Genomic DNA, 56,134 nt, shown 5'->3' with positions numbered 1-56,134 from the left:
TCAACTTGCAGTTTCCGAGCATCTGCGGTTTGCGAGAAGGAGCGGCGCGTTGAGCGTACTGATCGGATTGTTGATTGCGGTGGGTTCGCTCATCGGCGGCTTCGCCGCCATGGGTGGCCATGTCGCCGTGCTCTGGCAGCCCTGGGAACTCGTCATCATCCTCGGGACGGCGGTCGGGACCTACATCATCGCCAATCCGGTGAAGATGGTCGCCGACACCGGCACCGCCGTGATGGAGGCGCTGCGCAACGCCACGCCCAGCCAGGCCCACTACTTCGAGGTCCTTGGCGTGCTCTATGCCCTGATGCGCGAACTCCGCAACAAGGGCCGCGCCGAGATCGAGCAGCACATCGAAACGCCTTATGAATCGACGCTGTTCGGCAATTATCCCAGCGTTCTCGCCAACCGCGAGCTGACGACCTTCATCTGCGACTATTTCCGGCTGATCATCGTCGGAAAGGCGCAGTCCCACGAGGTCGAGGCCCTGCTCGACGAGGAGATCGGCGGGCACCTCCAGGACCGCCTGAAGCCCTACTACGCGCTCGGCACCGTCTCCGAGGCGCTGCCGGCGCTCGGCATCGTCGCCGCCGTGCTCGGCGTCATCAAGGCGATGGGCGCGATCGACCAGTCGCCGGCCCTGCTCGGCGGCTTCATCGGCGCGGCCCTAGTCGGCACCTTTGCCGGCATCTTCTTCTCATACGCGGTGATCGGGCCGATCTCGCTGAAGATCAAGGCGACCCGGGAGAAGCAGGCGCGCGTCTACATCGTCGTGAAGCAGACCCTCCTCGCCTTCATCAATGGCGCTGCCCCGCAGGTCGCCCTCGAATATGGCCGCAAGGTCATCTCGGCCTCCGAGCGGCCCTCCATCGACGAGGTCGAAGACAAGACGATCAGCGGCGCGGGCCAGCGCACGCCCGCCAATGACCGCGCCCAGAAGGAAGCCGCCTGATGAGCACCGCCGCACAAGCGATCCGCGAGGACAAGCTCCTCGAATCGACGGGCATCTCCATCGACCGCCTGCCAATGCTGCGCACGATCTTCGACCGGCTCGCAACCGGTTGCGCCGACGCGCTGCGCCAGATGTCGACCTCGCCGACCTACATCTCCGTCGCCAACGTCCAAAGCCAGCGCATCGGCGACGCCCTGAACGCCCATGCCCACAACACCATCGCAGGCATCTTCCACTCGCCGGAATGGGATGCGCGCATCCTGATCGGCTTCGACCGGGACTTCATCTTCACGCTGATCGAAGTGCTGTTCGGCGCCGATGGCAGCGAGCGGCCTTACAAGTACGAGCCCGACTTTCCCGACGACGAGCGGCCCTACACCCCTATCGAGATCCAGGTGGCGCAGGCGCTGTTCGAGCTCGCCGCGAAGAACCTGCAGGCGGCCTTCAGCCCGGTCTGCGACGTCAGCTTCATCTTCGAGCAGGTCGAGACGCGGATGTACTTCGCCGCCATCGGCAGCCGCAGCAACCTCGCGGTGAAGTCGCAGCTCTTGGTCCAGGGCCTCGACAATTGCGGCCAGATGTTCCTGATCATCCCGCAGACCGCCCTGAACCCGATCCGCCAGAACCTCTCCCGCGTCGTCTCGGGCCACACCACGGTCCGCGACCAGCGCTGGACGAAGCAGATCCAGACCGAGGTCCATAAGACCGAGGTCAAGCTGAAGGCAATTCTCGAGGAGCGACCGATGACGCTCGGCGAGATCAGCGAGCTCAAGGTCGGCCAGGTCATCGAGCTGCAATCCTCGCCTCGCTCCCCGATCCAGCTGCAATGCAACGACGAGACCGTCTTCTGGTGCCAGCTCGGCCAGCGCGACGGATCCTACGTCCTGCGCATCCAGGACAGCGCCAACCAGGAACAGGAGTTTTTCGATGATCTTCTATCTCGGTGAAGCCGTCCTTTTCGCCGCCTTGCTGCTCACCAGCCTGCAGGTGCTGCGGATGCGCAGCGAGCTGAAGCGTATGCGCGCCTACCACGCCGAGTTCCAGCAGGTCTTCGGCAAGACCGAGGCCGCGCTGGGCGCGATCCAGGCGACAGTCCGCGACCTCCAGGCCAGCGGTCGCGACGTCGTCGAGGAGCTGGGCGTGCGCATCGACGCCGGACGCCGCCTCGTCAGCGACATCAAGCTCGTCTGCGCGAATGCAGAAGCGCCGGGCACCCGCACCGGCCGCAAGGCCAGCGCGGCCTGAAGCAGTCCTTTCGCGCCATCATTCTCTCCAGGAGCCCGCCATGAAGAAGCCGAGCAAGCCCGTGAAGCTCTCCGACCTCGCCCTCGCCGAGGCGCCCGCCGACGCCACGCTGATCGAAACCGAAGCCACGGCGTCCGAGCTCGACGAAGGTGGCGAAACGCCGGCCGTCGCCAACGACCCGCTCAACCTCGACGCCGTGCTGCGCATTCCCGTGACGATCCAGGTCGTCCTCGGCAGCGCCACGATGCAGGTCGCCAATCTGATGAAGCTGCGCCGCGGCGCTGTCGTGCCGCTCGACCACCGCGTCGGCGAGCCGGTCGATGTCGTCGTCAACGGTCGCATCGTCGCGCGGGGTGAAGTCGTGATCGTCGAGGACGACAACAGCCGCTTCGGCGTGTCGCTGACCGAGATCGTCGGCGTCCAGGCCAAGTTCGAAGAGTGAGGCCGTGCAGTCGATGACGGTGACCGCGAAAGACAACCGAGGCAGTGCTGCCGCAACGTCCGTCGTGACGGGGCGCCCGCAGCAGCTCGGCGGCGCCGGCAAGGCGGCCGTGCTGGTGCTGGCGATGGGCAAGCCGCTCGCCGGGCGCATCCTGAAGCATCTCGACACGGCCGAGATCCGCGCGCTGATGCGCCGCGCCACCGAGCTCGGACCGGTCGGCGCGGCCGACATCACCGATCTCGTCGACGAGTTCAGCGACCAGTTCTCGCGCGGCATGAACCTGATCGGCTCGCCCGCCGAGGTCCAGAAGCTGCTCACCGGCGTCTTGCCGCCCGAGGAGATCACCGAGATCATCGGCGAGACGGCCGACGCGGCCAACCGCTCGATCTGGGACCGCATCTCGCAGATGCCGGAAAGCGCGCTCGCGAATTATCTCGCCAAGGAGCATCCGCAGACCGCCGCCTTTGTGCTCTCCAAGCTGAAGCCGTCCTGCGCCTCCCGGGTGATGACACAGTGGCCCGCCGACAAGCGCCACGAGCTCATGCGCCGCATGCTCAACCTCAAGCCCGTGGCCGAGCAGCCCGCCGCGATCGTCGAGAAGGCACTTTATGAGGGCTTCACCCTCAACCTGTCCCGCAACAAGGGCGCCGACACCCATGCCCGCATGGCCGACATCCTCAACAAGATGGACAGCCACGACATGGAGGAGGCCCTCGGCAGCCTGCAGCGCGTCCGGCCGGAATCGGCGGAGATGCTGAAGGGGCTGCTCTTCACCTTCGAGGACATCGTCAAGCTGTCGGCCCGGGCCCGGATGGCGATTTTCGACCAGGTTCCGACCGACCGGCTCGTGCTCGCCCTCAAGGGCACGGAGGCCGTGTTCCGGGACCAGATCCTCTCCTCGCTCGCCGCCCGCGCGCGGCGCATCGTGCAGCAGGATCTCGAGAACGGCGAGCCGGCGCTCCAGCGCGAGGTCGTCGATGCCCGTCGCGCCATCACCGATGTCGCACTCGAAATGGCGAGCCGCGGCGAGATCGAGCTCAATCCAGAGCGGGAAGAGGGCGCCTACTTCCAGTGAGCAGCCTCATCTCCGCGAGCAGGTGACGAGACGTGTCCGAGCAGGACCAGGAAAGCAAAACCGAAGAAGCGACCGAAAAGAAGGTTCGCGACGCGGTCGAGCGCGGCAACACGCCCTCCTCCAAGGAGGCGCCGATCTTCGCCAGCATCGCGGCGACGCTGATTGGGAGCGTCTTCCTGGTCCGCGCCGGCGCCGGCGAGATGACGCGCTTCCTGTCGGAGTTCCTGGCCGATCCCGCAGGCTTCGACATCTCGACACGGATCAATACGACGTCGCTGCTCTCGCATATCGCGATGCAGGCGGGCCTGTTCCTGTGGCCGCTGTTTGCGCTCTTCCTCGTCTTCGGCCTGAGCGCGGCTTTCCTGCAGCACCCGCCCCAGCTCTCGCTCGAGCGCATTCAGCCGCAATGGTCACGACTGTCTCCCGCGAAGGGCTTCACGCGCATCTTCGGAAAGCAGGGGCTTGTCGAGTTCGGCAAATCCCTGGCCAAGTTCGCCGCCATCACGGTCACCGTCTGGCTCATCCTCAAATCGGACAAGAACACTGTGGTGACGGCCATGCTGCGCGACCCCGGCGCAATACCCGAGCTGATCCTGACGATCGCGATCCGCCTGCTCTCCGCGACCTGCGTGGCGACGATCGTCATCGTCGCGATCGACCTGGTCTGGACGCAGAAGTTCTGGCGCCGCTCGCTGCGCATGACCAAGCAGGAGATCAAGGAAGAGCACAAGCAGGCCGAAGGCGACCCGATCCAGAAGGCGCGTCGCTTGTCGCTGGCCCGCGACCGGGCCCGCAACCGGATGATGGCCGCCGTGCCGCGCGCGACCGTGGTCATCGCCAACCCGACACACTACGCCGTCGCACTGCGCTATGTGCAGGAGGAGGGCGGCGCGCCGCTCGTGCTCGCCAAGGGCACCGATCTGATCGCGCTCAAGATCCGCGAGATCGCCGAGGCCAACGACATCCCCGTGGTCGAGGACCGGATGCTCGCCCGCTCGCTCCACGCCGCGGTCCAGCTCGATCAGATGATCCCGCCCGAATTCTACAAGGTCGTCGCCGAGCTGCTGTGCATGGTCTACGCCAAGAAGGTGGCGTGAGCCGCCAAGTCGTCGAGGCTGATCAACGGCAGCCCCCCATTCTGAGAAGCGGCGACGCCCTTCTCGAACGATGCGCCGGATCGCTCCGGCACCCGCTGGATCATCCGAGAATGCGGACGAGTTGACGCGACAAGGCTCCAGGCCGGGACCACCGGCCGCTCGACCTCGATGTCATTCTCGTGAGCCCGCACAGGGGCGAGAACGAGAATATGTGGGACCCGCATCCGCGCATGATGTCGGCTCGCCCGCCAAAACCCCTCGCAAAGCGAATGGCCATCCCCGGCCAGCAAGCCCGTCCCGCCGATCACCGCCCGCTCGCCGCCTTGCATGCAACGCCCGCTTCCTCGGCCGCCTTGGTTGCGCTCCATTCGGATGGTCCAGCGGGCTCGCCCCCAGGTCACTTTCTGGCCTGAACAGCGACGCACGGGCGCAGACTGGTCGCCATCGGCCACACCTCTTCCGTCCACGACACGGATTCAGCATTCGCAAGGCCGGTCAGCTTCGCGCAAGCTTCGTCCGCTACACCTCATCACATGGAAGGTTGACCGCTCCGATGGGTGCGCCCCACACGGTCAAAGGCATGAAGCCGCCCTGCCATCCCGGTTAAAATCCGGAATGTTCCCAACAATCCCTTCTGATTGAGGAACATCATCATGACCAGCCTGCTCACCAACACCTCCGCAATGACTGCGCTGCAGACGCTGACGCAGACCAACAAGAACCTTGCCCAGTCGCAGAACCGCATCGCCACCGGCCAGCGTGTCTCGACCGCCTCCGACAACGCGGCGTATTGGTCGATCGCCACCACGATGCGTTCGGACAACAAGGCTCTCGGCGCGGTTCAGGACGCTCTCGGCCTCGGCGCCGCGACCATCGACACGATGTATACCGGCCTGAACGGCACGGTCGAAGTCGTCTCGGAGATCAAGGCCAAGCTGACCGCCGCCCGTACGCCCGGCGTCGATCGCGACAAGATCCAGAGCGAAATCAAGGAGCTCCAGAGCCAGCTCAAGAACACCGGCGACTCGGCCGTGTTCAACGGTGAAAACTGGATCTCGGTCGACTCCAACTCGGCGAGCTACAACTCCACGAAGTCGGTCGTCTCGTCCTTCTCGCGCGCCGGCGGCGTCGTCCAGATCGACACGGTCACGGTCGACCTCGAGGCGATCAAGCTCTACGACAAGAAGGCCGACGCGACGCCTGCGACCAACGTGGTCACCGGCGCCAGCACCGGCACCTTTGTGGCGGCCGCCGGCAACATCACGGTCCAGGTCGGCACCGGCGCCACGCTGAACGTCGCGACGACGGTCGACTCGACGGTCGACAGCATCGCCAAGGACATCATGAAGCTCGGCATCGAGGGTCTGACCGTGGTCTCTTCGGGCGGCCAGCTCCAGTTCGCCAACCGCGCCACCGAGAACGGCGCGCCGGCCGGTGTCACGATCACGCTGAACAGCGGTCTGACCGCTCCGGCGGCGCTCGCCACGGCTCCGGCGACCGAGACCGGCAAGGGCATCCTGGACAAGTCCTACGACGCCTTCAACGGAACCTCCTGGGAGACCTTCAGCGTCGCCGATCTCGACATCAGCGCCCTGACGGACAACGCCGCGGACCTCTCCAAGCTCGAGACCTACATCTCGGCCGTGGACGATGCCCTGGGCACGATCACCGATGCCGCCACCAACCTCGGCGCCATCAAGAACCGCATCGGCCTGCAGCAGGACTTCGTGAAGGCCCTGAAGGACTCGCTCGATCGCGGTGTCGGTCAGCTCGTCGACGCCGACATGAACGCCGAATCGACCCGCCTCCAGGCTCTGCAGACGCAGCAGCAGCTCGGCATCCAGGCGCTGTCGATCGCCAACTCGGGCAGCCAGAGCATCCTGTCGCTCTTCCGCGGCTGACGCGAACGGCACACGGTTACGCCAGACAGGGCCACGCTCCTCACGGAGCGTGGCCTTTTCGCATTCGCTCCCTTGATGCGCCAAGGCTCGGCCGGCACTGGCCCAACCCGCAATGCTCGCGCAAGGCTGGGCAAGCACACTCCCCGTCATAACGTCCCATGCTCAAAGGAACGCAGATGCCGGGCCGCCAATATGCTGAAGAGATCTGGCTCAATCTCCAGCAACTCGGTCACAAGCGCCTGGCTGCGCTGGTCGCGATCGGGCTCTTCGTCTTCGCCGCGATCGGCGTCAGCGCCTATTATCTCAGCCGCCCCGAGATGTCGGTGCTCTATACCGGCCTCCAGCGCGAGGACGTGAACCGCATCGGAGCCGCCCTGCAGGAAGCCGGCGTCGTCTTCGACGTCAACGCCGACGGCTCGCAGATCCTGGTCAAGCCGTCCCAGGCCGCGCAGGCGCGCATGCTGCTAGCGGAGAAGGGCCTGCCACGCAGCGCCAGCGGCGGCTACGAGCTCTTCGACAAGCTCGGCTCGCTCGGCCTGACCTCGTTCATGCAGGAGATCACCCGCGTCCGCGCCATGGAAGGCGAGCTTGCCCGCACAATCCAGCTCATGCGCGGCGTCAAGGCGGCGAGCGTCCATCTCGTGCTGGCCGACAAGGGCTCCTTCCGGCGCGACCAGCAGCCCGCCTCGGCCAGCGTCGTGGTCCGCACCGAGACCTCGGGCGCCGGGAATGTCGCGCAGGCGATCCGCCACCTCGTCGCTTCCGCCGTGCCTGGCCTCTCGGCCGAGAAGGTCACTGTCCTCAACACCGACGGCACCCTGCTCGCCACCGGTGGCGAACCCGGCCAGATGGCGTCCTCGAAGCTGGCGGGCCTGCAGCAGACCGTCAACCGCGAGATCCAGGACAATGTTCGCAAGGCGCTGACGCCCTATCTCGGCCTCGAGAATTTTGAGATCAGCGTTGCCACCGACCTGAACACCGACCGCAAGGAAACCAGCGAGACCGTCTTCAACCCGGATTCGAAAGTCGAGCGTTCGGTGCGCGTGGTGCGCGAGAACGACAGCTCGCAGAACGCCGCGACCCAGGAGCCGACCACGGTCGAGCAGAACGTGCCCGAGCGCGCCGTGCGTGCCGATGGCGGCCAGCGCTCGAGCGAGGAGAAGCAGCGCCGCGAAGAGCTGACCAATTACGAAATCTCGTCGAAGAAGACGCAGACGATCAGCGACGGCTATTCGGTCGCCAAGATGTCGATCGCCGTTCTGATCAACCGGCCGCGCCTGGTCGAATCGCTCGGCCCCTCTCCGACGCAGGAGGCCATCGACGCCCGCCTGGAGGACGTCCGACAGGTCGTCGCCTCGGCCGCCGGCGTCAACGGCCAGCGCGGCGACAACGTCAAGGTTCTCGCCGTCGACTTCCTGCAGGGCAGCCGCACGCTCGAGCCGGCCGCACCGATCGGCATCGGCGAGACGCTGCTGCGCCAGTCGGGCACGTTGATCAATGCGGTGACGATCCTCGCCCTCGCCGCTCTGATCATCTGGTTCGGCCTGCGACCCTCTATCAACGCGATCCTCAAGCGTCCTGCCCCGGCCGCCGTGACCGCCACCGTCGACGAGGCCAGCGTCGCCGCCGTCGACCCGCAGCTCCAGATCGCCGGCACCGAGATCGGCCTCAACCTGATCGGCGACCTGACCAGTGCCTCGCAGCGCTCGCCGCTGCGCAAGCTGGAACAGCTCATCGACTTCGACGAGGTCCAGGCCGCCGCGATCCTGAAGCAGTGGATCCATGAGGGAGAGCACGCGTGAAGCATCGTCCGGCCGGAGACTTCATCCCGAGCTTCGACTTCGATGAGGTCGAGCTCGGCAACCTCGCCGAGGCGGTGACGGGCGAGGCAGGCGCCGAGGAGATCGAGCTGCCGTCGTTCCTGCCGAAGACGCCGCGCGAGCCGCCCCCGGATCTCGACGCGATCTTCGAGCGCGGCCGCCAGGCGGGTCTCGCCGAGGCGCGCGCCGAGGCCGAGGCGGAGCTGGCCCGCCGGAACCAGGAGGCTGCCGACGCCCTCGAGCTGGCCCGCCAGTCCTGGGCCGACGACGTCGCGACACGGCTTTCCGGCCAGATCCCGGAGGCGCTCGAGGCGCTCGGCGAAAGGCTCTCCGAGGTGACCGGGCGGTTGCTGCGTCCCTTCCTGGACGGCGAGCTCCACGACGCCGCCTGCCGCGCGCTGATCGACCAGATCCGGCCGCTGCTGGCCGGCGAGGATGGGGTGCTGATCCGCGTCAGCGGCCCGGCCCGGCTGCTCGACACGCTGCGCCACGTCTTCCCGGCCGGCTGCGCGGTCGAGTTCACCGAGAACGACGCCACCGATGTCAGCATCGTGGCCGGCGAAACCACCATCCAAACCCGCATCGAGGCCTGGGTCGCCAGGCTCGAAGGCAGGGGCCCCGACCGGCGCCGCCGGCGCGCCGCCTGATCCGGCAGCCTCCCGCAACCTGGATACGAGCGATCATGGACAACGACCGTCAGGATTTCATCATCGTCCGGCGCAGCGCGGGCCGACAGGCCGACCAGATCAAGACCGGCGTCTGGAAGATCGCGCATGCCGACTTCATGACGGCGATGATGGCGCTGTTCCTCGTGCTCTGGCTGGTCAACTCGACCAACCGCGAAACACGCACCACGGTCGCCCAGTATTTCAACCCGATCAAGCTCTCGGACACGACCTCCGATCGCAAGGGCGTCCGCAATCCTCAGGACGCCGAGCCCGGCGAGGTCGACAGCACGAGCCGCCATGACGGCAACGAGGTCGGCGCGGCCAAGACCGGATCCGACCGGCAGCCGAGTGCCTCGCTGAAGGACGCCCACCAGGGCAAGGCGGCCTTCGAGGATCCCTATGCGGTCCTGGCCGAGGTCGCCGCCGCCAAGCCCGAACCGGGCTCCGACCGGGCCTCGACCCTGACCCTGGGCGCCACCGGCAAGCCCGGCATGAATGGCGGCGAGGCGCTGCGCGATCCCTTCGATCCGAACTTCTGGCGCCAGACACCGCAGACCGACAAGCCGAGCAAGCAGGAGGCCTTTGCGGGCGATGCCGCGCCAGCCGCGACGAAGGCGACGGCCCCGGTGGCGCAGCCGGCTGCCCCGGCTGCGAGTGCCCCGCCCGTCGCCGCGAAGGCCGAGCCCGTCGCTGCAGAGCCCGCCGAACAGGCGCAGCAGGCCAAGGATGGCGCGTCGGCCCAGCCCGCCACGGTACCCGCACCGCCATCTGCCGCCACCGTGCCGATGTCGCCACGGTCCGCCGTCGCAGAGACTCCGACACCCAAGGCCCGGGCCGAAGACGCCGTCGCCTCGGCCATCGCCGCCGCCATCGCCAGCGGCAACGGCCCCGGCCAGCGCACCGACCAGCCGAAGGTCGATGTCCGCCAGACCGATGAGGGCGTTCTGATCAGCCTCACCGACAACGCCAATTTCGGCATGTTCGGCATCGGCTCGGCCGAGCCGCATCCGCAGACCGTCGAAGCGATGAAGCGCGTCGCAACCGTGCTGAACCAGCGCGAGGGAGCGATCGTCATCCGCGGTCACACCGATGCGCGGCCCTTCCGCGACGGACGCAGCGACAACTGGCGGCTTTCGACGGCCCGCGCCCATACCGCCCAGGACCTGCTCATCCAGGGCGGCATCACCGAAGCCCGCATCGAGCATGTCGAGGGCCATTCCAGCCGCAGGCCGCGCGCCACCGATCCGAACGCCGCCGAGAACCGCCGCATCGAAATCCTGATTCGGGAGAAGCGGGCATGACGGCAGGACCAGGGATGACACGCCGCATGCTCCGATTTTACGTGGCAGCAGCCCTCGGGCTTGCCTCGCCTCTCGCCCATGCGCAGGCCGAACCTGCCCCTGCAGCATCCGCGCACGCGCAGCCCTATCAGCTCGTGCGAACCTTGCAGTCCTTGCAGAATGAGGCTGCCTCGGGCAATCGCACTGCCCATGCGGCCCAGAGCAAGCTGCTGCGCGACGTCGAACAGGCCATGCTGGCGCAGCCGCCCGAGGTCTGGGACGATCCGCGCAACACGCGCGCCGCCGTCCAGTACGTCCTGAGCGGCGGACAGCCCGGCGTGCTGGCCGAACTCCTCAAGCGCGGCGAGCCGGCCGGGCTGCCCAAGGGGCTGGGCGAAGGCGCCCTGGCCTATGTCATGGGCGACAACGGCCAGGCGCGGACGTTGCTGATGCAGCTCGACCCGGCCAGCCTGCATGAATCGCTGGCCGGGCATCTCGCCCTCGTCCAGGCCACGCTCATCCTGCGCAATGACCAGAAGCGCGCCTTGCAGCTGCTCGATCAGGCACGGCTGGCGTCGCCGGGCTCGCTGGTCGAGGAAGGCGCGCTCCGGCGCGCCGTCTTCATCGCCGCCGAGATCAACGATCTCGACCGGCTGGAGAAGGCGACCGCCCAGTACATGCGCCGCTTCGACCGCTCGGTCTATGCCGAGAATTTCCGACAGGCCTTCGCGACCGGGCTGGTCCGCTTCGACATCGGCCGCGACCCGGAGAAGTTCCCCCGCCTCGTCACCACGCTGCGCGCCTTCGATCGAGAGCAGCAGCGCGCCGTGCTCCTGATCATCGCCCGTGACGCGCTGGTCCGCGGCCGCTTCGAGCAGGCGCGTCGCGCCGCCGATGAGGTGGCGCGGATTCCCGGCGCCGACCAGGCCACGATCACGCGCGCCTCTCTCTACAGGGCGGCCTCGCGCATCGGCACCGACAAGGCCGACGGGGCGCTGGAGACCCTCAAGAAGATCGACGGTCAGCGGCTGCCACCGGAGGAGAAGGAGATTCTGCAGACGGCGCTGCGCGTCGCCTCGCACATCATCGATGTCCCCGCCGGCACCACCCAAACGCCGATCGCCACGCCCGAGCCCGCCGATCTCGACCCCCGCGTGAAGCGCATCGTCACGGCGGCCGAGCGCAGCCTGGCAGAGGCGCAGACGTTGCTGGACGGATCGAACCAGGGGGCCGGCAGGCGGGCAGACGGCAAGCAGGGGAACGCCAAGCCATGAGCCAACTCGAAACACCCTTCCTGCCACCGGGCCGGGCGCCCGGAGCAGCCGGTGCGACCACGGCTAAGGATCCCAAGGCTCGTTTGACGCCAGGAGGTCGCGACGAACGCGGCCAGGCCTTCCGCAGCCTGCTTCAGAACCTCGACAAGGCCGCCGGCAAGGAAGCCGGAAGGCCAGCGGCCGCAGCGCAGGACAAGGCCGCCGATGCCGCTCCGGCCGAAGACCTCGAGACCGCCGAGGCCAGCGCGGCTGGGCTGATGTTGGATGCAATGGCTCCAGCCACTCCGCCCGAATCCGCCACCGGCACGACCGACGCGGCCCGTCTTCTGCTCGGTGCCCTGCAAGCGCCGGCACGCGACGCCCAGGCCGATGGCCGCAGGGAACCCGCCGCCCGGCGCGACGCATTCGCCACGCTGAACAATGCGCTCGCGAAGGCCGGAGCCGGCGCCGACACGGCAACGGCAGCCCTGAAATCCGCAACGGGCGAAGCGGGTATCGCCATGCCCGGCGACACCACCGCGCCCGGCGACCTGCCGGGCCTGGCCGACCTCGCAGCCCTCACGGACACGACGGAGAACGTCCCGGGCAAACCCGAAACCGGCTCCAAGGGGTCCCTACCCGAGACGCCAATGTCCATCACGGTCGTGCGGCAGGAGACCCATCTCCCGCCCGTCATGCGCCTGTCGCCGCTCCAGCAGGTCGCCGAGCCGATCCGCCAGGCGGCAGCCGAACTCGTTAGCGCCCGCTCCGATGTCGTTCCGGATCTCGCCTCCGACAAGCCGGCCGGCATCGCCGAACCGACGAAGATCCTGCATCTCCAGCTCGCCCCGGTCGAACTGGGCAGCATCGTCGTCAAGATGCGGATCTCTCAGGGCGGCATGGAGATCCGGCTCGAGGCCAGCCGCACCGAAACCGCCCAGATGCTCGCCAATGACCGCGAGGCGCTGCGCGAGATCGTCAAGGCCAGCGGCTATGCGCTCGATCAGGTCTCGGTCGAGACTATCCATGTCGATGCGGCCGGACCCGATCCGCGCCCCGGTGGGCAGGATGGTGGCAGGGACGGCGCAGCCGATCAACGGTCCGGCGCCCGCGAGGGCCGCAGCTTCGATCAATCCCGCGAACGCCAGGAGCGCGAGTCCCAGCGGCGCGACTGGCGGCAGGATGCGACAACCAGCAAGGAGGACTCCCATGAGCCGCGCGAGAGCAGCCGCCCTGGCCGCGATCCTTATCGCTACCTTTAGTGTCGCGGCCCCAGCCCTCGCACAGACCGTGTGCGAGGAGCACATGATCCGCGTCTCGAAGGCCTATGACATCCCCGTCGGCGTGCTCTACTCGGTCGGGCTCACGGAAAGCGGGCGTCGCAACTCACTGCAGCCCTATGCGCTCAACATCCATGGCCGCGCCTTCTTCGGCGCGACCAAGGCCGAAGCCATGGCGGAATTCGAGACCTCCCGCGCCAAGGGCAAGAAGCTGATCGACATCGGCTGCATGCAGATCAACCACCACTACCACCGCGACCAGTTCCCCAGCCTCGACGCCATGTTCGAGCCGGCGCTGAACGTCGAATACTCCGCCAAGTTCCTGAAGCGCCTGAAGGCGCGCCACGACACCTGGACGATGGCGGTGGCACGCTATCATGCCGGGCCGCACAACAACCCGGCCCAGCATCGCTATGTCTGCACCGTCATCCGCAACATGGTCGCGACCGGCTTCGGCCAGTGGACCGACAATGCCCGCAATTTCTGCGGCGCCAAATACGCTGCGTCGCAGGGTACGCGAAACATCAACGAATGAGCCCGCCCGGTCGGCTCAGGCGAGCCGCCCGAGCGCGCCCCGCAGCAGCGAGACGATCTCGTCGATCTGCGACGCCTCGCAGATCAGCGGCGGCGACAGCGCGATGATGTCGCCGGTGACGCGGATCAGAAGGCCCTTCTCGAAACAGTCGACGAAAGCGTCGTAGGCGCGCGCGCCAACGGCGCCGGGACGGGAGGCGAGCTCGATGCCGGCGACGAGGCCGATCGTGCGGATGTCGATGACATGTGGCGCGCCCTTGAGCGAATGCAGCGCCTCCTCCCAGAGAGGGGCGAGCGAAGCGGCACGCGTCAGGAGACCCTCGCCGGCATAGATGTCGAGCGTCGCGATGCCAGCGGCGCAGGCAGCGGGATGGCCCGAATAGGTATAGCCGTGGAACAGCTCGATGGCGGCCTCTGGCCCCGCCATCAGCCCGTCATGCACCTTGCGGCTGGCGAAGACGGCGCCCATCGGGATCGCCCCGTTGGTGATGCCCTTCGCCGTCGTCATCAGGTCAGGCATGACGCCGAAGAACTCGCTGGCGAAGGCCGTGCCAAGCCGGCCGAAGCCGGTGATGACCTCGTCGAAGATCAGGAGGATGCCATGGCGCGTGGCGATCTCGCGCAGGCGCTGGAGGTAGCCCTTGGGCGGCACGAGCACGCCGGTCGAACCGGCCATCGGCTCGACGATCACCGCCGCGATCGTTTCCGCGCCGTGCAGCGCGACGATGCGTTCGAGATCGTCTGCGAGCTCGGCGCCGTGTTCGGGCTGCCCCTTGCTGTAGGCGTTGCGCTCGAGATCATGGGTGTGGCGCAGATGGTCGGCGCCCGGCAATAGCGGGAAGACACGGCGGTTGTTGACGAGGCCGCCGACGGTGATTCCGCCGAAGCCGACGCCGTGATAGCCGCGCTCGCGGCCGATCAGCCGCGTCCGCGTGCCCTGCCCGATCGCACGCTGATAGGCGATGGCGATCTTGAGGGCCGTATCGACCGATTCCGAACCCGAGCCGGTGAAGAAGATCCGGTCGAGCTTCGCTTCGCCTTCGCCCGGCGCGATGGCCGCAAGCCGCTCGGCGAAATCGAAGGCGATCGGATGGCCCATCTGGAAGGACGGCGCGTAGTCCAATGTCGAGAGCTGGCGCTCCACTGCCTGGGTGATCTGCTGCCGGCCATGGCCGGCATTGACGCACCAGAGCCCCGCCGTGCCGTCGATCACCTTGCGACCGTCCTCGGTGGCGTAGTGCATGCCTTGCGCCGAGGCGAGCAGCCGCGGCGCCGACTTGAACTGCCGGTTGGCCGTGAACGGCATCCAGTAGCTGTCGAGCGAACGGGCGTTCTGCACGGATTTCAGCGGCGGGGCGACGGTCATGATGATCTCCTCTGCCCGGCACGGAGCACTGTTTTGCCAAGGCCAACAAGTCTGTTTCAATATGCTCGCAAGGCATTGTTTTTCTGGAGCCTCGACGACTCGACGTTGCAGATTCCGAACAAGGAGAACGACTCGCTATGAGCGACACCGATGTCGGCGCGCGGCTGCGCTATCTGCGCATGCGCCATGGGCTCTCGCAGCGGGCGCTGGCCAAGCGCGCCGGCGTCACCAATTCGACGGTCTCGCTGATCGAATCGAATGGCGTGAACCCATCGGTCGGCGCCCTCAAGCGCATCCTCGACGGCATCCCGATCGGGCTCTCCGAATTCTTCGCCCTGGAGCCGGATCGGCCGCGCCAGGCCTTCTACCAAGCGGAGGAACTGGTCGAGATCGGCAAGGGCGGCATCTCCTATCGCCAGGTCGGGGAGAACCTGTTCGGCCGTGCGCTGCAAATCCTGAAGGAGCGCTACGAGCCCGGCACCGACACCGGCCGCGTTCCCCTGACGCATGAGGGCGAAGAGGGCGGCATCGTGCTCAGCGGCAGGCTCGAGGTCACCGTCGATGACGAGCGGCGGATTCTGGGACCGGGCGACGCCTATTACTTCGAAAGCCGCCGCCCGCACCGCTTCCGCTGCGTCGGGCCGGCCGCCTGCGAGGTCGTCAGCGCCTGCACGCCACCGTCGTTCTGAGGCATCCCGGCATGGCTTGACGCCACCATCGGCGACACCATCTAGGATCTATAGCGACTAGAGCTTCGGGATGGGGTCATCATGCGGCCGACGGCGGACATCGAACGCGTGGTATCGATCGGCGCGCTGGCCGAGCGCACCGGCGTAAAGGTCGAGACCATCCGCTATTACGAGCAGGTCGGGCTGCTGCCGCCGCCCGAACGCTCGGAGGGCAACCAGCGCCGCTACGGCCGCCGCCATGTCGAGCGCCTCGCCTTCATCAAGCATGCGCGCGATCTCGGCTTCGCCGTGGACGCGATCCGAGCGCTGCTCAAGCTCTCGGACAATCCGACCATGGCCTGTGACGACGCTCACGCCATCGCCGTCGCCCATCTCGACGAGGTCCGCCATAAGATCGCCCGGCTGCGCTCGCTCGAAAAGGAGCTCGAGCGCATCGCTGCAACCTGCTCCGGCGGCGTCGCCGCCTGCGACTGCGCCATCATCGAGGCGCTCGCCGACCACGCACAGTGCAGCCATGCAAAGCACTGAAAGTGCGGCGCCAGGCGGCCGGCGCCTGTGGAGAAGCATGGCTGCATCGCCCTCATGCGCCCAGCGCCGATTGCGGCGTCGCTGGCGCAGGCGCTAGCGTTGCGCAAAAGAATCCCCGGGAGACATCATGTCCAGCGACTTCGCCACTCCGCGCGGTCTGCGCCATCGCCAGATCGCGGTGCGTGACACGACGCTGCATGTCGCCGAGGTTGGCTCCGGAACACCTGTGCTGCTGTTGCATGGCTGGCCCGAATTCTGGGCAACCTGGCTGCCGTTGATGAACCGCCTGCATGGCGAGTTCCGCCTAATCGCGCCGGATCTGCGCGGCTTCGGCGACAGCGCCAAATCCGCCACGCCGCGCAGCGATGTCGGCGCCAACAGCCATGCCGACGACATGGCCTCGCTGATCGTAGCGCTCGGCCTGGAAACAGTCGGCATCGTCGGCCACGATGTTGGCGCCTATGCCGCCCAGGCTCTGGCAAGACGCCACCCCCAGCTCGTCGACCGGCTGCTCTTCTTCAATTGCCCGACCCAGAGCATCGCCGAGCGCTGGGTCCATGATGGCCATGTCAACGAGGTCTGGTACCAGTCCTTCCAGCAGCTGCCGCTGGCCGAGGCGCTCGTCGGGCTCAGCCGGCAGAACTGCGCATTGTATTTCTCGCATTTCCTGTCGCATTGGTGCCATCGCAAGGAAGCCTTCGACCCGGCGCTCGATCTCTGGGTCGACAACTTCATGAAGCCGGGCAATCTGCGCGGCGGATTCGACTGGTATCGCAGCCAGAACGCCGCGCGGCTCGCGGCGATCGACGGGCATCCCACTCCTTCCGTGCGCATCCATCAACCGACCCGGGTCCATTGGGGCCGGCACGACCCGATCCTGAAGTCCGAATGGGCGGCCTTCGTGCCCGAACATTTCGACGAAGCCGAAGTCAGCTTCTGCGAAAGCGCCGGACATTTCGTCCATGTCGAGGCACCGGACGAGGCGGCCGAGGTTTTCGCGGCGTTTTTCGGCTAATCGGCAGGGCAGCCCCCGGCTTCGCGAGAGAAGGCCCTCGTTTCACGGCGAAGAGCGCTTAGATAGTCTCGCGCGCGGGACGCGGCCGATGGCGGCCGATCCCGGCGGAGAAAAAGGGCAGGCCATGCCGATGCTTCGATTACTGACGCTGCGACGCCTAAGCGCACCGCCAGCAGCCTGCGCCGGGCCGACCGCGCTCGGGCAAGTCTTCATAGGGAACGAAACCCGATTCTGTCGGAGTCAGCGATTCGGGCCCGCTTCGTTCCGGACTCGTTCTGTTCTCCGGAAGGCAGTGCGAAAATGGCAAGGCCGATTCTTCGCTGAGGCCGTGCTCCCGCTCTAAACTCACAGTCACTCCGCGCGCCGTCGCAGGACGCCCTGATCGGCGTCGCGACCCGGCGAGCGGCGCAACGTTACGATCGGCAGAGACTTGATCCCTCACCGCTCCCTCCCTCCCTCGGTCCGCGCCAATGGCGTCACCGCGGTGCTGGGCCCGACCAACACCGGCAAGACCCATCTCGCGATCGAGCGGATGGTCGCCCATCCGACCGGCATGATCGGCCTGCCGCTGCGGCTGCTGGCGCGCGAGGTCTACGCCCGCGTCGTCGAGAAGGCCGGCGTCGATGCGGTCGCCCTCGTCACCGGCGAGGAGAAGATCAAGCCGGCCCGGCCGCGCTTCTGGGTCTGCACCGTCGAGGCGATGCCGCGCGATCTCGCGGTCGATTTCGTCGCGATCGACGAGATCCAGCTCGCCTCCGATCTCGACCGCGGCCATGTCTTCACCGACCGGCTGCTCAACCGGCGCGGCCGGGCAGAGACCATGCTGATCGGCGCCGGCACGATGAAGCCGCTGATCGAGCAGCTCATCCCCGGCATCAATGTCGTGACCAGGCCGCGCCTGTCCCAGCTTCTCTTCGCCGGGGACCGCAAGATCACGCGGCTGCCGGCCCGCTCAGCCATCGTCGCCTTCTCGGTCGAGGAGGTCTATGCCATCGCCGAACTGATCCGGCGGCAGAAGGGCGGCGCGGCGGTCGTGCTCGGCGCCTTGTCGCCACGGACGCGCAATGCGCAGGTCGAGATCTACCAGTCCGGCGATGTCGACTACCTCGTCGCGACCGATGCGATCGGCATGGGGCTCAATCTCGACGTCGGGCACATCGCCTTCGCCGCCGAGCGGAAATATGACGGCCATCATTTTCGCAAGCTCAACCCGGCCGAGTTCGGCCAGATCGCCGGGCGCGCCGGCCGCCATCTGCGCGACGGCACCTTCGGCACTTCGGGCCGCTGCCCGCCTTTCGAGGCCGAGCTCGTCGAAGCGATCGAAAACCACCGCTTCGAGCCGATCCGGCAATTGCAGTGGCGCAACAGCGATCTCGATTTTCGCTCGGTCGGACAGCTGCTCGACAGCCTGAACGTCCAGCCCAGCGAATCCGGCCTGACCCGCGCGCTGATCGCCGAGGACCAGACAACGCTCGAAATCCTGGCCCGGGACCCGGACGTCAAGGCCCTCGCCCAGGGCCGCCCGGCGGTCGAGCGGCTCTGGGAGGTCTGCGGCCTGCCGGATTATCGCAAGATCGCCCCGCAACAGCATGCCGACCTCGCAACGACGCTCTATCTGCGGCTGATGCGCCATGGCAGGCTCGATATCGACTGGTATCGCACCCAGCTTGCGGCGCTCGACCGCACCGATGGCGAGATCGATACCCTGTCCGCGCGCATCGCGCAGGTCCGCACCTGGACCTTCGTGGCGAACCGTCCTGACTGGTTGCCCGATCCTGAGCATTGGCAGGGGGTGGCGCGTCTTGTAGAGGACAAGCTCTCGGACGCTCTGCACGAGCGTCTTGCGAGCCGATTTGTCGACCGGCGCACCAGTGTCCTGCTGCGCCGTTTGCGGGAGAATGCGATGTTGGAGGCTGAGGTCACCGCGACGGGCGACGTGCTCGTCGAGGGCCAGCACGTCGGAATGCTGCAGGGATTCCGTTTCACGGCGGACCCGAAGGCCGGCGGGCCGGAGGCGAAAGCCTTGAACATGGCTGCGATGAAGGCGCTCGGCGCCGAGATCGAGGCGCGCGCAGCGCGGGTCGTCCTCGCCGGAGACGACGCCTTCGTGCTGTCGCATGACGGCCTGCTGCGCTGGGTCGGCGAGCCGGTGGCCCGCCTGGTCGCCGGGGAGAAGGCGATCGAGCCGCGGTTGCGCCTGCTGGTCGAGGAACATCTTGCCGGCCAGGCCCGCGAGCAGGTCGAAGCCAGGCTCGCGCTCTGGCTGAAGAATCACGTCACCCGCCTGCTTGGTGCCCTGCAGCTGCTGGAGGATGCGACCACGCTGACGGGCATCGCCCGCGGCATCGCCTATCAGGCAGCCGAGTCGCTCGGCGTGCTCGAGCGGACCAAGGTCGGCGAGGAGATGAAGGCGCTCGACCAGGAGGGCCGCGCCGCGCTGCGCCAGCTCGGCATCCGCTTCGGCGCCTTCCATCTCTACGTTCCCGCGCTGCTCAAGCCTGCGCCGCGCGCGCTGGCCGCACAGCTCTGGGCCCTGAAGCACGGCTCGCCCGAACAGGCCGGGCTCGACGACATCTCCCATCTGGCCTCGTCCGGCCGAACCTCCTTCCCGGTCGACAAGGCCGTTCCCAAGGGGCTCTATCGCGCCGCCGGCTACCGCGTCTGCGGCGAGCGAGCCGTGCGCGTCGACATCCTCGAGCGCCTCGCCGACTTGATCCGCCCGGCGATCGCCTATCGCCCCGGGCTGACCCAGGGCGTGCCGCCGACCGGCGCGGCCGATCAGGACGGCTTCGTCGTGACCGGCGCGATGACGTCGCTCGTCGGCTGCGCCGGCGAGGACTTCGCCTCGATCCTGCGCTCGCTCGGCTATGTCTCGACCAAGCGTCCCGGCCCGGCCATCACGGTGCCGCTCGCCGCGCCGCCGGCCAAGCCGGCCGCGACCGAGCCTGCCAAGGCAGAGGATGCCAAGCCCGAGGATGCCGCCAGCGAACAGTCCGCCGCCGATGCGATGCTGCCGGCCGACGCGCAGACGGATAGCGCCGATGCCGGGCCCGACACCGCCGCTGAGCTCAACGAGAGCGCCGAGCCCGCAGCCACGGAAGCAGCCCTCGCCACCGATGCCACCGTCTCGGAAACGCCTGACGCGCCGGTCCTGACGCAGGCCGACCAGGAACCGGCTCACGAGCCCGTTCCTGCCGACATGTTGTCGTCGCTCTCTCCGGCCCCGGCCGAGCCTTCGATGGAGAAGGGCGCCGAGGAAGCTCATGGCGAAGCGCTCACGACGACCGGCGAAGCCGCCGCCACAACCGCCGAGCCCGAGCTGATCGAGGTCTGGCGCCCGCATCGCCATCAGGGCGGGCGCAGGCCCGAACAGGCCCATCGCGGCCAGCGCGAGGGCGCAGGCGCAGCCGGCGAACGCCAGCCCGGCGGCCGCCGTGGTGACAGGCCCCATCGTGGCCCGCGCCCGGGCGGTCCGCGTCGCGACGGCGAGACGCAGGTTCCTGTCGCCGCAGCAGAAGGAGGTGCTGCGCCAGCCGCACGGCCCGAACGCGAGCCGCGACGCGACGAGCGGCCCCGCTCCGGCCAGCGCGGTCCGCGCCCCGAAGGCCAGGGCCGCCCCGAGCAAGGACGCGGGCCCAGGCCCGACTTCAAGCGTGACGGCCGCCCCGGCGGTGGTGGTGGCGGGCCGCGGCGCGAGCGCGACGACCGTGGTGGCGAGCGCTTCCAGCAGCCGCAGCGGCCCCGCCCGGCCGACCGCGAGCCGGATCCGGATTCGCCCTTCGCCAAGCTCGCGGCCCTCAAGGCGCAGCTCGAAGGGCGCAAGAACTGAGGCATTCCGCGCCCGGAGCGCGCCCGATCGGACCGCGGAGCAATCTGACCGGATCGCGCGTTCTCAAACGATATCTTGGAGTCGGGTCCGATCGGGTTGTTTCAACGCGGACGGGATGCGGCTCCGGACACTGAGACAGCAGGCCGGATATGCGGGACGATCGGCAGCGCCTCGACAAATGGCTCTGGTTCGCGCGCTTCGCCAAGACGCGGACCGCCGCCGTGCGTCTGGTCGAGGACGGCCATGTCCGTGTCGCGGGTCGGCGGGTCGACAATCCCGCCCAGGCGTTGAAGCTCGGTGACGTCCTGACGCTGGCGCTGGCGCATGCGACCATTGTGGTACGCCTGCTGTCGCTGGGCGAGCGGCGGGGCCCTTACGAAGAGGCCAGACTGCTCTATGAGCGGCTGGACGAGGGCGGGCGCGGCGATCAGCCGCTTGCGGAGGATGGTGGCGACGGCTAAAAATGCAGATCGTTTGTATACAAATGAATTGACTTCCCGGAACGATGGGAACGTCGTTCTCCAAAACGCCTGACGAAGAGAAGTAGCTGCTATCTGCTGGGGCCGAAACGGCCTTGAAACCTGAGCCCGCCAGGGGTTTATGGGGCCGGCGAGCAGACTGGAAGGACCTGCGACATGGCCTATGTGGTCACCGACAACTGCATCAAGTGCAAGTACATGGATTGCGTCGAGGTTTGCCCGGTCGACTGCTTCTATGAAGGCGAGAACATGCTCGTCATTCATCCCGACGAATGCATCGATTGCGGCGTCTGCGAACCGGAATGCCCCGCCGAGGCGATCAAGCCCGACACCGAGCCGGGACTGGAAAGCTGGCTGCAGCTGAACGCGAAATATGCCGCGAGCTGGCCGAACATCAGCCAGAAGAAGGAGCCTCCAGCGGACGCCAAGGCCTTCGACGGCATCCCCGGAAAGCTCGAGGCCCACTTCTCGCCGAACCCCGGCGAGGGCGACTGAGACGCGGACGGAATTGTCCGTCGCGGCGCCGGAGGAGCGTTAACCATTCCCCGGCCGCCGGGCGCAGGCTTGTCCGGAGTTTGCGTTTACCTTTGATTCGGCGTGTTTTTTATGCTACAGAATAGGCTCGGTCGCATTCGTTCCGCATGCCCCTGCGAGGTTTTCCACAAACGGGGCGCCCCCTAGAAAAGGATAGCGAAGGTCGCCGGCCCCCGTGCCGGAGCAATCGATGTCTTTGCCTGGCGGCACACAAAAGACGAGCGGCTGAGGGAGCGTGAGGCGGCGGGTCGAAGCCCGCCCGCGTCAGGCGGAGTGTCTCCGGTCATCCGGCCGGGGTCTGAAAATCGCGAGCCCGCGTCCAGCGGTCCGGTCAGGAGTCTAATCGGCATGTCAACGGTGAAGAAAGCTGTCGTGCGCCAGGGTTTCAAGACGGGCGAATTTGTCGTCTATCCCTCCCACGGCGTCGGCCAGATCACGGCTATCGAGGAACAAGAAGTCGCCGGATTCAAGCTTGAGCTCTTCGTCGTCAGCTTCTCCAAGGACAAGATGACGCTGCGCGTTCCGACCGCCAAGGCCGCCAGCGTCGGGCTGCGCAAGCTCGCCGATGCCGAGAGCGTCGCCAAGGCCCTCGCCACGCTGACCGGCCGCGCACGCGTCAAGCGCACGATGTGGTCGCGCCGCGCCCAGGAATACGAGGCGAAGATCAACTCGGGCGATCTCGTCGCCATCGCCGAGGTCGTTCGCGACCTCTACCGCTCCGAGGCCCAGCCGGAGCAGTCCTATTCCGAGCGCCAGCTCTATGAGGCGGCGGTCGATCGCATGACCCGCGAAATCGCGGTCGTCGACGATGTCACCGAGACCGAGGCGCTGAAGAAGATCGAGGCCCAGCTGGCCAAGTCGCCGCGTCGCCCGGCCAAGGGTGAGGTCGTGGAAGCCGCCGATGGCGACGTCGAGAGCGACAACGACGACATCCAGGAAGAGGCCGCCTGATCCCGGCGACAGCTTTCTAATCCGATCGGACCCGGCGGGCCACCGCCGGGTTCTTTCGTTAGGGCCTCGCCTCCGTCTGCCGCGAGCGACCGGTCGGCGCGCCACGGCCGTCGCCGATCGCGAGGTCGAAGCCGTTGCGTCTCGCCTCGACATGAGATGGCGGCGCACCGCGCCGCCATCCTTGGGCAATACGACGTCACACCAGGACGATGGCGTCATATCCGAGCGCGTCGTTGATATCGTCGATCGACGTGAACGTCCCGCCGCCGGACACGCCGTCGATCTGGATCGCGCCGAAGCCGAAATCGAGAACGACGCTGGGGCCGCTATCGTCGATGGTTACCACGACGGTCGTCGGATCGACGACATCGACTTCGATGACGTCCTCGTCGCCGCTGTCGAGATCGGTGACTTCGTCATCGCCAAACGGAGTGTCGGCACCGTCGCCGAAGTGGAAGGTGTCTGTTCCGGCACCGCCCGTCAGCAGGTCGTCTCCGGCCTCGCCATACAGGTCATCGGCACCGCCGCCGCCGTCGAGATCATCGTCGCCGTCACCGCCATGGATCTCGTCGCCGCCGGCGTCACCGGCGATCTCGTCATCGCCAGCGTCGCCATTGAGCGCATCCGCAGCAGCGCCGCCGGCGATGGTGTCATCGCCGTCACCGCCATTGGCCGTGTCCGCGCCGTCGCCACCATCCAGCGTGTCGTCGCCGGCATCGCCATTGAGCGTGTCAGCGCCCGCTCCGCCCTCCTCCCAGTCGTCGCCGTCGCCGCCGTCCAGCGTGTCGTCGTCGTCGCCGCCATACATGGTGTCATTGCCGTCGCCGCCGCTCAGCGCATCGAGCCCGGCGCCGCCATCCATGATGTCATCCCCCGCGTTGCCGCTCAGGGTGTCGTCGCCGTCGCCGCCGTTCAGCGTGTCATCGCCGCTATTGCCCGAGATGGTGTCGTTGCCGGCATCGCCGTTCACCGTGTCGGCGCCGGTGCCGCCATTCATCGTGTCGTCGCCGTCGCCGCCATTCAGGGTGTCATCGGCAAAGCCACCATTCATCGTGTCGTCGCCGGCGTCCCCGTTCAGCGTGTCGGCGCCGGCGCCGCCATCCATGGTGTCGTTACCGTCGCCGCCGTTCAGCGTGTCGACGCCTGCAGCGCCGGTCATGGTATCGTCGCCCTCGCCGCCATCGAGGGTGTCGTCGCCCGCGCCACCATCAACGGTGTCGTTGCCGGCATCGCCCGACAGATTGTCGGCGCCGGCATTGCCATTCACGACGTCGTCGTCGTCGCCTCCGCTCATCGTATCGTCGCCGGCATTGCCGTTCAGCTCGTCGGTCCCGACACCGCCAAGAACAAAGTCGTCGCCGGCCCCGGCATTGACGACATCGTTGCCGCCATCCGCGTCGATCGTGTCATTGCCGGCGAAGCCGTTGATGAGGTCGTCGCCGCTCGTATCTGGCGGGGGGATTACGTCGGGGCCAGCCGTACCATTGATAAGTGCCATAGCGGGTGCTCCCTGTTGAGAGGTGAACCTCGCAGAGGCGCATGTCCGCGTTTGCGCGCGGTCATGCGCATTGGGATCGATCGTCACGGACCGAAAAGCCTGCGAAGGTGGAGGACGCTACGGAGAGGCCAGGGGGGGAACAATCCCCATTTGGAGACAAAAGACCTCCGTCTTCGAGGCTATTCTGTTCCGGCCCCGCAGAATCCTCGGGTTTACCTTCAAAAATATAGCGAATTACATCGGCCTGGCAGCGCGGCGCTCCATTCAGGCAAGCTCATCTGAGCCGGCCCGCGCGCGTCGATGGCCGGAAACCATTTCTGTCACCAAATGGGGATTATGGTCGCGGGTGACCTTCCCTAGCTTCGCCTGCCTGCTTCCGGGCTGCTCCCGGCCGGCAACGACGTGCCGCACCCAGGCTGATGGTTGCGATCACTGGAGAGGTTCGCAGAAGCTCACGGGAGGCGAAGCCATGGCGATGCTGTCGCGGGATGGGCCCCAGTTGCGGACATCGAAACGATTACAAATTCTGAAGCGATGCACATCGCTCTAAAGCACCAATTTATGTTATTGATACTCTGGGGCATGAATACGTCCGAAAATTACTTATAAACTTTCGGCATCATGCCCTGGCGACGTGGAACAACATTTTATCCAGTCCCGAGGATACATGTCCGACGCGTCTGCAAGTCGTACGACTTCAGGGGGCCAGACCAGGATCACTGCCGAGACTGCCGGTTTGAGAGGTCGCACTCTCTTCATGGCGATCCCGGGACGATCCGCCTTGCTCTGGGCCGTCATCTTCAGCGTCGCAATCAATGCACTCCTGCTGATCCTGCCCTTCTATTCGATCCAGGTCTTCGACCGGGTCCTCACGAGCGGCAGTGTCGAGACGCTGGTCGGGCTGACGCTCCTCGTCGTCGTGGCGCTTGGCTTCAATGCCTGCTTCGAGGTTCTCCGCAATCGCCTGCTCGGTCGCTTCGCTGTCGGCTTCGAACAGTTCCTCGCCCCTCTCGTGCTGAAGGCGTCGATCACGGATCCGGCACGGCGGACCGAGACCGGCCCCCACGGCATGGTTCGGGTGCGAGAGCTCAGGAACATGCTGTCGAGCGGCACCCTTTCGACCCTGATCGATGCGCCGTTCCTGCCAGCCTTCATCGCCGTGCTCTACCTCGTTCATCCCTGGTACGGGACGATCGCGTTGATCGGCTCGCTGCTCCTGCTGCTGCTGGCCGTGGTGAGCGGACGCGTGGCGCGCTCCGAACTGGCGCAGGCATCCGGCACGGCGATCCGCGCCCAGCGCGCCCTCGACGGCATCACCAGGCATGCCAATCTCGTTCGTGCAATGGGATGGACGCATGGGGCCGTCCGCGAATTCGTCCGGCTCAACGACGAGGCACTGGTCCCGGTCGTCAAGGCGAATGAGCGCGTCGCCATGATCGCATCCGTCGCCCGCCTGGTCAGGGTCGTCGCTCAGGTCGCGGCCATTGGCACGGGCGCCTGGCTCGTGCTGCAGAACGAGGTCCTCAGTGGCAGCCTGATGGCAAGCTCGATCATCATCAGCCGCACGCTCGCGCCGATGGAGCATCTCGTCGCGGGCCTGCGCACACTGACCTCGGCGCGCGATGCCTGGGCACATATCTGCGGCGCGACCGCAGCCGCCCTGATGAGCCAGCGCAGAACGCTGCTGCCACCTCCCCTTGGGGCGCTCGATCTGACTGCCGTTGCCTTCCGCAACCAGAATTCGAGGCGGCCTGCTCTGGCCGGCATCAGCTTCCGCTGCGCGCCGGCGAGCGTCGTCGTCGTGATCGGGCCGACAGGAGCGGGCAAGTCGACCTTGCTGCGCCTGATCGCAGCGCTCGACCGGCCGACCCAGGGCTCGATCCGGCTGGATGGCGCCTCGCTCGACAACTGGGACCCGGATCAGCTCGGGCGTTATGTCGGCTACCTGCCCCAGGACGTCGAGCTGCTGGGCGGGACAATCGCGGAGGCGATCGCCGGCTTCGATGAATCGGCGACGGATGACGATGTGGTCGCCGCCGCCGAACAGGCGAACGCCCACCAGATGATCCTGGCGTTGCCGAACGGCTACGAGACCGAGATCGGCCGCGACGGCAGCAAGCTTTCGGGCGGGCAGCGCCAGCGCATCGGGCTCGCCCGCGCTCTCTTCGGCCAGCGCAAGCTGGTCCTGCTCGACGAACCGAATTCCAACCTGGATCCCGATGGCGAGGAGGCCCTCTGTGCGGCGATCAGGCAGGCGAAGGCGCGCGGCACCACCCTTGTCATCGTCACGCACCGACCGCGCCTCTTCACAGTCGCGGATCTGATCCTGTTCCTGCGGGACGGCACCCAGGTCGCCTTCGGCACGCCCGACGAGGTGCTGCCCAAGACCATGGCCGGCGCCACGCCGATGCGGCAGGCGCGCCCGGGTCCGGGCGAAAAGGCCAGGCCCGATATCGCCAAGCCCGATACCAGCACGCCCGACATCATCGGGCCTGACATTATCGAGGGGAGGCGCTGATGCCCGGCATCGACCTTCAGAGCCGATCGCGATGGGTCCCCAGCGTCGTGCCCGGCGGCCTGCCGGCCCCATCGGGCCGAAGAAGTGCGAGCCTCTATCCGGAGGAAGCGCTGGAGCGCCCTCGCGCCAATGCCGGGCCGCTGATCATGTGGGGAGCCTCCCTCGTGATCCTTCTGTTCGGCATCCTCGGCATCTGGGCCGCAACCGTGCCGCTCGCCGGGGCGGTCATCGCACCCGGCGTCGTGAAGGTCTTGTCCCAGCGCCGCTCGGTGCAGCACCTTGAAGGCGGGATCGTCAAGGCGATCCTTGTCCATGAAGGCGAGCAGGTCGAGCGTGGCCAGCTCCTCGCGCGGCTCGATACGACGCAGATCGACGCCAACCTCGGCGTCCTCCAAAACAAGCTCTTCGCCGATCTCGCGATGGAAGCGCGCCTCGAGGCGGAACAAGCCGGTGCAGCGAGGGTTTCGTTCCCGGACGAGCTCCACGGCAAGGCGGCAAACCGGGAGGCGCAGGCGTCGATGGCGGCCCAGCTCTCCGAATTCGCCGCCCGGGCGGCTTCGCTTCAGGGGCAGCGCAACCTGATCGATCAGCAGACGCTGCAGCTCGACGACGCGATCCGCGGTCTTCAGAACAGCTCCAGAGGCCTGGAGCGGCAGCTCGGCTATCTGCGCGAGGAGATCAAGGATTCGGATTTTCTCACGGCAAAGGGCCTCGCTCGCAAGCCCAAGACCCTCGCTCTCAAGCGGGCGGAAGCCGATGCCGAAGCGCAGATTGGGACCAATGCCGCGTCCATCGCGCAGTCGAGGGGAAAGATCGCCGAGCTCGCGGAGAAGCGCCGCCAGGTCGTCTATGATTGGCTCGAGGATGTCGCCAAGCAGCGTCACATGGCGCGCGAACGGATCGCCGACGCGCGGCATCGCATTGCTGCGGCCCGGGACATACTCCTTCGGAGTGAGGTCAAGGCCCCCGAAAGAGGTATCGTGGTGGGCCTCAACACGAGGAGTTTGAACGCTATACTCGCGCCCCGGGAGACCCTGCTCGATATCGTTCCGACGCAGGATCGTCTGATCGTGGAAGGCGAGGTCAAACCCATCGACCGGAACGAGGTTCGGCCCGGACAGCCGGCGCGCATACGCATCCTCGCCTTCAATGCGAGGCGCGCCCCGATGCTCACCGGATCGGTCACGATGGTTACGGCCGATGCGCTCGTTGAAGCCCGGTCGGGCAAGTCGTTCTACAAGACCGAGGTCGATCTCCAGCAGACGCCGGAAATCGCCTCCTACGTCGCCTCGCTTCAGCCGGGCATGCCGGTCGAGATCTTCATCGAGACCGGCCGGCGGACTTTCGCGGAATACCTGCTGCAGCCGCTGCTGGTCCGCATGCATCGTGCTTTCAAGGAGGGGTGAACCAAGCCGACTGGCAATCAATGCCTGAGAGGGAGGAACCGATGTTGCGGGACGATTCCACCACCCCGGCCCAGCCGGGAAGGGAGGGGGCGGCGATGCTTCTGGCTCTCGAAGCCTTCGGACGGGCGATGCTCGGACTACTCGAATGCAAGCGATGCTTCGTCCTCGCGCTGTCACGATCGAGCGGGTTTGCCGTGCAGGCCGCTCGCGTGGGCTTCGACAGCCAGGTGCAGCCGTCGGCGGATGTGATCACGCGCCTGGCACACCGGCCCGAATGGCATCGCGGCAGCCTGTTCGCGATCGACCCGGCCGACACGCTCGCCACGGAACTGCTGGGCCGGGAGCATGACGAGCCCGCGCATGCGCTGGCGGGGCGCCTGTCCGCCGGCGACGGCAACGACCTGGTCTTCCTCGCGGGCTGGCGATCGATCCCGCTCTCGGCCGCGGAGATCGCCTGCATCTCGCGGGCGACGAGCATCATTTGGGCCACGACGCAGGGCTTTGCGCAGCATCGGCCCGAGGATCCGAGTCTCGACAAGCTCGTCGAGGAACTGGCCTTTCCCGCCTTCACCGTCGATCACAAATTGCGCGTTCTCGAAACGAACGACGCGGGCCGGCAATTGCTTCTGGCCAAGAGCCCCGTTCGCCTCGACCACGGCGCCCTCGTCGGCCCCAACTCTCTCGTCAACAACCTGCTGCAGCAGGCCCTGCGCGATACGGCAGCCTCTCGCTCCGAACGGACCTGGGCAAACACCATCATTCCGCTGTCGACGGACCATCGCGCCTTTGCCTTCGCCTGGATCGGCGCTGCGCCCTCCGAGCGGCATATGGACCGGTTGCTCATCATCATCCCGCAGATCGATCCCGCCGCCGGCGCCAAGCGCATCGCGACCGCGTTCGGCCTGCCCTGGGCCGAGGAAAGGATCGTGCTCCGCATCTTGCGCGGCGAGCCGCCCTGGCGGATCGGACGGACGCTGGACCTGACCGAGGCAACGGTCAGGACCTATATCAAGCGCATCATGCTCAAGCTCGGCATCAATCGTCAGATCGAGTTCTTCCTGCTCTACATCCTGACATTGTCGCCTTTCGTCGATGGCTTCCGCGAGCAGCTTCTTCCGGACGAAATGGCGCTCCGCGACCGTTATGCTAGGCTGGATCGGTCACGCCACGAGGGAGCCTGATCGCATGACCAGGACGAGTTGGGCGGGCGCAGCCGGGCTCGCCTTCGTGCTCGCCTTCGCGACCTCTGCGACCGCCGACGAACCGCCGCTTTTCCAGATGCCGGTCGCATGCGAGATTGGGCGGAGTTGCTTCATTCAGAACTATGTCGACTCCGACCCCACCGCGTCGGCCAAGGACTATGAATGCGGCACCCGATCCTATGACGCCCACAACGGGACCGACTTCCGGCTCACGACGATGTCCGCGCAGATGGCGGGCGTCGACGTGCTGGCCGCTGCCGAAGGTCGCGTGCTCCGGCGCCGCGACGGGATGGCGGACGTCTCCGTCCGTGAGGCCGGCAGGTCCGCCGTGCAGGGTTCCGAATGCGGCAACGCCGTCATCATCGAACATGCCGATGGCTGGCAGACGCAATATTGCCATATGGCCCGCGGCAGCCTGCGCGTGGAGGTCGGCGATCGGGTCAAGGCCGGCCAGGCAATCGGGCGCATCGGTCTCTCCGGTCTGACGGAGTATCCGCATCTGCATTTCACCGTCCGCCATCGCGGGCAGGTCGTCGACCCCTTCGCCTACGGGGCCCCGTCCGGCTCCTGCGGAGGAGGCCGGAGCCTCTGGCAGCCCGCGCTGCAGCCCTTGCTCGCCTACAGGAAGCGAGCCGTTCTCAACGAAGGCTTTGCCGGCGCACCGGTGACGATGGCGATGCTGGAGGCGGGAGATGCCGAGCGGCAGCGGCCCGGCCTCGATACGCCCGCGCTCGTCGCCTATGTCCGCGGGATCGGTCTCAAGATCGGCGATGTGCAGACATTGACCGTGAAGGACCCCTCGGGGCGGATTCTCGCCGAGCAGAAAGCCAAGCCGCTCGAACGCGACCAGGCGCAGAGCCTCGTCTTCGCCGGGACCAGGAAACCGGCAGCCGGCTGGGCGCAAGGCACCTATCGGGCGAGTTATGCCGTCATCCAGGACGGCGGCGTCGTCCTGGAGCGGAGTTTCGACATCCAGCTTCAGTAATGCCGACAGCGACCGGGGACGGATCATGTGCTCTCCACACGCAGAGCCAGGCCTCTCCCGCTTTGCCTCCCTCCCCGCCCGGTGTTAGGTACCTAGCTGTGCAGGGAGAGCCACCCGCAGGCGTGCCCCCGGCGTTGAATTGCCCTGCGGAGGCCAGGCTGCATGACGGAAAGCTCCCAACCCTTCGTGGCGCCGGACTTCCTGACGCTGACCCTCGGCATCGTCGTCTATTTCGTCGGGGTGCTGCTGACGCGCCGGATCGCGTTCCTGCGCGACTACAATATTCCGGAACCAGTGACCGGGGGCTTCCTCGCCGCTCTCGCGATCTGGGCCCTCCATGCTGCGACCGGTTCCAGCCTCACCTTCGAGATGGTGACGCGAGACCGCTTGCTGGTCATCTTCTTTGCCACCGTCGGCATCAACGCCCGTCTTTCCAACCTGCTGGAGGGCGGCAAGACTCTGATCGTCCTTTGCGTGCTGACGGTGATCTTCGTTTTCCTGCAGAACGTTGTCGGCATGCTCGGCGCGTCGATTTTCGGCCTGCCATCAGCTGCCGGCGTGATTATGGGCTCGGTCGCGCTTGTCGGCGGGCACGGAACGACGATCGCATGGGCGCCGGCCATTGCCGCCGAGCATGGTTTCCCGGCCGCCATGGAAACCGGCACCGCCGTCGCCACGCTCGGACTGGTCGTCGCAAGCTTGCTTGGCGGCCCGATCGCGAAGCTCCTGATCGAACGGGGCAAGCTCGCCCCCGAGGCCGCGGACATGGGCCCGGGTGGCCTCGCTCCAGAGGCCGATGCGGCGCCAATCGACAAGCTGAGCATCATGCACGCGCTCCTGGTGGTCAACGTCGCGGTGATCCTCGGCTATCTGGTCCACGGACCCCTGACGGCGACCGGCATCAAGCTGCCGCTCTTCGTGCCCTGCCTGATCATGGGCATCGTGCTCTCGAACACGATTCCTCTGATCTTCCCGAAGCTGCCCTGGCCGGCGCGCTCGCCCTCGCTGGCGCTCATCTCCGACTATGCTCTGTCGATCTTTCTCGCCATCTCGCTGATGAGCATGCAGCTCTGGACCCTGGCAGAAATCGCCGGGCCGCTTCTCGTCGTCGTCGCAATGCAGACGCTCCTGGCCGTGACCTTCATCCTGCTGGCGATCTTCCCACTGCTCGGACGCGACTATCAGGCGGCGGTGCTCAGCGCAGGCTTCACCGGTCTTTCGCTCGGGGCGACACCGACCGCGATCGCGAGCATGACCGCAGTGACCAAGCATTACGGGCCGTCGCCCAATGCCTTCATCATCCTGCCGCTGGTTTCCGCCTTCTTCGTCGACCTCGTCAACGTCGTCGCGATCACGTTCTTCCTTGGGCGTTGACCTTCGTTGCCACCTGCGCATCGCGGTGGCCGCGCGCACGGGCGGCAGCCACCGTTTGAATCTGCGCCGCGGCAGGTGCATTCCTGCCAGCGGACCTTCACCGATGGGGCATGAGCGCCGATGAGGAACTTCCTCACCTATCTTCGCGAAGCGATCCCGTTCCGCATCGTCCCGGCGGCGATCACGACCGCGGTGCTCCTGATCCTGCTCGCCCTGCCCGTGCCGGAAGGGCTCACGCGGGACGGCATGACGATGCTCGCCATCTTCCTCACGACCATCGTCGCGATCATCCTGAAGGTCATGCCGATCGGGGTCATGGCGCTGATGGCCATGGTCATCCTGACATTCTCCGAGGTGACGGCCGAGAATTCGACCGGCGCCGTCTCGGATGCGCTCTCCAGCTTCTCCAGCCCGCTGATCTGGCTGATCGTGACCGCCATCCTCATCTCGATCGGCCTGCGGACGACCGGGCTGGGGCGCAGGCTCGGCATGTTGTTTATCGCCGCCCTCGGCAAGCGCACGATCGGGATCGGCTACGGGCTGGCGCTGTGTGAACTCCTGCTGGCACCGGTGACGCCCTCCAACACTGCGAGGGGCGGCGGCATCATCCATCCGATCATGAAATCGATCGCCGGCGCCTTCGATTCCGACCCCGAGAAAGGCACCGAGGGCAAGGTCGGCACCTATCTGGCGCTGGTGAACTACCACGCCAACCCGATCACCTCGGCGATGTTCATCACCGCGACCGCACCGAACCCGCTGGTGCGCAGCTTCGTGGCCGAGGCGACCGGCGGCGCGGTCGATCTGACCTGGGGAGCCTGGGCGCTCGCCATGCTGGTGCCGGGGCTCGTCGCCTTGCTGCTGATGCCGCTCATCATCTTCCTGATCTCTCCGCCGGAACTGAAGCACACGCCGGACGCGGTGCACTTCGCCCGAGGCGAGCTGCACGCGATGGGGCCGCTTCACCCGAAGGAGATCGTCATGCTCCTGACCTTCGCCCTGCTGCTTCTGCTCTGGGCGAACGTGCCGGCGATGATCCTCGGACCGGCCTTCCAGCTCGACCCGACCGCGGTGGCGCTGCTCGGCCTGTTCATCCTGCTGGTTTCGGGAACGATCAGCTGGAACGACGTCCTTGCCGAGCGCAGCGCCTGGGACACGCTGATCTGGTTCGGCGCCCTCGTCATGCTGGCCGGGCAGCTGAACAGCCTCGGCGTTGTCACGTGGTTCTCCGGCCTGATGCAGGGAACGATCGAGTCGGCAAAGCTGGAGTGGGCGCTGACGGCGGCGGTGCTGGTGCTGATCTTCACCTTCTCGCACTATGCGTTCGCTTCGACCACCGCGCATATCAGCGCGATGATGCTGGCCTTCCTCGCCGTCGGCATCGCGCTGATCCCGGGCGAGTATCAGGGCTTCTTCGTGCTGATGATGGTCGCGGCCTCCGCGATCATGATGACGCTCACCCACTACGCGACAGGCACCTCTCCGATCATCTTCGGCAGCGGCTACGTCACCATGGGCCGCTGGTGGACAGTCGGTCTCGTCATGTGCGTGATCGAGCTGGTCATCTTCGCCGTCATCGGAGGCATCTGGTGGAAGCTGCTGGGGTTCTGGTGATCCCGCCTGGACGCCTGCCCGGTGCAGACGTCGTGTAGCGTTCCAGCCGCGATCTACCGATGAGGGCCACTTGCTCGAGGGTTTCCTCTCGCTGGGCCGGCATGTCGTCTGTCCACATTCATGAAGCTTGGATATGACTTCATGTCGTTTGTAGCGGATAATTGATATCCGCCATCGCCTCTATCTTGCGCTCGACAAGGCGAACTCGCCTGCAACGCTGGAGATCGAGCGATGAAAAAGCGGATTCTCGGGACGAAGGGGCTCGAAGTCTCAGCCCTGGGCTATGGCTGCATGGGGCTGGATTTCGGCTACGCGAACAAGGTCAGCAAAGGGGAAGGAGTCACGCTGATCCGCCAGGCGGTGGACCGCGGCGTGACCTTCTTCGATACCGCGGAGGTCTATGGCCCCTTCACCAATGAGGAGATGGTCGGCGAAGCGCTGAGGCCGGTCCGGGATCAGGTGGTCATCGCCACCAAATTCGGCTTCGACATCGTCGACGGCAAGCAGTCCGGCATGAACAGCCGGCCGGAGCACATCAAGGCGGTTGCGGACGGCTCGCTGAAGCGGCTCGGCATCGACGTCATCGATCTCTTCTACCAGCATCGCGTCGATCCGAACGTGCCGATCGAGGAGGTTGCGGGCGCGGTCAAGGATCTGATCGCGCAAGGCAAGGTCAGGCATTTCGGGCTCTCGGAAGCCGGCGCGCAGACCGTTCGCCGCGCCCATGCCGTCCAGCCGATCACGGCACTGCAGAACGAATACTCGCTGTGGACGCGCAGCGTCGAGACCAATGGCATCTTGCAGGCTTGCGAGGAGCTCGGGATCGGTCTCGTGCCCTACAGCCCGCTCGGCAAGGGCTTCCTCACCGGCGCGATGAGCAAGGACACCAGGCTCGGCGAGGGCGATTTCCGCAGCATCCTGCCGCGCTTCACCGCGGAGGCGATGGAGAAGAACCAGGCGCTGGTCGATCTCCTCAAGCGCATCGCCGATCAGAAGGGCGCCACGCCGGCGCAGATCGCACTCGCCTGGCTGCTCGCCCGCAGGCCCTGGATCGTGCCGATCCCCGGCACGACCAAGCTGCATCGTCTCGAAGAGAATCTCGGCGCTGTGGATGTCGAACTGACGGCGGTCGATCTGGCCGGGATCGAGAGCGCCGCCGCAGCGATCCAGGTCGAGGGTGAGCGCTACCCCGCCCATCTGATGGCGACGACCGGGCGCTGACGCCCCGCGCGCGTGTCGGCTGGGCCGCAGCAAGGCATGCCTCGCCGCACGGCGCTCCCGCACGCGGTCGCCCGGCCCGGCGGCGTGAAACACCAGAAGCGACGCAAGATCCATGAATTCCAACTCGACCGATCGTGCCGGGACCGTTGCCGAGGCAGAGCCACGGCCCGGCCTTGAGGCTCAATTGGGCGACGCTCATGCAGACCTGCCCTCGGGCATCGCCGAGAAACGGCAGCCGCGGCGGGTGCTCGCGATCCTCAGCGCACTGATGGGGTTCGGCTCGATCTCGACCGATCTCTATCTGCCCGCGATGCCCGCCATGGGCGAAGCGCTCGGCGCCGATGCCGGGCATATGGAACTGACGGTGTCCGGCTTCCTGATCGGCTTCAGCCTGGGGCAGCTCTTCTGGGGCCCGATCAGCGATCGCTACGGACGGCGCCCGCCGGTTGCCATCGGCATCGTCCTCTTCGTGCTCGGCTCGGCCGGCTGCGCTCTCGCGCAGGGCCCGGAGGCGATGATCGGCTGGCGCATCGTGCAGGCAGTCGGCGCCTGCGCCGGCGTCGCGCTCAGCCGTGCCATGGTCCGCGATCTCTATGACGGTCCCGGTGCGGCACGGATGCTCTCGACCCTGATCACGGTGATGGCGATCGCGCCGCTGATCGGCCCGCTTCTCGGGGGGCAGATCCTCGCCTTCGCGGGCTGGCGGGCGATCTTCTGGGTTCTGGTCGTCGTCGGGCTCGGCTCCCTGGCCGTCCTGTTCACGCTACCGGAGACCTTGCCGGCGCAGCGGCGCAATCGCGAGCCCCTGAGCCGGGCATTCGGACGCTACGTCGAATTGCTGGGACGACGGCGCGTCCTCGGCTATGCGGGCGTCGGCGGCTTCTTCTACGGCGGCGCCTTTGCCTTCATCGCCGGCTCGCCCTTCGCCTACATCACCTATCATCACGTGCCGTCCTCGCTCTACGGCTTCCTGTTCGGGCTCGGCATCCTCGGCATCATGGCGGTCAACATGCTGAATGGTCGGCTGGTGGCGCGCTTCGGGCCGGACGGGCTGCTCGGCCTGGGCGCGCTCCTCGTCGCCGCGAGCGGCATCGCTGTGGGCTTTGCCGCCGGGACGGACGCGGGCGGTCTCTGGGGCCTCGTATTGCCGCTCTTCGTCTTCCTGTCGCTGAACGGCCTGATCGTCGCGAACTCGATCGCCGGCGCGATGGCGGACTTTCCCGAGCGTGCGGGAGCTGTCTCGGCACTCGTTGGCGCGATCCACTATGGCAGCGGCATCGTCGCGTCGGCCCTCGTCGGAGCGCTCGCGGATGGGACGCCGTGGCCGATGGGCCTGGTGATCGCGCTTTGCGGCGTCGGCAGCCTGTGCTGCATGGGGCTGGTCCGGAGCGCAGCCGTCAAGGCGACGTGACGGCGTAGCGCAGATGCACGAGCCCGTGCGGCAGCGCCTCGCAGCCCCTGAGCGACAGCTGCACCTTGTCGGCGAGGCCCGCCTCGCCGAACTCGACGAAGCTCTGATGCCCGGCCCGGCCGTCGAGCGCCGGCGCAACCAGCAGGCTCAGTTCGTCGACGAGGCCAGAAGCGAAGAAGGAGCCGCAGATGCCGGCTCCACCCTCGAGCAGCAATCTGCGGATGCCGAACTCCCGGCCGAGGGCATCGAGCATGGCCGCAAGATCGATCGGCAGCGCATTCGCGACGAGATAGGACACGCCGTCGGCCGCGAGCTCGGTCAGATGGGCGTCCGGGACGTCGGGGCCGAGCAGCACGACGATATGGTCGTCTCCGATGCGGGCATCGTCGAAATGCAGCTTCCCCGAAGGATCGAGGGCGACGGCGTAGCTGCTGGCCTCGCGATCGGCGATATGGCGCCACCGATCGACGGCCGCCGGATTGGCCGGCGGATGCGCGGACGCCTTGCTGAATTCGGCCATCGTCACCCGGCCGACGATCCAGGCGTCGCCCTCCAGCTCCTCGTGAACCTTCTCATAGGCCGCCGACCAGGCGGCGCGTTCCCCGCCCGGGCTCTTGCTCCAGCGGCTAAGATGCAATCCGCCGTCCAGCGACGAAATCATGTGGCAGATGACGTGGGGCTTCATGTCGTTGGTCCATAGAAAGCGATATCGGACCGGGGGCAGGAGCTGCCCTCGATCCGATGAATGATGCGAGCCGGGCGCAGCCGGCCTAGGTGCCGCGCTCAGACGCGCAGCAGCGTCTTGATGGCGCGCCTTTCATCCATGGCGCGGTAGCCCTCCGCGACATCGGCGAGCGGCAGTTCGAGGTCGAAGACCTTGCCCGGCTCGATCTTGCGTTCCAGCACGAGTTCGATCAGGTCCGGCAGGAAGCGCCGCACCGGCGCAGGGCCTCCGAGCAGCCCCCTCTGCGAGAAGAACAGCTGCTGCCCGTCGAACTCGACGCCATGCGGCACGCCGACATAGCCGATCATCGAGCCGGGCCGGGCACATTCGATGGCCTGCTGCATCGACTCCTGCGTACCCACGCATTCCAGCACGGCGTCCGCTCCGATATTGGCGGTCAGTTCCTTGATGCGCGCAATGCCGGCATCGCCACGCTCCGAGACGATGTCCGTCGCGCCGAATTCGAGGGCGAGGTCCTGGCGTGTCTTGTGGCGGCTCATCGCGATGATGCGCCCGGCGCCCATCTGCTTCGCCGCGAGCACGCCCATGAGGCCGACGGCGCCATCGCCGACGACAACCGCCGTGGAACCAGCCTGCACCCGCGCCGCGTAAGCCGCATACCAGCCGGTGCCGAGCACGTCCGAGACCGCGAGCAGGCTCGGGATCAGATCGTCCGGCGGCAGTTCCGGCGTCGCAACGAGCGTGCCGTCCGCCAGCGGAACGCGCAGCAGTGGTGCCTGCGCGGCGGTCATGAATTCGCGTTGCTCGCAGGATGACTGGAAGCCGAAGCGGCAATGCGGGCAGGTGTTGTCGGACAGGCAGAAGGAGCCGACCACGAACTGCCCCGGCTTGACGGTCGTGACCGCGCTGCCGACCTCCTCGACGATCCCGCAATATTCGTGGCCCATGGCCATCGGCGCGGTGACCTCGTTCAGGCCGCGATAGGGCCAGAGGTCCGATCCGCAGATGCAGGTCGCCGACAGCCGCAGGATCGCGTCGGTCGGACGCAGGATCGTCGGTTCCGGGACCTCCTCGCAACGGACGTCGCGTGCGCCATAGAGCATCGTTCCAAGCATGACAGTCTGTTCCCGTTCGGTGATGAAGGGCCGCCACGGCGGCGAGAATTTCGCAGATCTGCGGCGATTCTCGGGTCAGGCGGCGCGGTAATCGCGCTCATCGACGCGTTCCATCCAGACTACGTCCGAGACCGCATCGGCGGCAGCGAGGGCGATGAGGGCGATCGATGCGTCGGGGGCGGCGCCGAACCAGCGGCGTCGCCCTGGCTCGACCCAGACGACATCTCCGGCCTGCATCGGCTCGGGCCGGCCGCCATCGCGCTGCAGGAGCCCTTCGCCCTCGATCACCAGCAGGGTCTGTCCTCCCGGATGGCTATGCCAGGCCGTCCGTGCGCCCGGGTGAAAGGTCATCCTCGCGCCGTACTGGCCGGCTGCGCCTCCGAAGGATGCGGCAACGTCCACCCGGCCGGTAAAGCGATGTGGAATGGCGGCGCCGGTGACGCGTGCTTCGCGAACGAGGTCCATCTGTGATTCCTGAAACGGGCGCCCCTTCACCCTCCGGATCACACGCTATCTTGAGGCCATTGTGATGATAATCTGCTGTAAGCCGCATGTGGTTATATGCGAGGTTCATGAATGCGGCGCGAAGAGCTGGTCGATCTGAATGCATTTCTGGTCGTCGCGGAGGAGCAGAGTTTCACGCGAGCGGCGGCTCGCCTCAGCACCTCGCAATCCTCGCTCAGCCACACGATCCGGCGGCTCGAGACCCGTCTCGGCGTGCGCCTGCTCACCCGCACGACCCGCAGCGTCGCCGCCACCGAAGCCGGGGAGCGGCTGCTCGGCACCCTGCGACCGGCACTCGACAGCATCGGCTCCGAACTCGATGCGCTCAGGGAATTGCGCGTCAAGCCCGCCGGGACGATCCGCATCACCACCGCCGAGCATGCGGCCGTCACGATCCTGTGGCCGGCGCTCCAGAAGCTGCTGCCCGACTATCCGGACATCCATGTCGAGCTCAGCATCGATTCCGGCTTGCGGGACATCGTCAGCGAGCGCTTCGACGCGGGCGTACGGCTGGGCGAGGCCGTCGCCAAGGACATGGTCGCGGTCAGGATCGGACCCGAGGTCCGGATGATCGTCGTCGGCGCGCCTTCCTATTTCGCGACACGGCCGGTTCCGCAGACGCCGCATGATCTCGCCGGTCACCAATGCATCAATCTGCGGATGCGCAGTTCGGGCGGGCTCTATGCCTGGGAAATGGAGAAGGATGGGCACGAGCTGCGCGTGCGCGTCGAGGGCCAGCTCGCCTTCAACGAGGTCGAGATGATCGTCCGCGCCGCGAAGAGCGGCTTCGGGCTGGGCTTCGTGATGGAGGACCGGGTGCAGGAGGACATCGCAGCCGGGCGCCTGGTCAGCGTGCTCGACGACTGGTGCCCGCCATTCGCCGGCTATCATCTCTACTATCCGAGCCGGCGCCAGCCCTCGGCCGCCTTCGCGCTGCTCGTGGAGGCCCTGCGCTATCGGGGTTGAGCTGCGGCCCAGCGGCCAGCCCAGATTGATGAAATTCCAATATAGCCTCAATCGGAATTGACCGGCTAATCGCCCCCTGCCTTTGCCCCTAGCCTGTCCGTCGAGACTGGAAGGATACCGACCGCCCCGGCCCGCCGGGCGGCGGCGCGCGCGATGGCCCGCGTCGGCATGCCGTGTCGGAATCCGTTAGCGGAGCATATGGCTCGATGAAGATTGCCGTTCTTGCAGCGGGGTTCCTGACCGCGTCGCTTGTCATTGTCCGGCCGGCCCATGCGCAGGATGCGACGGCTGGCGAGCGCCTCTTTCGCCAGCGCTGTGCTGCCTGCCACACCGTTCAGCCCGGGCAGAACCGGATCGGGCCGCATCTCTCCGGCATCGTCGGCCGCAAACCCGGCAGCGTCGAAGGCGCACGCTATTCCAAGGGCCTGAGCGAGCTCGAAGCGAACTGGGACCCGACACGTCTCGACGCGTTCCTCGCCAATCCCCGCAGTGTCGCTCCCGGCACGACCATGGCCCTCAGCGTCCCGAGTGCAGCCGACCGCGGCGATATCGTCGCCTATCTGCAGGGCCTGACCGCGACCAACTGAACGCAGCAATCTCACAGGGGAAAGCAGGATGACGAAGCTCAACGTCAACGGGAAGGTCGTGGATGTCGATGTCGAGGATGACACGCCCTTGCTGTGGGTCATCCGCGATCATGTCGGCCTGACCGGCACCAAGTATGGCTGCGGAGTTGCCCAGTGCGGTGCCTGCACAGTCCATATCGACGGCGTCGCAACGCGCTCCTGCGCGCTTCCGCTCAGCGCTGTGACCGAGGACCAGAAGATCGTCACGATCGAGGGGCTGGGCGCCGAGAAGCCGCATCCGGTCCAGCAGGTCTGGGCCGAGCTCGATGTCGCGCAATGCGGCTACTGCCAGGTCGGCATGATCATGGCGACGGCGTCGTTGCTCGCCCAGAACCCGAAGCCGAGCGAGGACGAGATCCGGTCGGAGATCACCAATATCTGCCGCTGTGGCACCTATGGGCGCGTTCTGGCAGGCGTGAAGCTCGCCTCCGAGCGCATGGCATCGAACAAGGGCTGACGGAGGCGAGCATGAGCATCGAACAGCAGACCAGCGCCTCCTCCCGTCCCTCGCGCCGCGGCTTCCTCGCCGGCGCCACGGCCGGCGCCTTCAGCTTCGGCTTCTCCTTCCCGATGCCGCAGAAGGCGCTGGCGCAGCCGGCCGCCGCGCCGGACGTCAATGGCTGGGTGGTGATCCGGCCCGACGACAGCGTCACCATCCGCATAGCTCGCATCGAGATGGGCCAGGGTTCGCTGACCGGCCTCGCCCAGCTCGTCGCCGAGGAACTCGAATGCGACTGGGACAAGGTGCGCTTCGAGCTGGTCAAGCCCGGTGAGAACCGTCGCCGCCAGAACCTCTGGCGCGACCAGTCGACGGGCGGCTCGCGCGCGATCCGCGGGTCGCAGGAATATGTCCGGATGGGCGGAGCCGCCGCGCGCCACATGCTGGTTCAGGCCGCGGCGCAGGGCTGGGGCGTGAACCCGGCCGAGTGCAGCGTGGCGAAGGGCGTGATCACGCACAAGGCCAGCAACCGCACGACGAGCTATGGCGCCGTCGCGCAGCTGGCGGCAACGCTGACCCCGCCGAAGGAGATCACGCTCAAGGATCCCAAGGATTGGACCATCGCCGGCAAGCCGGTGAAGCGGATCGATACCCTCGACAAGCTCAACGGCTCGCTGGTCTACGGCACCGACATCCGTATGGACGGCATGCTCGTCGCCGTCCCGAAGGCCTGTCCTGTCCATGGCGGCAAGCTCAAGAGTTTCGATGCGGCCGCTGTCCAGGGCATGCGCGGCGTCAGGCATGTGCTGCGCGTCGACGACGAGACGGTCGCCGTGGTCGCCGACACATTCTGGCGCGCCAAGACGGCGCTCGAAGCCTTGCCGATCGAATGGGAGGAGGGGCCGGGAGCCTCTGTTTCGAGCGAGACGATCGCGGCGAAACTGCGCGAGGGCCTGGCGGCCGAGACCAATTTCGTCGGCAACCGCGTCGGCGATGCCAAGTCCGTGCTGGGCAAGGCCTCGCGGGTGATCGAGGCCGATTACAGCTACCCCTACCAGAACCATGCGCCGATGGAGGTGCTGTCGGCGACGGTGCGCTGGACGCCCGAGCGCTGCGAGATGTGGGGCCCGACCCAGGTCCCGGAGCAGGCACTGGACGCGGTCGCCGCGGCGGCGGGCCTGCCGCGCGAGTCCTGCGAGGTTCACACCATGCGCATCGGCGGCAGCTTCGGCCGGCGCCTCATGGTCGACTACGTCACCATGGCCACGCGGATCGCCAGGCAGGTGCCGAACACGCCGGTCAAGATGATGTGGAGCCGCGAGGAAGATATGGCCCAGGGCCGCTTCCATCCGGTGACGCAATGCCGCCTGCGCGCCTCGCTCGACGCGCAGGGCAATGTCGAGGCGATGCATATGCGCATCTCCGGCCAGTCGATCATGGCCTATATGCGGCCCTCGATCATGACCGCCAATGGCGATCCGGTGACCTTCCAGGGGCTGATGCCGGGCGGCGCGGAAATGGCGATCGGCTACTCGATCCCGAACCTGCTGATCGACCATGCCATGCATAATCCGCATGTGCGGCCGGGCGCCTGGCGTGGCGTCAACCTCAACCAGAACGCGCTCTATCTCGAGTGCTTCATCGACGAGCTCGCCCATGCGACGGGTGCCGATCCGCTCGTCTTCCGGCGCAAGCTGATGGCCAGCCATCCCAAGCATCTCGCCGTCCTGGAGGCGGCGGCGAAGGGCATCGGCTGGGAGACCACCAAGCCGGCCGAAGGCGTGCATCGCGGCCTCGCCCAGGTCATGGGTTTCGGCAGCTATGTCGCCGCGGCAGCCGAGGTTTCTGTGACCGGCGGCAAGCTCAAGATCCACCGCATCGTCGCCGCCACCGATTGCGGCCACGTCCTCAACCCGCAGCAGATCGATGCGCAGATCTCGGGCTCCTTCGTCTACGGCCTCTCCGCCATGCTCTATGGCGAGTGCACAGTGAAGGACGGCCGCATCGAGCAGCAGAACTTCGACACCTACAACGTCATGCGGCTCGACGAGATGCCGGCTGTCGAAGTGATAACAGTGCCCTCGGGCGGATTCTGGGGCGGCGTCGGCGAACCGACCATCGCGGTCGCGGCACCGGCGGTGCTGAACGCGGTTTTCGCGGCCACCGGCAAGCGGGTCCGCCATATGCCGCTGAAGAACATCGACCTCGGCAGCACCTGACGCAGCAATAGCGGCCGGCGCCGGGCGACGCCCCGGCACCGGCGCAGCATCCGCATCTGGACCAAGGCGCCAGCATTGGCTGGAACTCGAAGCGATCCGTTTCGAGGACGAGCCCTCATGCGCGCGAGCGCCGTCATCGAAGGAGATCGACCATGAAGAACGTAGCGGCCGGGATCGCAATCTCGGCACTCGCCGCGGTGGGCGTCGAGGCGCAGGAGAACCGCCGTAGTCGCGTCGCCCCGGCCCCTGTCTACGAGGTCTCGCCCGGGCTCGGTCATTTCACCGACGACGTGCTGTTCGGCGAGGTCTGGCTGCGCAAGGAGCTCGCGCCGCGCGACCGTAGCCTCGTCACCGTCGCTGCACTGGTTTCGACCGGCAAGACGGGCCAGATCCCGGGGCACGTCCGGCGGGCACTCGACAATGGCGTTCAGCCGGGCGAGATCGGCGAACTGATCACCCATCTCGCCTTCTATACGGGCTGGCCGAATGCCATTTCAGCGGTGACGGAGGTCAAGCGCGTCTTTGACGAGCGCAAGATCGGCCCCGTGGCGGAGAGCAAGGCCGAGCCGATTGCACTCGAGGCCGTTGCCGAGGCGGCACGGGCAGCGGCCGTGAACAAGTCGGTGGCACCGATCGCCCCGGCTCTCGCGGACCTGACGGATCGCGTGCTCTTCGGCGATCTCTGGCGCAGGGCGGAACTCGCGCCGCGGGATCGCAGCCTTGTGACGATGGCCGCGCTGATCGCGATCGGGCAGCCCGAGCAACTGCCCTTCCATGCCAATCGCGCCATGGACAACGGCCTCAGCTGGATCGAAGCCGCGGAAGTGGCGACCCATATCGGCTTCTACGCCGGTTGGCCGCGCGCGATGTCGGCGGTGCCTGTGCTTGAGAAGGTCTTTGCAGCCCGTGAGGCGAAGGCTGCGCCAGCGGGCGCCGCGCCGTCCAATGCCGATCTGCGGATCGTGCGGTCGGCAACGAGCGAGATGGCAATCGGCCCGGCCAGCCAGTTCACCGGCCAGGTCCGTGTTTCGGGTCGCTACCGGGGCGACGAGCCGGCCCGCATCGGCGGCGGCACGGTCTCATTCGCCGCCGGCGCACGCACCGCCTGGCATACGCATCCGCTCGGCCAGACGCTGTTCGTCGTCTCCGGGCGTGGCTGGGTGCAGAAGGAAGGCGGCCCGCGTGAGGAAGTCGGACCGGGCGATGTCGTCTGGATCCCGCCGAACCTCCGCCATTGGCACGGCGCGACTGCCGACCAGCCGATGACGCATTTCGCCATCGCGGAAGCGCTGAACGGCAGCGCGGTGAGCTGGATGGAGCTCGTTTCCGACGAGGCCTACCGCGCGGGATCGAAGTGAGGATGGCCGGGCGAAACCCGCGGACTCAAGCCGACAGGAACTCCATGAAACGTTCAGTCATGCCGGCGGGGCTCGTCGCACTGTCGATGATCGCGACTCTGGTCGTCGGCTGGCAGGTCCATGCCGAGACCAATCGGGTGACATTCCCGGAGATCGACAAGCTCGTGCACTACACCACCGTGCGTCGCGGCAACGTCACCGAGCACATCATGACGACACCGGAGGCCATGCAGGCGATCAAGGCCAACCGGCCGGTCGCCGCCGGTACGCATTTCGTGCTGGTCGATCACCGGGACGGCAAGGTCTTCCGCTACTTCGTCATGGAAAAGGGCGATAGCTGGGGAGCGGACTACGCCGCGGGCCGGCGCACCGGCGACTGGCAGTTCCAGTGGTTCTGGCCCGATCGCTCGGTCAACCTCAACGAGAACACCGCCCGCTGCCAATCCTGCCACGGCAGCCAGTCTGCTGGGGAATATCTCTTCACAGGCAACCGCATCCCGCGTTTCGACGGCAAGCCGGTCGAATAGGCTGCTGGCGCCCTCGTGAACCACACACTCCTCGCCCGTTTGCTGCTCGACGCCCTCGCGGCTGGGCTGCTCCTGCTCGGGCTGTCCTACTGGTGGCTCGGCAACACCGTGCATGAGATCGTCGGCACCGCGATGTTCCTCCTGCTCATGCTGCACAACGTCTTCAACCGGCGCTGGTATGGCCGGCTCGCCGCGGCAGGCCGGGAGCCGCGCAGCCTGTTCAACATCGGCGTCACCATGGGGCTGCTTGCGGTCATGCTGGTCCTGCTCGGGACCAGCATCCTTATCTCGGAAGCGCTTTCGCCGATTCTTCCGATCCAGGGCGGGTTCACCGCCCGTCAGATCCATACACTCGCAGCCTATTGGGCGCTGATCATCGTCTCGATCCATCTCGGCCTGCGCTGGCCGATGATCATGGGCGTGGCGCGCCATGTCTGCGGGATCAGGCAAGCCAGCGCGTCCCGGGTGCTGCTGCTCCGCTGCCTTGCCTTACTCATCGTCTTCCATGGCGCATGGAGCGGCTGGCGGCTTGGTCTCGGAACCAGGCTTTCGATGCAGATGACGCTCGACTGGTGGGATTTCGAAGCTTCCGCGCTCGGCTTCTTCGTCCATTGCGTCGCGGTCTCGGGAGCGGTCATCGCTGCCGTCCATTACGCTGGCCGGTTCGCCGGGTGGCGCCGAGGCGCCTCACCTCGGAGGGCAGCCCGCTCGGCCGGATGATGCGGCCGAAGGCAAGCGCGCTGGAATGGCCGGGATTGTCCGGCTCCGGAAGCCTCAACTTGCCGCAACCTCGCTCGCAACCTCGGCAATCAGCGATCTCAGCCAGCGATGGGCCGGATCGTTGCGATAGCGGACGTGCCAGGCCATCTCGACCGGGAAGCTTCCGAGATCGACCGGCGACGGCACGATCTTCAGCCGTGGATCCCCGGCGAGATGGCGGCAGATCAGCTTCGGCAACGTGCTGCAGTAGTCGGTGACGGCGATCAATTCCGGAATTGCCAGGAAATGCGTGACGGAGACCGCAATGTCCCGTCTCAAGCCTTGCCGATCCAGGGCCTGGAAGAGGCCGGCGCGCAATCGCCCGGGAGGAAGCATGTTGATGTGCTTCAGGCTTTCATACTGCTCCCGGGACATCGTCTCCGAAATCTCGGGATGATCCGCCCGCACCACGCATGCAAGGCCGTCATCCATCAGATGCTGCACGACGAGGCTGTCCGGCGGGTCGACGATCCGGCCGAGAACCATCGCCGTATCGCCGGAGATCACCCCGGTCTCCACGACGTCGCTGCCATAGGGGGTGAGGCGCAGCCTGATGCCCGGCGCGATCTCCCGCAGCCGCGAAACGATCGCCGGGACCAGCACGAACTCGACATAGCTGTTGGGCGCGATGGTGATCAGCCGCTCGGCCCGTGCCGGATCGAAGTCCTGCTGGCCGAGCACGATGTCATCGACCGTCGCCAGCGCCGCGGCGATCGCCGGCGCGAGCTCCAGCGCCAGCGGCGTCGGCTGGATGCCATAGCGCTCGCGGATGAAGAGCTGGTCGCGCATGACCGCGCGCAGCCGCGTCAACGCGTTCGAGAGCGCAGGCTGCGTGATTCCGAGGCGCTGCGCGGCGCGGGTGACGCTGCGCTCCTCCATGAGCACGACAAAAATGGGCAGCAGGTTGAGGTCGTACCGCATCAGTCATAATCTACCATGAATATCTAAAATCATAGAAATAAACTTCTGAAATATGTTGTCCCCGAGCATGGTGGCGGTGTCAGAGGACGCCAACGACTTTTCAGGAGGTCATCATGAGCAAGGGCAAGGTGCTTGTTGTCGGGTCGAATGCCACCCGGATCGAGATCCAGGGCGGCGGCACCGGGGCGACGGGCCAGTATCTCAACGAGACGGTCGTACCCGCCATGGCTGTGATCGCAGCCGGCTACGACGTTGTTCTCGCGACGCCTAATGGGACCAAGCCGCATATCGACGAGGCTTCGGACTCGGCACAGCATTTCGAGGGCGACGAGACCGCCTATCGGCGCGCGAAGGCGTTCTATGCCGAGGACCCCGCGATGAACCAGGTGCGTACGCTGCTCTCGGTGGTCGAGGAAGGGCTCGACGGCTATGCCGGCGTGTTCGTGCCCGGCGGTCAGGCTCCGGTGGTCGACCTGATGCAGGATCCCGCCCTGGGCGAAATCTTGCGCCACTTCCACGAGCGCGCCAAGCCGACGGCCCTGCTCTGCCACGGACCGATCGCGGTCGCGGCGGCCATGCCGCATGCGCGCGAGTTCCGTTCGGCCCTGATCGCCGGTGCTCCGGCAAAGGCGCGCGAGTGGGCCGCCGACTGGCAGTACGCCGGCTATCGCATGACCGTCTTCTCGGCGACCGAGGAGAGGGTGGTCGAGGACCACATCCTGCATGCGAAGATGTATTTCAACATGCCCGAGGCGCTCACGCTTGCAGGCGGCGAGGTGGTGACCGGCGCCGTCGATTTCGAGCCGCATGTCGTCGAGGACCGTGAACTGATCACGGGTCAGAATCCGCGTTCCGATCATCCGCTCGCGGCGCGGTTCGTCGCAGCGCTCGACCGCGCCGTCTCGGCATGAGCCTGCGCAGGACCGGCGGGCTTCTGGCGGGCCGGAGCCCGCCGATGCTCCGCCCTGCCACCAGGGAGGTATCGATGTCTGCTCCAGTGAAGATCGTAGCCAGCCTGACGGCGCGCCCCGGACGAGCCGAGGAGCTCAAGGCGCTGCTCTTCGGCATGGTCGCACCCAGCCGGGCGGAGCCGGGAAATCTGCGCTGGGACATCTGGCAGGACCAGACCGATCCGGGGCACTTCGTGCTCGACGAATTGTACACCGACGACGACGCCATCGCCGCGCACCGGACGACGCCTCACTTCAGGACCTATCTCGGTTGCATCGCCGACCTCGCCGAGCGCAAGGCGCTGGTGCTCGCGGCCATCGACGTTGCCTGACACAATCAAAAACGGCGCCGCTCGAGCCGTAAACCCCATTCCCATCCCACCGGAGATTCAGATCATGGCACTGAAAGACATCCTGCCGGGCAAGCTCGGCTTCGGCGCAGCGCCGCTCGGCAACATGTTCCGCGACATTCCCGAGAAGGAGGCCCTCGCGACCGTCGAGGCCGCCTGGACCGACGGCATCCGCTATTTCGACAATGCTCCGTTCTACGGCGCTGGCCTCGCCGAGATCCGCATGGGCGAGGCGCTCGCCGACAAGCCGCGCGATGAATACGTCATCTCGACCAAGGTCGGCCGCGTCATTCTCGACGAGGTCGAGGATGTCAGCGCCCGCGACCTCGGCGAGAAAGGCGAGGTCTTCAAACATGGACGTCCCAACCGCATCGTGAACGATTATTCGGAAGATGCGACGCTGCGTTCGATCGAGGACAGCCTGAAGCGCCTCAAGACCGATCACATCGAGATCGCCTTCGTCCACGACGTCGCCCAGGACTTCTATGGGGACGACTGGCTCGGCGTCTTCGAGATGGCGCGCAAGGGGGCCTTCAAGGCGCTCGACCGGCTGCGCGACGAAGGCGTGATCAAGGCCTGGGGGCTGGGCGTCAACCGCGTCGAGCCGATCGAGCTTCTGCTGGCGCTCGACGGCCCCCGGCCGGATGGATTCCTGCTCGCCGGGCGCTACACGCTGCTCGATCATTCCCGGGCGATTCAGCGTGTGATGCCGATGGTCGAGGAGCGCGGGCTGTCCATCGTGGTTGGCGGCCCCTACAGCTCGGGCGCGCTCGTCGGCGGGCCGAACTTCGAATATGCGCCGATCACACCGGCGATCCGTGACCGGATCGCCCGGATCAAGGCGATTGCCGACCGCCATGGCGTCAGCATGAAGGCTGCGGGGCTGCAATTCTCGCTCGCGCATCCGGCGGTCGCGGCCGTGATCCCGGGTGCCAGCCAGCCCAGCCGCATCGCCGAAGATCGCGCCGCGCTTGCTGAGGTCGTACCGAGCCAGTTCTGGCGCGAACTGCGCGAGGCCAATCTGGTTGATCCGAAGGCTCCGCTCCCCTGAGTCCATGGGCGCACGCCCGCAGATCGCATCGGCCTCGCTGCGGGCTAAGCCTTGACCGTCACGGCGGCTGCCTGCGCTCGAAGAAACGCGACGAAGTCATCCACGATCGCGGAGCGCAGGCTGTGGGACGGAAAGAGCACGCCGAAATTATAGGCGATGTCCGGGCTGAACGGACGCCAGACCAAGCCACGGCTTTCGAATGCCTGCGCCGTGAACGGGTCGGCGATGGTCGCCCCGACGCCATTGACGACGAGCTCGCAGGCGACGGCGGCGATCGAGGTGTCCACTCTGACATCCGGTACTGCCCCGGCCTCGTCCAACGCCTGCTGGAGCGCGCGATGGGCATAGCTGTCCGGCCCCTTGCCCACGAAGGCGAGGCCGTGGAGATCGCCGGGCGTCACAATGCTTTTCGCGGCCAGCGGATGCTCGGGGCGCATCACGCAAACCCCATGGGCCGGATCGAACAGTTCGATCTCCACCCCCGGCTTCTCCATCGGCAGCATGGCGAAGCCGATGTCGAATTGCCGTGTCGAGACCCAGGACGCGATCGTCTCCGAGCGTTGGACCTGCAAGCTGGCCGCGACCCCCCGCCGGGTTTCAAGAAAGCGCGCCAGCATCGTCGGCAGAAAGCGGTGCGCGAGGGCCGGCATGCTGACGATCCGCAGATTCTCGACCCGCTGCTGCCTGATCTGCGCCGCGCGCTCCGAGATGCGATCAAGCCCGATGAAGCTGCGTTCGACCTCGTCGTGAAGCGCCACCGCTTCGGCCGTGGGCAACGTCATGCCGTCGACGCGCGTGAAGAGCGCGAAGCCCAATCGCTCCTGCAGCTCCTTCAGCAGCCGCGAAACCGAGGGTTGGGAGGTGCGCAAGAGACGCGCCGCCTTCGTGAAGCTGCCGACATGCAGCACCGCGTTGAAGGCTTCCCAGTGCTTATGGCTGATTTGCGCCAAATCAAGGCACTCCCGCTTTCGATCCGCCAAGGACTTACCAGGGCACGACGCGGCCGGCAGCACCCGCCGGCTGAACGATGAGGCATGCCCATATCAAATCCGGATCGACCGATCCATACTTAGTCAATTGACAGATACCCCCTCGCACCCGAACCCTGACTGCAATCAGGACAAGAGCGAGGGGATATCGAGATGCAGAAGCGTTACCGTCGTCCGGCCACGATCGGCCTGGCCCTGCTGGTTTCCGGCCTGGCCGCGAGCCACGCCGCCGCGCAGGACACGATGTATGTCGCGGGCTATGGCGGCTCGTTCGAGCGCTTGATGCGCGAAGCCGTCATTCCGTCCTTCGAGAAGGCGAACAACGTCAAGGTCGAGTATGTCGCCGGCCAGTCGACCGCAACTCTCGCCAAGCTCCAGGCACAGCGGGCCAAACAGGAGATCGATGTCGCCATCGTCGATGACGGTCCGATGTATCAGGCGGTGCAGTTCGGCTTCTGCGCGCCGATCCAGAAGGCGCCGGTTCTCGACGACGTTTATCCGATCGCCAAGCTGGCCGACCAGGCGGTGGCTTTCGGCATCGGCGTCACCGCTCCGGTCTACAACGCCAAGATTTTCAAGGAGAAGGGCCTGCCGGTACCGACCTCCTGGGCCGATCTGGGCAATCCCGCCTATAAGGGCCAGCTCGCATTGCTCGGCGCGGCCAGCACCACCGGCCTGCACGGGCTCATCATGGTCGCGCGCGCGACCGGCGGCGGCGAAGCCAGCATCGAGCCCGGCTTCAAGGCATTCAAGGACGGCATCCGCCCGAACATCGTGACCTTTGCGCCGTCGGCGCCGAAGCTCGAGGAACTGCTCCAGAGCGGCGAGATCGCGCTGACCGTGGTCTCGCGCTCCCGCGCGGTCGCGCTGAAGAAGGAAGGCCTGCCGCTTGAAACGGTCGAGCCGAAGGAAGGCGCCGCCGCTCTGATGGTGACGATGTGCCCGGTGGTCGACAGCGACGTGCCGGCGCAGGCGCAGAAATTCGTGCAGCACATGCTCTCGCCCGAGATCCAGAAGGCCTTCGCCAAGGCAGGTTACGGCCCGGTCAACCGCAAGACCGAGCTCAGCGAGGACGAGAAGGCCGGGCTCGCCGTTGGCGACGAAGCGGTCGGCAAGCTCGCGAAGATCGATTGGCCGACGGTCAACCAGAACCGCGCCGCCTGGACGCAGCGCTGGAACCGCGAAATCGAGCGCTGAGCGCCTGTCCCTTCCGGCCGGCTCAGCCCGGCCGGAAGGCCTTTCCAACGGAATGTGCTGATCATGGCGAAAATTGCGCTCGAGGCGCTCACCAAGCGCTTCGCGAGTTTCACCGCGCTCGCCGGCATCGATCTGGCGATCGAGCCCGGCGAGTTCGTCGGCCTGCTCGGCCCTTCGGGCTGCGGCAAGACGACGACGCTCAACATCGTCGCGGGGTTCGAGGAGCCCAGCAGCGGGCGCGTTCTGCTCGATGGCCGTGACCTGGTCGGCGTGCCTGCCAGCAAGCGCGGCATGGGCATCGTCTTCCAGAGCTATGCGCTGTTTCCGCATATGACGGTGGCGGAGAACGTCGCCTTCGGGCTCGAGATGCGCGGCATCGGCCGCTCCGAGCGTGACGGCAAGGTTCGCCAGGCGCTCGATCTCGTCCATCTCTCGGCGATGGCGGATCGCTATCCGCGCCAGCTTTCCGGCGGCCAGCAGCAGCGCGTCGCGCTGGCGCGGGCGCTGGCGATCGAGCCGGCGCTGCTCCTGCTCGACGAGCCGCTTTCCAATCTCGACGCCAAGCTGCGCGAGGAGATGCAGATCGAGATCCGGGCGATCCAGCGCCGGGTCGGCACCACGACCATCATGGTCACGCATGATCAGGCCGAGGCGCTGGCGACCTGTGACAGGATCGCGGTGATGGATGCGGGTCGCATCGTCCAGTTCGCCGATCCGCTGACGCTCTACGATGCGCCGGCAAGCCGCTTCGCCGCGGCCTTCGTCGGCCGTTCCTCGCAGTTCGCCGCGACCATCGTCTCGGTGTCCGGCGATGTAGCGAGCCTGCGGATCGATGGCGTGTCCGACGCGGTCGGCGGCCGGATCCGCGGGGCGCTGCCCGGCGGCTCGTCCGTGCTGATCGCGCTGCGTCCCGAAAAGGTGCAGGTCGCAGCCGCTGGAACAGGGGCGATCGACGGACGCCTCGCCTCGCGGGTTTTCCAGGGAAATGCCTGGCTTTTCGCGATCGAGACCCCGGTCGGCGCCGTGCTGGCCTCCGAGCCGCATCGCGGCGTGCCGCGTTTCGCCGAGGGCGACGCCGTCTCCGTCAGCTGGCGCGCAGAGGATGCCGCCGTCGTACCGGAGCGCGGCCATGGCTGACGCGACGCGCCGCCGCGCGCCTTATCTCCTCAGCCTGCCGGCGCTCTTGATCTTCGCGGCCCTGCTGCTGGTGCCGCTGGCAATGATCGTCGGGCTGAGTTTCCAGGCCTACGATCTCAATACCGGCCGCATCGAGGGGCTGACGCTCGGCAACTACGCCGACACGCTGGGCGATTCCTATTATCACGGCATCTTCCTGCGGACACTCGGCATCGCGCTGGCGACGACGCTGGTCTGCATCCTGATTGGTGCGCCTGAGGCCTATTTCCTTTCGCGCATGAAGGCGCCCTGGCGCTCGATCTTCCTGATCGTGACACTGAGCCCGCTGCTGATCTCGGTCGTCGTTCGTACGCTTGGCTGGGCGCTTCTCTTCGGCCGCAACGGCGTGATCAATCAGGTACTCGCGGCGCTGGGACTCGCCTCGGGGCCGATCCCGATGCTCTATACGGTGCACGGCGTGATCATCGCGCTGGTCCACGTCGCCGTGCCCTTCATGGTGATCTCGGTCTGGGCCTCACTGCAGCGGCTGGATCCGCGGGTGATCCGGGCCGCGCAGTCGCTCGGCGCCAGCGAATTCACGATCTTCCGGCGCATCGTGCTGCCTCAGGTCGCGCCCGGCATCCTCTCCGGCTCGCTGATCGTCTTCGCCCTGGCGGCGAGCGCCTTCGCGACGCCTGCGATCATCGGCGGCCGGCAGCTCAAGGTCGTCGCCACGGCGACCTATGACGAGTTCCTCGGCACCTTGAACTGGCCGCTCGGCGCGGCCGTCGCGGTCGTCCTGCTGATCGTCAACGCCACGATCATGCTGACCTACAACCGCATCGTCGAGCGCCGCTATTCGAGGTTTGCCCAATGAGCCGCAATGGGCCTTTCGCGGTGCTGTTCCACAGCCTCTTCGTCGCCTTCATGCTGGCGCCGCTGGCGGTGGTCATGTGGATGTCGCTGACGCCATCGAACCTGCTCTCCTTGCCGACCACGGAGCTCTCGCTGCGCTGGTTCCGCGCGATCCTCGGCCATTCGCAGTTCCTCGAGGCGTTCTGGTTCAGCATCCTCCTGGGTGTCATCGCCGCCACCATCGCGATGCTGCTCGCCGTCCCCGCCGCGCTGGCGTTGGCGCGGCACCGCTTTCCGGGGCGGGACGCGTTCGTGGCGCTGTTCCTGTCGCCGCTGATCATCCCGCATGTCGTGCTCGGCGTTGCGTTCCTGCGCTTCTTCACGCAGATCGGCACGACCGGCTCGTTCATCGGCCTGCTCGGCAGCCATGTGCTGGTGATCTTCCCCTATGGACTGCGTCTGGTGCTCGCCGCCCTGACGACGAGCGACCCGGCAATCGAGCGCGCCGCGATCTCACTCGGCGCCTCGCAATGGACCGTGTTCCGCCGGGTGCTGCTGCCATTGATGATTCCGGGCGTCGCCGGCGGCTGGATGATTTCCTTCATCCAGAGCTTCGACGAGGTGACGATGACGGTCTTCGTCGCCACGCCGTCCTCGATGACGCTGCCCGTGCGCATGTACCACTACATCGAGGAATCGATCGATCCGCTGGTCGCGTCCGTCTCGACCGTCGTGATCCTCCTGACCTTCCTGCTCATGGCGATCGTCGACCGCATCTACGGGCTGGACCGCATCCTGGTGGGCAAGGGCTGAGGGCCCTGCCGGACATTTCTGATCTTTGAGGACAAATCCCATGAAAGCGATCGTGGTCGGGGCCGGCGTCGTCGGCGCATCCGTGGCTTATCGCCTTGCGCAGGCCGGTGCGGATGTCACCATCGTCGAGGAGCGTCGGCCGGGCGGCGGCACCTCGAGCGTGACCTATGCCTGGGTCAATGCCTGCGAGAAGCTGACGTCGCATGCCTACTTCCGCCTGAACTTCGCTGGACGGCAGGCGCATGAAGCGATCCTGGCGGAGTTTCCCGGGGCGGACTGGTATCACCGGCCCGGCGTGCTGCAGTGGCAGGATGCCGAGGCCGAGGCTGGCGGCCGTGACGGCACAGACCCGCTGTCCAAGCTGCGTCAGCTCGTCGAATGGGGCTATCCGGCCGAGGTGCTGAGCCTCGATGACGTCCGCAAGCTGGAGCCCGACCTCGCCCCGGAGGCGATCGGCAACGCGCCGGTCATCCATTATCCGCAGGACGGCTGGCTCGACCCGGTGCCCTATGCCGGTGCCCTGGTCGGCGCCGCGATCGAGCGGCATGGCGCACAGTTCATGGAGGGCAGGGCCGAGCGTCTCGTTCTTGCCGGCGATCGCTGCGAGGGCATCGTACTGGCAGATGGCCGCGCTCTGACGGCCGATGTGGTCGTGAACTGCGCCGGGCGCTGGCTCAACGAATTCATCGAGCGGCCGGAGCACCGGATCCCGCTGGCACCGACCCTCGGCATCGTCGCCTACACGCCGCCGTCGGGCGCGCGGCTGCACAGCGCACTGCGGACGCCGCTGGTCAACATGCGCCCCGATGGCGGCGGCCGCTTCCTGCTCCGGTCGAACGAGCTCGACCGGTTGCTCGAGACCGATGAGGGCGCGGTTCCCGCTCATCCCCAGGCGCAGGAACTGATGCGCCGCGCGGCCAAGACGATCCCGGCGCTCGCGAAAGTGCAGGTCGAGGCCGTCAGGATCGCGACCCGCCCGATCCCGAAGGACAGCTACTCCGCGGTCGGCCCAGTGCCGGGACTCGGGAATTACTACGCCGTCGTGACCCATAGCGGCGTGACGCTGGGCGCCTTCCTCGGCGAGGCCGTCGCCGACGAACTCGTCAACGGACGCTCGCGCGAGGAACTCGCCGAGTTCCGCCCGAGCCGCTTCTTCAACTGAACGGAGCCCGATCATGCGTGTCGCCATCATGGGAGCCGGTGCCGTCGCCTTCGCCAGCGCGGCCTTCCTGATCGAGCGCGGCCACGAGGCCGTGCTTTGGTCTCCTTCCGGCAAGAGCACGGCCGCCCTTGCAACCGGGCAGCCGCTGCTCAGCCAGGGCAAGATTAGCGGCGAGTTCCGTCCGGTCGTCGCAGCGAGCTGTGAAGCGGCGCTGGCCGGTGCCGACGTGGTGCTGATCGCGCTGCCGGCCAACGGCCACAAGCTCGTCATGGACGCGATGGTTCCGCTCCTGACCCCAGGCCAGGCGGTCGTCATCTCCTCGCATGCTTCGCTGGGCGGCTTCTATCTGGCGCAGCGCCTGAAAGAGCGCGGCGTTGAGCTGCCGATCATCGCTCTCAGCACGACCGTCCTGCGGGCGCGCCGGATCGGCGAGACCGAGGTCAAGATCGCCACCATCCGCAGCAAGGTCGATCTCGCCACCTTGCCGAAGCGCCTCGGCGAGGCCGGGCTGGAACTCTGCAATGCGCTGTTCGGAGAGCGTTTCCGGCAGGTCGACAGCCTCCTTGCCGTGGCCCTGAGCAACGTCAATCCGCAGAGCCACATGGCGCTGGCACTTTGCAACTTCACCCGTATGGAACAGGCCGAGGCCTGGGGCCAGAGCGAGCACATGACGGCGTCCGTCGGCCGGCTGCTCGAGGCCATCGATGCCGAGCGGCTCGCGCTCGCTTCGGCCTTCGGTGTAACGGTTCGGACGATGCGCGAGCATTACTCGCTGACTTACGGCGTGCCAGACGCACCACTCAGTGAGACCGCTCGGATGCTCGCCGAAACGCAGCCCGTCACGCTCGGGCCTGCAACGATCGACACGCGCTACACGCTGGAGGACGTTCCGTTCGGCCTGTTGCCGTTGAGCGAGCTCGGGCGGATGGCAGGCGTGCCGATGCCGCTGCATGCGGCCGGCTTGGCGATCTTCTCCGCTCTCTATGGGCGCGAACTCACCGCGGAGAATGACATCCTCCCCCTGATGATGGCGGCCGGACTGTCACGCGAGCAGCTATCGGCCTAGGGCCGCGCGTCGTCGTTGGCGTGCGTTGGGGCTCGCCAGTCAGCGAGCGGGAGTGTTCCGCTCGCGGTTGGCTTTTGGAGGGCGGGCTGGCCGGCCGTTCGCGAGCGGGCTTGGTCTGGTGCTTTGCGCGGAGAACGCGAAAACCCCGCCTCGGTTGGAGACGGGGTTTGGCTTGTTTTGGTTGCGGGGGCCAGATTTGAACTGACGACCTTCAGGTTATGAGCCTGACGAGCTACCGGGCTGCTCCACCCCGCGACAAGGGCTTGAACCGGTTTCCAGGCATTTTTGGGCCTGGTCTTGAG

At 66.8% G+C, this 56,134-nt stretch carries 52 protein-coding genes and 1 tRNA gene; 44 read left to right on the top strand and 9 right to left on the bottom strand.

All coding sequences use genetic code 11. The features are described from left to right. Nucleotides 1–49 precede the first annotated feature (49 nt). From motA to flhB, 6 genes are read left to right on the top strand one after another with little or no spacing between them, the layout of a single operon-like run. Nucleotides 50–949, top strand: a complete 900-nt coding sequence (motA, locus tag VGN82_RS04605; protein WP_327525815.1) for a flagellar motor stator protein MotA — start codon at nt 50–52, stop codon at nt 947–949. Continuing rightward, nucleotides 949–1,896 carry a flagellar motor switch protein FliM gene (locus tag VGN82_RS04600; RefSeq protein WP_327525814.1) on the top strand — a complete coding sequence of 316 codons (948 nt, stop codon included), beginning with the start codon at nt 949–951 and terminating at the stop codon, nt 1,894–1,896. Before motA ends, VGN82_RS04600 begins: the two co-directional genes overlap by 1 nt. After that, the gene (locus VGN82_RS04595; RefSeq protein WP_327525813.1) at nt 1,877–2,194 is read left to right on the top strand and encodes a hypothetical protein; all 318 of its coding nucleotides are present in this window, start codon (nt 1,877–1,879) and stop codon (nt 2,192–2,194) included. The genes VGN82_RS04600 and VGN82_RS04595 overlap by 20 nt, the downstream gene beginning before the upstream one ends. A 40-nt stretch (nt 2,195–2,234) precedes the next feature. Then, on the top strand, nt 2,235–2,636 hold the full coding sequence (fliN, locus tag VGN82_RS04590) for a flagellar motor switch protein FliN (RefSeq protein WP_327525812.1): 402 nt from the start codon (nt 2,235–2,237) through the stop codon (nt 2,634–2,636). Between the two features lie 13 nt (nt 2,637–2,649). Then, complete coding sequence (locus tag VGN82_RS04585) at nt 2,650–3,711, top strand: flagellar motor switch protein FliG (protein WP_327525986.1); 1,062 nt, start codon at nt 2,650–2,652, stop codon at nt 3,709–3,711. 32 nt (nt 3,712–3,743) lie between these two features. Next, nucleotides 3,744–4,808, top strand: coding sequence for a flagellar biosynthesis protein FlhB (gene flhB, locus VGN82_RS04580; RefSeq protein WP_327525811.1), 1,065 nt, complete (start codon nt 3,744–3,746; stop codon nt 4,806–4,808). Here flhB and VGN82_RS04575 read toward each other — a convergent pair. Next, nucleotides 4,787–5,137, bottom strand: coding sequence for a hypothetical protein (locus VGN82_RS04575; protein ID WP_327525810.1), 351 nt, complete (start codon nt 5,135–5,137; stop codon nt 4,787–4,789). The genes flhB and VGN82_RS04575 overlap by 22 nt on opposite strands. A gap of 324 nt (nt 5,138–5,461) precedes the next feature. Here VGN82_RS04575 and VGN82_RS04570 point away from each other — a divergent pair, with 324 nt between their 5' ends. From VGN82_RS04570 to VGN82_RS04540, 7 genes are all read left to right on the top strand, one after another. Further along, a complete protein-coding gene (locus tag VGN82_RS04570) occupies nt 5,462–6,709 on the top strand; it encodes a flagellin N-terminal helical domain-containing protein (RefSeq protein WP_327525809.1) in 1,248 nt (415 codons plus the stop codon). 176 nt (nt 6,710–6,885) lie between these two features. Further along, a complete protein-coding gene (gene fliF, locus VGN82_RS04565) occupies nt 6,886–8,511 on the top strand; it encodes a flagellar basal-body MS-ring/collar protein FliF (protein ID WP_327525808.1) in 1,626 nt (541 codons plus the stop codon). Continuing rightward, nucleotides 8,508–9,176 (top strand): hypothetical protein, encoded by a 669-nt coding sequence (locus VGN82_RS04560; RefSeq protein ID WP_327525807.1) that lies wholly within the window; start codon nt 8,508–8,510, stop codon nt 9,174–9,176. The genes fliF and VGN82_RS04560 overlap by 4 nt, the downstream gene beginning before the upstream one ends. A gap of 35 nt (nt 9,177–9,211) precedes the next feature. After that, nucleotides 9,212–10,498: a MotB family protein gene (locus VGN82_RS04555; protein WP_327525806.1), complete on the top strand. Its 1,287-nt coding sequence runs from the start codon at nt 9,212–9,214 to the stop codon at nt 10,496–10,498. A gap of 26 nt (nt 10,499–10,524) precedes the next feature. After that, nucleotides 10,525–11,751 (top strand): chemotaxis protein, encoded by a 1,227-nt coding sequence (locus tag VGN82_RS04550; protein WP_327525805.1) that lies wholly within the window; start codon nt 10,525–10,527, stop codon nt 11,749–11,751. Continuing rightward, nucleotides 11,748–12,992 (top strand): flagellar hook-length control protein FliK, encoded by a 1,245-nt coding sequence (locus VGN82_RS04545; protein ID WP_327525804.1) that lies wholly within the window; start codon nt 11,748–11,750, stop codon nt 12,990–12,992. The genes VGN82_RS04550 and VGN82_RS04545 overlap by 4 nt, the downstream gene beginning before the upstream one ends. After that, the gene (locus VGN82_RS04540) at nt 12,940–13,545 is read left to right on the top strand and encodes a transglycosylase SLT domain-containing protein (RefSeq protein WP_414644201.1); all 606 of its coding nucleotides are present in this window, start codon (nt 12,940–12,942) and stop codon (nt 13,543–13,545) included. The genes VGN82_RS04545 and VGN82_RS04540 overlap by 53 nt, the downstream gene beginning before the upstream one ends. Nucleotides 13,546–13,560: 15 nt before the next feature. Here the strand turns inward: VGN82_RS04540 and aptA are convergent, their stop codons facing one another. After that, nucleotides 13,561–14,910 (bottom strand): omega-aminotransferase AptA, encoded by a 1,350-nt coding sequence (aptA, locus tag VGN82_RS04535; protein WP_327525802.1) that lies wholly within the window; start codon nt 14,908–14,910, stop codon nt 13,561–13,563. 137 nt (nt 14,911–15,047) lie between these two features. On the opposite strand from aptA, the gene VGN82_RS04530 reads away from it, so the two are divergent. The 7 genes from VGN82_RS04530 to VGN82_RS04500 all read left to right on the top strand — a co-directional run bounded on the left by VGN82_RS04530 (nt 15,048) and on the right by VGN82_RS04500 (nt 22,935). Beyond that, entirely contained in the window at nt 15,048–15,599 is a 552-nt protein-coding gene (locus VGN82_RS04530; RefSeq protein WP_327525801.1) for a cupin domain-containing protein, read from the top strand. 81 nt (nt 15,600–15,680) lie between these two features. After that, complete coding sequence (locus VGN82_RS04525; RefSeq protein ID WP_327525800.1) at nt 15,681–16,127, top strand: MerR family transcriptional regulator; 447 nt, start codon at nt 15,681–15,683, stop codon at nt 16,125–16,127. A gap of 127 nt (nt 16,128–16,254) precedes the next feature. Then, entirely contained in the window at nt 16,255–17,142 is an 888-nt protein-coding gene (locus VGN82_RS04520) for an alpha/beta fold hydrolase (protein WP_327525799.1), read from the top strand. A gap of 433 nt (nt 17,143–17,575) precedes the next feature. After that, entirely contained in the window at nt 17,576–20,971 is a 3,396-nt protein-coding gene (locus VGN82_RS04515; RefSeq protein ID WP_327525985.1) for a helicase-related protein, read from the top strand. 149 nt (nt 20,972–21,120) lie between these two features. Beyond that, entirely contained in the window at nt 21,121–21,432 is a 312-nt protein-coding gene (locus VGN82_RS04510; RefSeq protein ID WP_327525798.1) for an RNA-binding S4 domain-containing protein, read from the top strand. 174 nt (nt 21,433–21,606) lie between these two features. Continuing rightward, entirely contained in the window at nt 21,607–21,945 is a 339-nt protein-coding gene (gene fdxA, locus VGN82_RS04505) for a ferredoxin FdxA (RefSeq protein WP_327525797.1), read from the top strand. A gap of 387 nt (nt 21,946–22,332) precedes the next feature. Then, nucleotides 22,333–22,935: a CarD family transcriptional regulator gene (locus VGN82_RS04500; protein ID WP_327525796.1), complete on the top strand. Its 603-nt coding sequence runs from the start codon at nt 22,333–22,335 to the stop codon at nt 22,933–22,935. 196 nt (nt 22,936–23,131) lie between these two features. Here VGN82_RS04500 and VGN82_RS04495 read toward each other — a convergent pair whose 3' ends face one another. Next, the gene (locus tag VGN82_RS04495) at nt 23,132–24,433 is read right to left on the bottom strand and encodes a calcium-binding protein (RefSeq protein ID WP_327525795.1); all 1,302 of its coding nucleotides are present in this window, start codon (nt 24,431–24,433) and stop codon (nt 23,132–23,134) included. Between the two features lie 781 nt (nt 24,434–25,214). Between VGN82_RS04495 and VGN82_RS04490 the strand changes: the two genes are divergently transcribed. The 8 genes from VGN82_RS04490 (at nt 25,215) to VGN82_RS04455 (ending at nt 36,164) form a co-directional block, all read left to right on the top strand. After that, nucleotides 25,215–26,951, top strand: a complete 1,737-nt coding sequence (locus tag VGN82_RS04490) for a type I secretion system permease/ATPase (protein ID WP_327525794.1) — start codon at nt 25,215–25,217, stop codon at nt 26,949–26,951. Continuing rightward, nucleotides 26,951–28,357, top strand: a complete 1,407-nt coding sequence (locus VGN82_RS04485) for an HlyD family type I secretion periplasmic adaptor subunit (protein ID WP_327525793.1) — start codon at nt 26,951–26,953, stop codon at nt 28,355–28,357. The genes VGN82_RS04490 and VGN82_RS04485 overlap by 1 nt, the downstream gene beginning before the upstream one ends. A 41-nt stretch (nt 28,358–28,398) precedes the next feature. Then, nucleotides 28,399–29,538, top strand: coding sequence for a helix-turn-helix transcriptional regulator (locus tag VGN82_RS04480; RefSeq protein ID WP_327525792.1), 1,140 nt, complete (start codon nt 28,399–28,401; stop codon nt 29,536–29,538). A 4-nt stretch (nt 29,539–29,542) separates the two neighbouring features. Further along, a complete protein-coding gene (locus tag VGN82_RS04475) occupies nt 29,543–30,544 on the top strand; it encodes a M23 family metallopeptidase (RefSeq protein WP_327525791.1) in 1,002 nt (333 codons plus the stop codon). 162 nt (nt 30,545–30,706) lie between these two features. Next, the gene (gltS, locus tag VGN82_RS04470; protein WP_327525790.1) at nt 30,707–31,918 is read left to right on the top strand and encodes a sodium/glutamate symporter; all 1,212 of its coding nucleotides are present in this window, start codon (nt 30,707–30,709) and stop codon (nt 31,916–31,918) included. Between the two features lie 120 nt (nt 31,919–32,038). Continuing rightward, nucleotides 32,039–33,532 (top strand): DASS family sodium-coupled anion symporter, encoded by a 1,494-nt coding sequence (locus VGN82_RS04465; RefSeq protein ID WP_327525789.1) that lies wholly within the window; start codon nt 32,039–32,041, stop codon nt 33,530–33,532. Nucleotides 33,533–33,763: 231 nt separating this feature from the next. Next, nucleotides 33,764–34,753 carry an aldo/keto reductase gene (locus VGN82_RS04460; RefSeq protein WP_327525788.1) on the top strand — a complete coding sequence of 330 codons (990 nt, stop codon included), beginning with the start codon at nt 33,764–33,766 and terminating at the stop codon, nt 34,751–34,753. A 112-nt stretch (nt 34,754–34,865) separates the two neighbouring features. Next, nucleotides 34,866–36,164, top strand: coding sequence for a multidrug effflux MFS transporter (locus VGN82_RS04455; protein WP_327525787.1), 1,299 nt, complete (start codon nt 34,866–34,868; stop codon nt 36,162–36,164). Here VGN82_RS04455 and VGN82_RS04450 read toward each other — a convergent pair. The 3 genes from VGN82_RS04450 to VGN82_RS04440 form a co-directional block, all read right to left on the bottom strand. Then, nucleotides 36,151–36,849, bottom strand: coding sequence for a RibD family protein (locus VGN82_RS04450; protein WP_327525786.1), 699 nt, complete (start codon nt 36,847–36,849; stop codon nt 36,151–36,153). The genes VGN82_RS04455 and VGN82_RS04450 overlap by 14 nt on opposite strands. A gap of 98 nt (nt 36,850–36,947) precedes the next feature. Further along, entirely contained in the window at nt 36,948–37,964 is a 1,017-nt protein-coding gene (locus VGN82_RS04445) for a zinc-dependent alcohol dehydrogenase family protein (protein ID WP_327525785.1), read from the bottom strand. 75 nt (nt 37,965–38,039) lie between these two features. Beyond that, nucleotides 38,040–38,429 (bottom strand): cupin domain-containing protein, encoded by a 390-nt coding sequence (locus tag VGN82_RS04440; RefSeq protein ID WP_327525784.1) that lies wholly within the window; start codon nt 38,427–38,429, stop codon nt 38,040–38,042. 111 nt (nt 38,430–38,540) lie between these two features. Here VGN82_RS04440 and VGN82_RS04435 point away from each other — a divergent pair, with 111 nt between their 5' ends. The 7 genes from VGN82_RS04435 (at nt 38,541) to VGN82_RS04405 (ending at nt 45,323) form a co-directional block, all read left to right on the top strand. Then, nucleotides 38,541–39,434 carry a LysR family transcriptional regulator gene (locus tag VGN82_RS04435; RefSeq protein ID WP_327525783.1) on the top strand — a complete coding sequence of 298 codons (894 nt, stop codon included), beginning with the start codon at nt 38,541–38,543 and terminating at the stop codon, nt 39,432–39,434. Nucleotides 39,435–39,640: 206 nt separating this feature from the next. Beyond that, entirely contained in the window at nt 39,641–40,021 is a 381-nt protein-coding gene (locus VGN82_RS04430; RefSeq protein WP_327525782.1) for a c-type cytochrome, read from the top strand. Between the two features lie 28 nt (nt 40,022–40,049). Continuing rightward, nucleotides 40,050–40,517 carry a (2Fe-2S)-binding protein gene (locus VGN82_RS04425; RefSeq protein WP_327525781.1) on the top strand — a complete coding sequence of 156 codons (468 nt, stop codon included), beginning with the start codon at nt 40,050–40,052 and terminating at the stop codon, nt 40,515–40,517. Between the two features lie 11 nt (nt 40,518–40,528). After that, a complete protein-coding gene (locus VGN82_RS04420; RefSeq protein ID WP_327525780.1) occupies nt 40,529–42,718 on the top strand; it encodes a xanthine dehydrogenase family protein molybdopterin-binding subunit in 2,190 nt (729 codons plus the stop codon). 152 nt (nt 42,719–42,870) lie between these two features. Next, nucleotides 42,871–44,076 carry a (R)-mandelonitrile lyase gene (locus VGN82_RS04415; RefSeq protein WP_327525779.1) on the top strand — a complete coding sequence of 402 codons (1,206 nt, stop codon included), beginning with the start codon at nt 42,871–42,873 and terminating at the stop codon, nt 44,074–44,076. A 44-nt stretch (nt 44,077–44,120) separates the two neighbouring features. Then, nucleotides 44,121–44,603, top strand: coding sequence for a cytochrome P460 family protein (locus tag VGN82_RS04410; protein ID WP_327525778.1), 483 nt, complete (start codon nt 44,121–44,123; stop codon nt 44,601–44,603). A gap of 15 nt (nt 44,604–44,618) precedes the next feature. After that, nucleotides 44,619–45,323 carry a DUF4405 domain-containing protein gene (locus VGN82_RS04405; RefSeq protein ID WP_327525777.1) on the top strand — a complete coding sequence of 235 codons (705 nt, stop codon included), beginning with the start codon at nt 44,619–44,621 and terminating at the stop codon, nt 45,321–45,323. 54 nt (nt 45,324–45,377) lie between these two features. Here VGN82_RS04405 and VGN82_RS04400 read toward each other — a convergent pair whose 3' ends face one another. Then, complete coding sequence (locus VGN82_RS04400; RefSeq protein ID WP_327525776.1) at nt 45,378–46,283, bottom strand: LysR family transcriptional regulator; 906 nt, start codon at nt 46,281–46,283, stop codon at nt 45,378–45,380. 113 nt (nt 46,284–46,396) lie between these two features. On the opposite strand from VGN82_RS04400, the gene VGN82_RS04395 reads away from it, so the two are divergent. From VGN82_RS04395 to VGN82_RS04385, 3 genes are all read left to right on the top strand, one after another. Beyond that, nucleotides 46,397–47,194 carry a type 1 glutamine amidotransferase domain-containing protein gene (locus VGN82_RS04395; protein ID WP_327525775.1) on the top strand — a complete coding sequence of 266 codons (798 nt, stop codon included), beginning with the start codon at nt 46,397–46,399 and terminating at the stop codon, nt 47,192–47,194. Between the two features lie 74 nt (nt 47,195–47,268). Then, a complete protein-coding gene (locus tag VGN82_RS04390) occupies nt 47,269–47,565 on the top strand; it encodes a putative quinol monooxygenase (protein ID WP_327525774.1) in 297 nt (98 codons plus the stop codon). 64 nt (nt 47,566–47,629) lie between these two features. Further along, nucleotides 47,630–48,634: an aldo/keto reductase gene (locus tag VGN82_RS04385; protein ID WP_327525773.1), complete on the top strand. Its 1,005-nt coding sequence runs from the start codon at nt 47,630–47,632 to the stop codon at nt 48,632–48,634. Between the two features lie 44 nt (nt 48,635–48,678). On the opposite strand, the gene VGN82_RS04380 is transcribed toward VGN82_RS04385, so the two are convergent. Further along, nucleotides 48,679–49,647, bottom strand: coding sequence for a LysR substrate-binding domain-containing protein (locus VGN82_RS04380; protein WP_327525772.1), 969 nt, complete (start codon nt 49,645–49,647; stop codon nt 48,679–48,681). A 129-nt stretch (nt 49,648–49,776) separates the two neighbouring features. Between VGN82_RS04380 and VGN82_RS04375 the strand changes: the two genes are divergently transcribed. The 6 genes from VGN82_RS04375 to VGN82_RS04350 all read left to right on the top strand — a co-directional run bounded on the left by VGN82_RS04375 (nt 49,777) and on the right by VGN82_RS04350 (nt 55,832). Beyond that, nucleotides 49,777–50,820, top strand: coding sequence for an ABC transporter substrate-binding protein (locus VGN82_RS04375; protein ID WP_327525771.1), 1,044 nt, complete (start codon nt 49,777–49,779; stop codon nt 50,818–50,820). Between the two features lie 63 nt (nt 50,821–50,883). Beyond that, complete coding sequence (locus tag VGN82_RS04370; protein WP_327525770.1) at nt 50,884–51,957, top strand: ABC transporter ATP-binding protein; 1,074 nt, start codon at nt 50,884–50,886, stop codon at nt 51,955–51,957. Further along, entirely contained in the window at nt 51,950–52,813 is an 864-nt protein-coding gene (locus tag VGN82_RS04365) for an ABC transporter permease (RefSeq protein ID WP_327525769.1), read from the top strand. Before VGN82_RS04370 ends, VGN82_RS04365 begins: the two co-directional genes overlap by 8 nt. After that, a complete protein-coding gene (locus VGN82_RS04360; RefSeq protein ID WP_327525768.1) occupies nt 52,810–53,604 on the top strand; it encodes an ABC transporter permease in 795 nt (264 codons plus the stop codon). The genes VGN82_RS04365 and VGN82_RS04360 overlap by 4 nt, the downstream gene beginning before the upstream one ends. A gap of 40 nt (nt 53,605–53,644) precedes the next feature. Continuing rightward, nucleotides 53,645–54,766 carry an NAD(P)/FAD-dependent oxidoreductase gene (locus tag VGN82_RS04355; protein WP_327525767.1) on the top strand — a complete coding sequence of 374 codons (1,122 nt, stop codon included), beginning with the start codon at nt 53,645–53,647 and terminating at the stop codon, nt 54,764–54,766. A gap of 13 nt (nt 54,767–54,779) precedes the next feature. Further along, nucleotides 54,780–55,832, top strand: coding sequence for an NAD/NADP octopine/nopaline dehydrogenase family protein (locus VGN82_RS04350; protein ID WP_327525766.1), 1,053 nt, complete (start codon nt 54,780–54,782; stop codon nt 55,830–55,832). A 178-nt stretch (nt 55,833–56,010) separates the two neighbouring features. Here VGN82_RS04350 and VGN82_RS04345 read toward each other — a convergent pair. Further along, nucleotides 56,011–56,087: transfer RNA gene (locus tag VGN82_RS04345), tRNA-Met, on the bottom strand. Nucleotides 56,088–56,134 lie beyond the last annotated feature (47 nt).

Origin of the sequence: Allobosea sp. (assembly GCF_035999205.1) — a bacterium.
In the GTDB taxonomy this organism is placed as follows: domain Bacteria; phylum Pseudomonadota; class Alphaproteobacteria; order Rhizobiales; family Beijerinckiaceae; genus Allobosea.
This window is presented reverse-complemented; position numbering and strand designations above follow the sequence as displayed.

What these genes read in the sequence shown, in the direction of transcription:
- VGN82_RS04600 (WP_327525814.1), top strand. Translation starts at nt 949, where the DNA reads ATGAGCACCGCCGCACAAGCGATCCGCGAGGACAAGCTCCTCGAATCG.
- VGN82_RS04595 (WP_327525813.1), top strand. Translation starts at nt 1,877, where the DNA reads ATGATCTTCTATCTCGGTGAAGCCGTCCTTTTCGCCGCCTTGCTGCTC.
- fliN (WP_327525812.1), top strand. Translation starts at nt 2,235, where the DNA reads ATGAAGAAGCCGAGCAAGCCCGTGAAGCTCTCCGACCTCGCCCTCGCC.
- VGN82_RS04585 (WP_327525986.1), top strand. Translation starts at nt 2,650, where the DNA reads ATGACGGTGACCGCGAAAGACAACCGAGGCAGTGCTGCCGCAACGTCC.
- VGN82_RS04575 (WP_327525810.1), bottom strand. Translation starts at nt 5,137, where the DNA reads ATGCAAGGCGGCGAGCGGGCGGTGATCGGCGGGACGGGCTTGCTGGCC.
- VGN82_RS04570 (WP_327525809.1), top strand. Translation starts at nt 5,462, where the DNA reads ATGACCAGCCTGCTCACCAACACCTCCGCAATGACTGCGCTGCAGACG.
- fliF (WP_327525808.1), top strand. Translation starts at nt 6,886, where the DNA reads ATGCCGGGCCGCCAATATGCTGAAGAGATCTGGCTCAATCTCCAGCAA.
- VGN82_RS04555 (WP_327525806.1), top strand. Translation starts at nt 9,212, where the DNA reads ATGGACAACGACCGTCAGGATTTCATCATCGTCCGGCGCAGCGCGGGC.
- VGN82_RS04550 (WP_327525805.1), top strand. Translation starts at nt 10,525, where the DNA reads ATGCTCCGATTTTACGTGGCAGCAGCCCTCGGGCTTGCCTCGCCTCTC.
- VGN82_RS04545 (WP_327525804.1), top strand. Translation starts at nt 11,748, where the DNA reads ATGAGCCAACTCGAAACACCCTTCCTGCCACCGGGCCGGGCGCCCGGA.
- VGN82_RS04540 (WP_414644201.1), top strand. Translation starts at nt 12,940, where the DNA reads ATGAGCCGCGCGAGAGCAGCCGCCCTGGCCGCGATCCTTATCGCTACC.
- aptA (WP_327525802.1), bottom strand. Translation starts at nt 14,910, where the DNA reads ATGACCGTCGCCCCGCCGCTGAAATCCGTGCAGAACGCCCGTTCGCTC.
- VGN82_RS04530 (WP_327525801.1), top strand. Translation starts at nt 15,048, where the DNA reads ATGAGCGACACCGATGTCGGCGCGCGGCTGCGCTATCTGCGCATGCGC.
- VGN82_RS04525 (WP_327525800.1), top strand. Translation starts at nt 15,681, where the DNA reads ATGCGGCCGACGGCGGACATCGAACGCGTGGTATCGATCGGCGCGCTG.
- VGN82_RS04520 (WP_327525799.1), top strand. Translation starts at nt 16,255, where the DNA reads ATGTCCAGCGACTTCGCCACTCCGCGCGGTCTGCGCCATCGCCAGATC.
- VGN82_RS04510 (WP_327525798.1), top strand. Translation starts at nt 21,121, where the DNA reads ATGCGGGACGATCGGCAGCGCCTCGACAAATGGCTCTGGTTCGCGCGC.
- fdxA (WP_327525797.1), top strand. Translation starts at nt 21,607, where the DNA reads ATGGCCTATGTGGTCACCGACAACTGCATCAAGTGCAAGTACATGGAT.
- VGN82_RS04500 (WP_327525796.1), top strand. Translation starts at nt 22,333, where the DNA reads ATGTCAACGGTGAAGAAAGCTGTCGTGCGCCAGGGTTTCAAGACGGGC.
- VGN82_RS04495 (WP_327525795.1), bottom strand. Translation starts at nt 24,433, where the DNA reads ATGGCACTTATCAATGGTACGGCTGGCCCCGACGTAATCCCCCCGCCA.
- VGN82_RS04485 (WP_327525793.1), top strand. Translation starts at nt 26,951, where the DNA reads ATGCCCGGCATCGACCTTCAGAGCCGATCGCGATGGGTCCCCAGCGTC.
- VGN82_RS04480 (WP_327525792.1), top strand. Translation starts at nt 28,399, where the DNA reads ATGTTGCGGGACGATTCCACCACCCCGGCCCAGCCGGGAAGGGAGGGG.
- VGN82_RS04475 (WP_327525791.1), top strand. Translation starts at nt 29,543, where the DNA reads ATGACCAGGACGAGTTGGGCGGGCGCAGCCGGGCTCGCCTTCGTGCTC.
- gltS (WP_327525790.1), top strand. Translation starts at nt 30,707, where the DNA reads ATGACGGAAAGCTCCCAACCCTTCGTGGCGCCGGACTTCCTGACGCTG.
- VGN82_RS04465 (WP_327525789.1), top strand. Translation starts at nt 32,039, where the DNA reads ATGAGGAACTTCCTCACCTATCTTCGCGAAGCGATCCCGTTCCGCATC.
- VGN82_RS04460 (WP_327525788.1), top strand. Translation starts at nt 33,764, where the DNA reads ATGAAAAAGCGGATTCTCGGGACGAAGGGGCTCGAAGTCTCAGCCCTG.
- VGN82_RS04455 (WP_327525787.1), top strand. Translation starts at nt 34,866, where the DNA reads ATGAATTCCAACTCGACCGATCGTGCCGGGACCGTTGCCGAGGCAGAG.
- VGN82_RS04450 (WP_327525786.1), bottom strand. Translation starts at nt 36,849, where the DNA reads ATGAAGCCCCACGTCATCTGCCACATGATTTCGTCGCTGGACGGCGGA.
- VGN82_RS04445 (WP_327525785.1), bottom strand. Translation starts at nt 37,964, where the DNA reads ATGCTTGGAACGATGCTCTATGGCGCACGCGACGTCCGTTGCGAGGAG.
- VGN82_RS04440 (WP_327525784.1), bottom strand. Translation starts at nt 38,429, where the DNA reads ATGGACCTCGTTCGCGAAGCACGCGTCACCGGCGCCGCCATTCCACAT.
- VGN82_RS04435 (WP_327525783.1), top strand. Translation starts at nt 38,541, where the DNA reads ATGCGGCGCGAAGAGCTGGTCGATCTGAATGCATTTCTGGTCGTCGCG.
- VGN82_RS04430 (WP_327525782.1), top strand. Translation starts at nt 39,641, where the DNA reads ATGAAGATTGCCGTTCTTGCAGCGGGGTTCCTGACCGCGTCGCTTGTC.
- VGN82_RS04425 (WP_327525781.1), top strand. Translation starts at nt 40,050, where the DNA reads ATGACGAAGCTCAACGTCAACGGGAAGGTCGTGGATGTCGATGTCGAG.
- VGN82_RS04420 (WP_327525780.1), top strand. Translation starts at nt 40,529, where the DNA reads ATGAGCATCGAACAGCAGACCAGCGCCTCCTCCCGTCCCTCGCGCCGC.
- VGN82_RS04415 (WP_327525779.1), top strand. Translation starts at nt 42,871, where the DNA reads ATGAAGAACGTAGCGGCCGGGATCGCAATCTCGGCACTCGCCGCGGTG.
- VGN82_RS04410 (WP_327525778.1), top strand. Translation starts at nt 44,121, where the DNA reads ATGAAACGTTCAGTCATGCCGGCGGGGCTCGTCGCACTGTCGATGATC.
- VGN82_RS04400 (WP_327525776.1), bottom strand. Translation starts at nt 46,283, where the DNA reads ATGCGGTACGACCTCAACCTGCTGCCCATTTTTGTCGTGCTCATGGAG.
- VGN82_RS04395 (WP_327525775.1), top strand. Translation starts at nt 46,397, where the DNA reads ATGAGCAAGGGCAAGGTGCTTGTTGTCGGGTCGAATGCCACCCGGATC.
- VGN82_RS04390 (WP_327525774.1), top strand. Translation starts at nt 47,269, where the DNA reads ATGTCTGCTCCAGTGAAGATCGTAGCCAGCCTGACGGCGCGCCCCGGA.
- VGN82_RS04385 (WP_327525773.1), top strand. Translation starts at nt 47,630, where the DNA reads ATGGCACTGAAAGACATCCTGCCGGGCAAGCTCGGCTTCGGCGCAGCG.
- VGN82_RS04375 (WP_327525771.1), top strand. Translation starts at nt 49,777, where the DNA reads ATGCAGAAGCGTTACCGTCGTCCGGCCACGATCGGCCTGGCCCTGCTG.
- VGN82_RS04370 (WP_327525770.1), top strand. Translation starts at nt 50,884, where the DNA reads ATGGCGAAAATTGCGCTCGAGGCGCTCACCAAGCGCTTCGCGAGTTTC.
- VGN82_RS04365 (WP_327525769.1), top strand. Translation starts at nt 51,950, where the DNA reads ATGGCTGACGCGACGCGCCGCCGCGCGCCTTATCTCCTCAGCCTGCCG.
- VGN82_RS04360 (WP_327525768.1), top strand. Translation starts at nt 52,810, where the DNA reads ATGAGCCGCAATGGGCCTTTCGCGGTGCTGTTCCACAGCCTCTTCGTC.
- VGN82_RS04355 (WP_327525767.1), top strand. Translation starts at nt 53,645, where the DNA reads ATGAAAGCGATCGTGGTCGGGGCCGGCGTCGTCGGCGCATCCGTGGCT.
- VGN82_RS04350 (WP_327525766.1), top strand. Translation starts at nt 54,780, where the DNA reads ATGCGTGTCGCCATCATGGGAGCCGGTGCCGTCGCCTTCGCCAGCGCG.